The sequence below is a fragment of the Nocardia sp. NPDC101769 genome (genome assembly GCF_044766925.1).
Lineage (GTDB): Bacteria > Actinomycetota > Actinomycetes > Mycobacteriales > Mycobacteriaceae > Nocardia.
Genome location: NZ_JBIWMX010000004.1, coordinates 225,171 through 280,124 on the forward strand (window position 1 = coordinate 225,171; position 54,954 = coordinate 280,124).

Here is a 54,954-nt window from a genome sequence, read left to right on the forward strand (position 1 = left end):
CGCACCCTGGTGCAGGACATCAAGGGCCGTTTCGGTTCAGAGCCCGCCATCGTGGTGCTGCTCGGCCATGCCGACGGCAAGGTGCCGTTCGTCGCCGCGGTCACCAAGGCCGCCCAGGATCTCGGCGTCAAGGCCGGGGATCTGGTGTCCGCCTTCGGTCCGGCCATTTCCGGCCGGGGTGGCGGCAAGCCCGAGATGGCCCAGGGCGCGGGTTCGGATCCGTCGGGCATCGAGGCGGGTCTGGCCGCCCTGCGTGCGCGGGTCGCCGAGCTCGCCGGATAAATGGACGACGCAGACACATCTGACACGCCGGGTCCCGCAGCCGGGACCCGGCCCGTACCCGAAGCAGACCCTTCGGGACGTTCTTCCGGATTTGCTCGCACGCCGACCGAGGCCTCCGGGGTCTCGGCCGGCGGGCGGGACTTCGCGTCGGAGCGGCCCACCCCGGAACGGGACCCGGGCCGCGGCCGGCGCATCGGCATCGACGTGGGGTCCGTGCGCATCGGTGTCGCCTCCAGCGATCCGGACGGGTTGCTGGCCACCCCGGTCGAGACGGTGCCGCGCGCGAAGAAGGTCGCGCCCGGCACCCTCGCCTCCGATCTATCCAGAATTGCCGACATTGTGCGGGAGTACGAGGCCGTCGAGGTGATCGTCGGCCTGCCGCGCACATTGCGCGGGGAGAGCGGCGCGTCGGCTAAGCTGGCGGCCACCTTCGCGGGGCGTTTGCGGACCCTGATCGCGCCGGTGCCGGTGCGACTTTCCGACGAACGTTTGACTACGGTGTCTGCTGCACGTGCGTTGCGAGACAGTGGAGTTCGCGCACGCGGGCAGCGGCAGGTCATCGATCAGGCCGCCGCCGTGTCGATCCTGCAAGGATGGTTGGACGAACGGAGTGCCCTTTTGAAGCCGCGCGGTGATGACGCATGACCGACCGCTGGACGCGGGCCGAGGAACGCTACCGCCAGAACGCCGAAAGGCGTTACCGCCGTGACGATCTGGATTGGTCCGAGGCGGACGATTACGAAGACGACACCACAGTCATTCCCCGCTACGAGGATGAGCGTTACGACGACGAGCACTACGAGGGCGAGGAATACGACGAGGAGCTCCCGCTCGAGCCGGAACCTCCGCGCCGCAGCGCACCCCAGCGCATCGAGCGCGGCCGCAGCGGCGACCGGGGCCAGCGCGCCGAGCCGGGCCGCCGGGCCACCCGATCGCAGTCGCGCGCGGGGTCGCGGGGCAGCCAGCGCCCCAAGCGATCCCGGATGGCGTCGCGGAAAGCGGCCGAGCGCAAGCGGCGCCGCCGCAATCTGTTCGTCATCGCGGGCGTGTTCGCCGTATTGTTCGTCGGCGCAGTCGGATTCGCGGGCTGGAAGTTCGTCGGCAAGCTGAGCCCGCCCCCCGATTTCTCCGGCCCGCAGGGCCCGCTGGTCGTCATCCAGATCAAGCCGGGTGACACCTCCACACAGATCGCGCAGACCATGGCCGACAAGGGCGTGGTGGCCAGCAGCGGCGCGTTCTACGAAGCGGCCGTGCGCAATACGAACATGAACTCCATCCAGCCCGGCTACTACGCCATCCCGGGCCACAGCAAGGGCTCCGAAGCGGTGAGCGCGCTGTTCAGCAAGGATGCCCGGGTCGGCAATGTAGTCATCTCCGAGGGCCGTCAGCTGCACGACTCCAGCGACGTCACCACCGGCGCGCGCAAGGACGGCATCTACCGCAAGATCGCCGAGGCCAGCTGTGTCGGCACCGGCACCGCCGCCAAGTGCGTGACCTACGAGCAGCTCGACCAGGCCGGGGCCACCGCCGATCCGGCCGCGCTGGGCGTGCCGGTGTGGGCGCTGGACCGGGTGAAGTCGGTGCCGGACCGTTCTCGTCAGCTCGAGGGCCTGATCGCCGGTGGTACCTGGGATTTCGACCCCAGCGCCAACGCGCTGGACATCCTCAAGCAGCTGGTGACCGCGAGCGCGGCGAGCTACGACGCCACCGGGCTGGCGCAGTCCGGCGCGGCGAACGGCCTGAGCCCCTACGACACGCTGATCGCGGCGTCGCTGGTGGAGCGGGAGGCGCTGCCGCAGGACATGTCGAAGGTGGCGCGGGTCATCGTGAACCGGCTCGCCGCCCAGCAGCCGCTGCAGTTCGACTCCACCGTCAACTACACCCTCGACAAGACCGAGGTCGCCACCACCGACTCCGACCGTGCGCACAAGACCCCGTGGAACACCTACGCCATGGCCGGTCTGCCCGCCACGCCGATCTCCGCGCCGTCGCTGGATGCCATGCGCGCCATGGAGAATCCGGCGCCCGGCCCGTGGCTGTACTTCGTGACCGTCGACAAGCAGGGCACCACGTTGTTCACCGACAGCTATCAGGAGCACCTGCGCAATATCGAAAAGGCCAGGCAGAGTGGAATCCTCGACAGTGGGCGGTAGTCGGAAGGCCGCCGTACTCGGCAGCCCGATCTCGCATTCCCGGTCGCCGCAACTGCATCTGGCGGCCTACCGGGCACTGGGGCTGGACTGGAGCTACGAGCGCATCGAGTGCACCGCCGAGCAGCTGCCCGGCCTGGTGGACGGGCTCGGACCGGAATGGGTCGGGCTGTCGGTGACCATGCCGGGCAAGGTCGCCGCGCTCGGCTATGCCGATGAGCGCACCGAGCGCGCGGTCCTGGTCGGCTCGGCGAACACCCTGGTGCGCACCGATTCCGGCTGGCGCGCGGACTGCACCGACGTGGACGGCGTGCGCGGTGCGCTGGAAGGCGCGGGCGTGCAGGAGATCTCCCGCGCGGTCGTGCTGGGCGCGGGCGGCACCGCCCGCCCGGCGCTGCTGGCGCTGTCCGACCTGGGCGCGCACACCGTCACCATCGTGGCCCGCGATCGCCGCCGCGCTGCCGGGACCCTGGAATTGGCCGAGCAGCTGGGCATGTCGGCCGAGGTGCTCGGTTTCGACCCCGAGGGTCTGCTGTTCGTCTGTTCCGACGTGGACGCCGTCGTCAGCACCGTGCCCGCCGAGGCGGCCGCGGCCGTGGCGGACTCGGTGGCGGCGGCCCCGGTGGTGCTCGACGCCATCTACAACCCGTGGCCCACACCGCTCGCGGAAGCGGTTGCCCGCGCGGGCAATTCCGTGGTCAGCGGCCTGGAGATGCTGCTGAACCAGGCCTACGGGCAGGTCGAGCAGTTCACCGGCGAGCCCGCTCCGCGCGCCGAAATGGCTGCGGCCCTGCGGGACTGATCGCTTTCGCGCGGGTGTGACCCGCTAATCGAGGACGGCCGCGGATGTCTCCGCGGCCGTTTCCGGTTCGAAGGACTGCCGGAAGGTGAAAGCGTAAGGCGTCGGCCCGTTCTCACGCAGGTGGTCCAGTCGCGCCATGGCGTCGGCGAGGGTGGGCAGCGTTCCCTCCGGCACCCACCACAGCACCGTGAAGACCTCGCGCAGCGGGGTGAACCATTCCCGGCGGCGACGCACGTAGTCCATGTGGCCGCTGCGATAGACGTAGTCGAACAACGCTTCCCGCGATTCCCACAGGCTCATGTTCACCAGCATGTCCGGCTCGCTGTGGTACGGGCGCAGGGAGGTGGCGTTGTTGGATTCGCCGTCCACCATGCGCCAGACGAAGCCGGGGGAGGATTCGGCGACGGCATTGATCTCGTCGAGGGCCGAGAAGAATTCGGCGACCCGGGGATCGCCTTCGGGGGCGACCATGCGCCCGATATTGAGCTGTGCGAGGTGCATTCCCAAACTATAACTAGCCATGATTGGTTTTAGAAAAACCTATGCAACATCTGCCCGGTGCCGGATCCATCCGCGCGGTCCAGCCGGCCTCGGCCGCCGGACCCGCCAGCAGGGCCAGATTCATGCCGCACACCAGCGGCGGGAAGTCCACGGCGAGGCGGTGAAAGGGGCAGTTGCGCAGGCGGATCGAGTCGCCGTCGAGGTAGGGCTCGTAGCCGCGCTCACGCAGGACCTCGAACAGATCGCGGCCCGCGAGGGCCGGCCCGTGCGCGGCGGCGGCCTTCGCGATGGCGTCCTCGAATCCTTCGTGCTCGACCACCTCGGCGAGAACCGTTGCGACCGTGCGATAGTCGCGGGCCGGCAGCGTGATCGCGAACTCCGCGTCGGCGCGGCGATAGAACTTGGCGGGCCGTCCCGAACCGGGCCCGGTGCGGCCGTCCGGACGCCGGAACACCGCGTCCAGCAGTCCGGCCTCGGTGAGCTTGTCGAGATGGAAGGCGGCCAGCGGCCGTTTGATCTCGACGGCCGCGGCCGCCTCGTCCCGGCTCACGTCGTGGTCGGCGGCCGCGACATAGTCGTAGAGCCGTTTGCGGATCGGATCCTGAAGCAGGGCGACGGCTTCGATGCTCACGCTGTCTTTGTAGCAGCGTGTCGGGCCCGGGTATGTCCCGCGGCCCCGCTCCGGCTATGGTTCTGGAACAAGTTTCAATTCATTCGGTTCGGCCGGGCGGCCGCGCAGGTTAAGGTGATCGTCATGAATGCGTGGGTGTTGCGCGCCGTGGGCTTGGGGGCGCTGACCGTTGTGCTGGAGGCCCTGCTCGGTTTCGGCATGAGGTACTGGCCGACCACGGGCGCCTGGATGCGGATCCTGTGCCTGATCGTGCTGATCGGTTCGGTGATCGCGTGGGGCGTACTGGACGGCCGCTCCGATCGGCGCGCCAATGCCGATCCCGAGCGCGGCGCCGATCTGACCATGCGCTGGCTCAAGGCCGCGCTCGCCGGTGGCGTGGGCTCCGGCCTGGCCGCCTGGATCCTCGACTTCATTCCGGGCTTCGACCTGGGTGATCAGGGTCTGGTCTTCGACATCACCTCGGCCGCGTCCTTCATCGTGCTGCTGATCTTCATCCCGGGCGTGCTCGGCGTCGCCCTCGGCCGCTGGCTGGCCGGCCGCGACGGCAAGAAGCAGCCCGGTACCCCCGCCGACACCGCACCCAACCCGGAGCCCGCCAACGCCTGAGGCTCCCGTCCGCGCTCGACCCCGCACCACCGATCGGGTGGCGCGGGGTTTTCGTATCCGGGGGCGCGGACGGCAGCGCCCGCCGCCGGGGTCCGGCGACGGGCGCTGAGCCGGGGTCCGGCGACGGGCGCTGAGCCGGGGTCCGGCGACGGGCGCTGAGCCGGGGTCCGGCGACGGGCGCTGAGATGAAAGCGGTTGTGCCCTACAGCAGAATCGCGCCGCCGGTCGGGCCGTCCTCGCGGGCGATGGCGGAGTAGGCCGCGGCCAGCAGGCTCGGATCCGGGCCCTCCAGCCGGCCCGGCTTGGCCAGGCCGTCGAGCACCACGAAACGCAGCACGCCCGAACGGGTCTTCTTGTCGGTCTGCATGGCATCCATCAGCTGCGGCAGCGCATCGGCGTCGTAGCTGGTGGGCAGGCCGATGCTCTCCAGGATGGTGCGGTGCCGCTCGGCGGTGGCATCGTCGAGACGGCCAGCCAGGCGGCCCAATTCGGCCGCGAAGACCAGGCCCACCGAGACGGCCGCGCCGTGCCGCCAGCGGTACCGCTCCCGGCGCTCGATGGCGTGGCCGAGGGTGTGGCCGTAGTTGAGGATCTCGCGCAGATCCGATTCCTTGAGATCGGCGGCCACCACATCGGCCTTGACCTGGATGGCGCGGCGGATGAGCTCGGGCAGCACGTCGCCGGTCGGATCCAGGGCGGCCTGCGGGTCGCGTTCCACCAGCTCCAGGATCACCGGATCGGCGATGAAACCGGCCTTGATGATCTCGGCCATGCCCGCCACGATCTCGTTGCGCGGCACCGTCTCCAGCGTGGCCAGGTCCACCATGACCGCGGCCGGCTCGTGGAAACTGCCGACCAGGTTCTTACCCGCCTCGGTATTGATGCCGGTCTTGCCGCCCACGGCGGCGTCCACCATGGCCAGCAACGTGGTCGGCACGTGCACGATGTCCACGCCGCGCATCCAGGTGGCGGCCACGAAACCGGCCAGGTCGGTGGCTGCGCCGCCGCCCAGGCTCACGATCACGTCCTTGCGGGTCAGCCCGATGCGGCCGAGCACCTCCCAGCAGAAGCCCGCGACCTGCAGGTCCTTGCCGGCCTCGGCGTCGGGGATTTCCACCCGGTGCGCGTCGATGCCCTTGTCGGCGAGGGCCTTCCGCACCACCTCGGCGGTCTCGGCCAACGGCGGCTGGTAGAAGATCGCCACGGTCCGGACACCGGACCGGCCGGTCACCTGGTCGACCAGGTCGCCCAGCAGACCCCGGCCGATGATCACCGGGTACGGGTCGGCCGTGCGGACCTCGATGCGAGTCGGCTCGCTCATAGGACTCCTCCGTGAATGGTCCCGCCCATCGGCGGGGAATGGCGTGACCCCGTGGTGCGGGGAAGTGGTCGATCGGATCGGCGGCGCGTGCCCGCGGCGCGCGATGATGCGCTCGGGATCACGAACCTCCTTCCACCGCAGGGGAAGTGGCACCGGCAACAGGGCCGTCGGCCCGCGTGTGCTCCTGCTCGCGGGCGCGCGCCCGGGCCCGTCGGGCCCGGGCACGACGCGAGCGTCCGCTGCCGGGCGCGGCGACGGTGCCGGGTGCACGGGCCGCATCCGGTGGTGCGGCGGGTGTGCTCGGGGCGGCCGCGTCCGCTCCGACCGGAGCGGCGGTGCGCAGCGAATCCTGGCCACCGGCAGTGGAACTCGAGGGCGCACCGGCCATACGGGAGGCGCGGCGACGGCGTCCGCCGGGAGACACGTTCCCTGGCGCAGCGGAGGGCGGCGTGCCGGCCTCGCCGACGGTGGTCTCGGCGGTCGTCACGGGTGGAGCGGTCGCGGTGGTGCGGCCACTGCGGCGGCGCGACCGCCGGTTGCGCCGAGAGCGTTTCGCGCCCACGGTGGCCTCGGCTGCGTCGCCGGGCGAGGCCGGGGAGCCCTGGCCGTTGCGCGGTTCGGCGGCCACGGGTGAATCGGCTTCGGCGGCAGTCGTATTCGTGGCGTCACCCGGCTTGTTCTCGCCCCGGCCGCGGCCGCCGCGGCGGCGTTTGCGGCGGGCGCGCGAGCGGGAGCTGACGCCGGGTTCGACGGTGGCCGTCTCGGTGACCGAATCCTCCGGGCGCGCAATCGGTTCCAGGCCGAGCTTGGCCAGGATCATGCGGACGACGCGGCCGGGGCTGCGGCCGTCGGTGCGCACCCGCACGGTCGCCACCTCGCGGTAGAGGGGGCGGCGGATCTTCATCAGCTCGCGGTACTTCTTGGCGGGGTCGTCGCCGTTCAGCAGCGGGCGGTTGGTACTGGCGCCGGTGCGGCGCAGCCCCTCGCCCACACTGATTTCCAGGTAGACGACGGTTCGGCCGTGCAGCAGGGCGCGGGTCGCGGCCGAGAGCACCGAGCCGCCGCCGAGGGAGACCACGCCGTGCCCGGCGAGGACGGCGTCGCGGACGACCTCCTCCTCCATGCGGCGGAACTCCGGCTCGCCGTCCTCGGCGAAGATCTCCGGAATCGTGCGCCCGGCGCGCTCCTCGATCCCGGCGTCGGTGTCGTAGAGGTCCACGCCGAGTTCCCGGGCCAGCTTGCGTCCGATGGTGGACTTGCCCGCGCCCGGCGGGCCGACCAGCACCAGACTGATTGCGGGCCGGTCGGTTTCACCGGCCGCCGCGGTGGGTTCGTGCTCGCCGGACACCGCGCTGTCGTCAGCGGTCACTGCCCGGCGTGGCCCGGGATGTGCGGGCGAGCGTTGATCCGCTTCAGGTAGGCGTGGATGTTGTCGACGGTCTCGGGCAGCGAGTCGCCGCCGAACTTGTCCAGCACGGCCTGTGCCACGACCAGCGCCACCATCGCCTCGGCGACCACACCGGCCGCGGGCACCGCGCACACATCCGAGCGCTGGTGGATGGCGACGGCCTCCTCGCCGGAGGACATGTCGACCGTCGACAGCGCCCGCGGCACGGTCGAGATCGGCTTCATGGCCGCGCGCACGCGCAGCGCCTCGCCATTGGTCATGCCGCCCTCCAGGCCGCCCGCGCGGTTGGTGGAGCGCAGCACGCCGTCGGGGCCCGGCCGCATCTCGTCGTGGGCCTGGCTGCCGCGGCGGCGAGCGGTCTCGAAACCGTCGCCCACCTCGACGCCCTTGATGGCCTGAATGCCCATGAGCGCGGCCGCCAGCCGCGAATCCAGGCGCGCCTCACCGGAGGTGAACGAGCCCAGGCCCACCGGCAGGCCCTCGATCACGACCTCGACCACACCGCCGAGGGTGTCGCCGTCCTTCTTGGCCGCCTCGATCTCGGCGATCATGGCCGCCTCGGCGTCCTTGTCGAACGCGCGCACCGGCGACTCGTCGATGGCGTCCAGATCCGCGGCGGTCGGGACCATGCCGGTGGTGTTCGCGGCGGCGCCGATGGACACCACGTGCGAGATCACCTCGACGCCCAGCGCCTGGCGCAGGAAGTTCTTGGCCACCGTGCCCGCCGCGACCCGCGCCGCGGTCTCGCGGGCGCTGGCCCGCTCCAGGACGTTGCGGGCATCGTCGAAGCCGTACTTGAGCATGCCCGAGTAGTCGGCGTGGCCCGGACGGGGACGGGTGAGGGGGGCATTGCGGGCGAGGTCCGCGAGTTCGGCCTCGTCCACCGGATCGGCGGACATCACCTGGGTCCACTTGGGCCACTCCGAGTTCGCCACCTCGATGGCGACCGGGCCGCCCATGGTGCGGCCGTGGCGCACGCCGCCGACCATGGTGACCACGTCGGCCTCGAACTTCATCCGCGCGCCGCGCCCGTACCCGAGCCGTCGCCGGGCCAGCTGCGCGCCGATCTCGGCGGAGGTCACCTCGACACCGGCCACCATCCCCTCGAGGATGGTGACGAGAGCAGGACCATGGGATTCTCCGGCAGTTATCCAGCGCAACACGAGTGACATCTTTCCATGACAACAGGGGTGCTCGAACACACGGCCCGCGCATAGCCCGATGTCAGCGCCCGGCCACCACCGCCACCACGCTCGCCGCACACATCGCGGGCCCGTGCGCGAGCGTCCCGGCGACGACCGCCCGCCCGTCGGCTCCCGAGATTCGCAGTCGATGCCCGAGCATCCCGCCCAGGCCCGCGGCGGCGGTGAGCATCGGTGCGGCTAGTGCTGCCCAGGACCAGGTCTGGGTCCCGCACAGGGCTGTCGCGGCCCCTAGACCGAATGCGAGTTTGACGTCGCCCGCGCCGAGGGCGCGCGGCCAGCAGAGGTGGACGAGCAGGTAGGGGACGGCCAGCAGCAGGGCGCCGGAGACGGCGAGTGTCGGCTTGCCCGTGGCGAATCCGTAGGCGAGCACGAGGGCGGCACCGGGCAGGGTGAGGACGTTCGGTAGCCGCCGGCTGCGCAGATCGCAGACGCTCAGGGCGACGCACCACAGGGTCAGCAGCAGGGTCGGTAACGGGGACATGGATCGAGGGTCGCGTGGCGGCGGCCGGTGCGGGGGGCGTGATCGCGAAATGTGGAGAACCGCTTGCGATGTGAACAGACTGGGTTCCACTACCGGGCCATTCACGTGTTGCGTGTCGGTGTTGCGGCGTGTCGGCGGTAGCTTTGACGCATGTCTGCTGATCACGATCCGGCCCGGCGCCCCGACTACGCGCTGCGCAGGGCCAGCCTGCGCAATCTGCTGGTGGAGAATCGCGTCGATGCCCTGCTGGTCACGGACCTGATCAACATCCGGTACCTGACCGGTTTCACCGGGTCCAACGCCGCGCTGCTGGTGTACGCCTGGGATTCCAGCGAGGACCGCACCATCATCTGCACCGACGGCCGCTACCTCACCCAGGTCGGCGTGCAGGTGCCGGATCTGCGCGCCGAGATCAACCGGGCCAGTGCCCGCCGCGTCATGGAGATCGCGGGGGAGTGGCAGACCGGCCGGGTCGGTTTCGAGAGCCACGTGGTCACCGTCGAACAGCATCGCGGCCTGTCCGCGCTGGGCACCGGCCTGGACCTGGTCGCGGTCTCGGGGCTGGTCGAGCAGTTGCGCATGGTGAAGGACGACTACGAGGTCGAGCAGCTGCGCGCGGCCTGCGACGCCGCCGACGCGGCCCTGGCCACCCTGCTCGAGCGCGGCGGCCTGCGTCCCGGCCGCAGCGAGCGGCAGGTGGCCCGGGAACTGGAGTGGCTCATGTTCGAGCACGGCGCGGAGGCGGTCGCCTTCGAGACCATCGTGGCCGCGGGCGCGAATTCGGCTGTCCCGCATCATCGCCCGACCGGGTCGGTGCTGGCCACCGGTGATTTCGTGAAGCTCGACTTCGGCGCGGTGGTCGGCGGCTACCACTCGGACATGACCCGCACCTTCGTGCTGGGTGCGCCCACGGAATGGCAGCGCGAGGTCTACGAGCTGGTCCAGCGGGCGCAGCAGGCCGGCCGCGAGGCCCTGACCCCGGGCGTCTCGACCAAGGCGGTGGACGCGGCGTCGCGCGCGGTGATCGAGGCCGCCGGGCACGGTGAGCTGTTCGTGCACGGCCTCGGGCACGGTGTGGGCCTGCAGATTCACGAAGCACCCGGAATTGCCAAAACCGGCACGGGTACACTGCTGGATGGCGTGGCGGTGACCGTCGAGCCAGGTGTGTACTTCCCCGGCCGCGGTGGCGTCCGGATCGAGGACACGCTCGTGGTTCGCCAAGGGGGCCCGGAGCTGCTCACCCGCACCAGCAAAGACCTGACCGTCGTCGACTGACGCGCGGTTTGACCGACTAGTAGGAGATCCGAGGACAGTGGCGGACACCAGCGACTTCAAGAACGGCCTCGTGCTGAAGATCGACAATCAGCTGCAGCAGATCGTCGAGTTCCAGCATGTGAAGCCGGGTAAGGGTCCCGCCTTCGTGCGCACCAAGCTGAAGAACGTGGTCTCGGGCAAGGTCGTCGACAAGACCTTCAACGCCGGCGTCAAGGTGGAGACCGCGACCGTCGACCGTCGCGACATGACGTACCTGTACCACGATGGTCAGGACTACATCTTCATGGACGGCGACACCTACGACCAGATTCACCTGAGCGAGCAGCTGCTGGGCCGCAACGCGGGCTTCCTGCTGGAGAACATGGCCGTGCAGATCGCCATGCACGAGGGTGAGGCGCTGTTCGTCGAGCTCCCGGTCGCCATCGACGTGATCGTCACCCACACCGAGCCGGGCCTGCAGGGCGACCGCTCCTCGGCCGGCACCAAGCCCGCCACCGTGGAGACCGGCGCCGAGGTGCAGGTGCCGCTGTTCATCAACCAGGGTGACAAGCTGCGCATCGACACCCGCGACGGCAGCTACATCAGCCGCGTCAACAACTGACGCGACGGATAATGTCTTCCGTGGCCGATCAATCGGACAAGAAGTCGTTCAAGAAGCTCGGCGCACGGCACAAGGCGCGCCGGCGCGCGGTGGATCTGCTCTTCGAGGCGGAGGCCCGCGATATCGATCCCGCGGATCTGCTGTCCGAGCGTGTCTCGCTGGCGGTGCGTGAGGAGTCGGTGGCGCCGGTGAACCCATACACCCGGGTCCTGGTCGAAGGCGTCGCCGACGATCTGGATCGGGTGGACGGCACCATCGAGTCGTACCTGCAGGATTGGACGCTGGGACGGCTGCCCGCCGTCGACCGCGCCATCCTGCGGGTGGCGGTGTGGGAGTTGTTCCACGCCAACGACGTTCCGCCGGTGGTGGCGGTCGACGAGGCGGTGGAGCTGGCCAAGGAGCTGTCCACCGACGATTCGCCGTCGTTCATCAATGGTGTGCTCGGGCAGGTGGTCCAGGTGGCCCCGCAGGTGCGGGCCGCCGCGGCCGCGACCCGCGCCACCGTCGTCGCCGACGACGAGAAGTAGTTCGAAGGAGAAGCGCAGGGTGCGCAAGTATCTCGTGATGGCCATGCGCACCCCGCGCTTCGACGACTCCGTCATCGTTCCGCACAAGGACTGGCTGACGGCCGTCCGCGAGCGCGGACAGCTGGTGGAGACCGGCAAATTCACCGACGGCAGCGGCGGCGCGTACGTGATCACCGCCGAAAATCTGGCTGCCGCACGGGAACTGATCTATACCGACCCGATTCACACCACGGGCGCTTCGGAACTCACCGTCTACGAGTGGGAAATCACCGGCTGATCGGGACTTTCGTCACGCCCCGGCGGGGCGCAGCACGATCGTGCCCTTGGCCGCCCGGTCGGCCAGCAGCCGATGGGCGTGGGCGGCCTGTTCGAGCGGTAGCACGCGGTCGACGAGCGGGGTCAGCGAACCCGTCGCGGCGCGATTCAGCGCCGCGCCGCGCGCCGCGGCGACCCCCGCCAGCCAGTCGGGTCCGGAGCAACCGATCAGGGTGAGGCCGCGCATGATCAGGTCCATGGCGCCGACCTGCGCGGGCGCCCCGGACAGGAAGCCGTAGCTGAGCATGCGGCCGCGCAGCGGCGTCATGAGATCCAGCAGGGCCAGGGCGGATTCGCCGCCGATCGAGTCGAACACGACGTCCAGCGTTGTGCCGCCGAGCGTCTCGCGCAGCTGTTCCGTCCAGCCGGGCGTGTGGTGGTCGACGACGATGTCCGCGCCGAATTCGCGTGCCTGCGCGGCCTTTTCGGCCCCGCCCGCGGTGGCGATCACCCGCGCGGCGCCGTACTCCTTGGCCAGCTGGGTGAGATGGGCGCCGACACCGGTCCCGGCCGCCTCGATCAGGACGGTCTCGGTGCCGGTGAGCCGCGCGGTCTCCAGCAGCGGGATCGCGACCGACCCGCTCATGGTGACGGCCGCCGCCTCGACGGTGCCCAGGCCGTCCGGAATCGGGGTCGCCGTCTCCACTGGAACGCAGACCTGCTCGGCATAGGTGCCGAAACTGTTGCTACTCACCACCACTCGCCGCCCGATCAGTGCCGGGTCCACGCCCGCGCCGACTTCGGCGATGACGCCCGCGGCCTGGGTGCCGAAGACGATCGGGAACTCCACCGGCATCGGGAACGCGCCCGAACGCAGCATGGTCTCCGGGAACAGCACCGGAATCGCCTCGGTGTGCACCAGGACCTCCCCGGCCTGCGGGCGCGGCGCGGGCACCTCGCCGGCCACCAGGACGTCGGGTGCGCCGGTACCGGTCAATAGGATTGCGTGCATTGAAAACCTCCTAATTTGACTGACGGTCAAGATATGCCTGCGAAGATATTGACCGGCGGTCAAGTTGTCAACGAAAGTGGTGATATGGACCGGCCCAAGGAACGCGCCGACGCAGCGCGCAACCGGCAGGCAATCCTGGCGGCGGCGCGGAAGCTGTTCGCCGAGGAGGGGGCCGAAGCCGCCACGATGGAACGGATCGCGGCAGCGGCCGGGGTGGCCAAGGGCACGCTCTTCCACCGCTTCGGCAGCCGCGCCGGTCTACTGCACGAACTGATGGCCGAGGGTGCGTTCGACCTGATGGAGGCCGTGCGCTCGGGTCCGCCGCCGCTCGGTCCGGGCGCTCCGGCCGGGGAGCGCCTACTGGCCTACTTCGACGCCATGACCCGTCTGGTCGCCGACGACATCGAGATCTCGGTCGCCTATCGGGCCATCCCTCCGCATCCGCGTGCCGAGGAGCTCCACGCCTTCTGGGCCGCCCACATCAGCGCCCTGCTCCGCGAGGTCCGCCCCGACCTCGACGCCGACGTGGTCGGCGGACTGCTGCTCGCGCCCCTGGGGGGTGAACTGGTGCCCTACCTGGTCCGCAACGGCCAGAAGGACCGGCTTCTCGAAGCCGTCCGGCAGCTGGTCCAATCGGTCCTCAGCGGGGCTGCCTGAGTCGCCGTGAAGCCACCCGAGCCACAGCGGACTCACCTGGGTGGCAGCGGATCCACCTCAGTGGTAACGGATCTGCCCGGGTGGCAACGGGTCTGGCTCAGTTCGGTCTGTCGTCGTAGCGTTCGCGGGCGGCGAGGACGTCCTCGATGTGGGTCTCGGCCCAGCTCTTGATCGCCTGCATGACCGGGAGCAGGCTGCGTCCGAGCTCGGTGAGCTCGTAGTCGACCCGGACCGGCACCGAGACGGTGACCGCGCGGCTCACCAGCCCGTCGCGTTCCATGGTGCGCAGGGTCTGGGTGAGCATCTTCTGGCTGACGCCCGCGACGATGCGGGACAGGTCGCCGTAGCGGCGGGGTCCGCCGGCGAGCGCGGTGAGCAGCAGGCTCACCCATTTGTCGCTGATGCGGTCGAGCAGATGCCGGGTCGGGCATTCCTGGACGTAGGCGTCGTAAGCGCGGCGGGCCTCGGTGCGTCGCTCGGCCGCGGTCTTGGTCGCCATGGCTCTCCCTCGCGTACGGTACGCACTCCGAGGTGCGTACTTCCCGACGGAGAGTAACACTCCGTAGGTTCACTGCTGAGTGGGAAACCGTACAGCAGAGGAGATTTCGCATGCGTGCAGTGGTGATTCGTTCATTCGGCGGCCCCGAGGTGCTGGAGCAGGCCGAAGTGCCGGTGCCGTCGCCGGGGCCCGGGCAGGTACGGATTCGGGTGACCGCCGCCGGGGTGAATCCGGTGGACCTGCACACCCGCTCGGGCGGTCTGGCGCAGGCGGGCCTGATGGTGCCGCGCGACGTGATCGGCCTCGGCTGGGACGTCGCCGGCACGATTGACGAGATCGGTTCCGGCGTCCCGGATTTCGCGCGCGGCGACCAGGCGTACGGGCTGTCGGACCGCCTGGACGTGCCGCTGGGCGCGCAGGCGGATTTCGTCGTCCTGGACGCGGCGGCCGTCGCGCTCGCCCCGCGCCGTGCTTCCGCGGTCGAGGCGGCGACGATACCGCTGAATGCCCTGACCGCCGTGCAGTCCCTGGACGCGCTCGCGCTGACCGCCGGGCAGACCGTGCTGATCACCGGCGCCGCCGGCGCGCTCGGCGGCTTCGCAGTGGAACTGGCTGTGTCCCAGGGACTTCGGGTGGTGGCGACCGCCGCGGCGCCGGACGAGGACCTGGTCCGCGAACTCGGCGCGGAGTTCTTCGTCCCGCGCGGTGGACGTTTGGGCGAGGCGGTGCGTGCCCTGATCCCGGGCGGTGCCGACGGTGCGGTGGACGCCGCGTCGCTGGGCGCCGAGGCCCTCGACGCGGTCCGCTCCGGGGGTGCGTTCGCAGCCGTGGTGGGTGGCGCGGAACCGGCGGGTCTCCGCGGAATCCGCGTCTCCAACACCTGGATTCGCGCTGACGGTCCCCGTCTCGCCGAGCTGGCCGCCCTGGTGGACGCGGGCCGCCTGACCCCGCGCGTCGCCGGCACCCTGCCCCTCGACCGGGTCGCTGACGCCCACCATCAACTCGCCGCGGGCGGCCTGCGTGGCCGCCTGGTGTTGATTCCCTGACCGGTAACAATGCGCCGGGTCGGTTGTGCCCGCCGCGAATTTCGGTGGGGCGTGGCCCGGTTCGCGATCCGATCGGTGCTGCCGCAGACCGAGGCGTTCGGGCCTGGTCCGGTCGGCTAGGTGAACGACCAGACGGCAGCGGGGCGGCCGGTGGCCTTCACTCGAACCCGTTCGCCGGTGCGGGAGAGTCCGGGGAGGGCGGCCAGGGTCCGGTTGAGGTTGCCGGGGTCGGGCTTCGCGCCGTGCAGGGCGGTGGTGAGTTCGACGGCTCTGGTGGCGGTGAACTGGTCGCCGGTCAGGGCTCGGGTGAATGTCAGGTCTTTCCAGAGCATCTCGGCCAGCCGGACGCGGGCGGCGGTGACGATCTGGTTGTGGTCGAAGGCCAGCGGCGGGACGGCGTCGAACGGGACCCAGGTCGCGCTGTCGGTCCCGTGCGGGCCGACCACGGCCCACATGGCGATGGACAGTGTCGGCCCGCGTGGATCGCGATGCGGCTCATCGAAGGTGGCGACCTGCCCGACGGCGAGGATGGCGTCGGCCGGTACCCCGAGTTTGGTGTGGACCGCGCGGTGGGCGGCCTCGGCCAGGCGTTCGCCGAGGCCGAGCAGGACACCCGGCAGCGCGAGTTCACCGGCGAAGGGTTCCCACCGCCGGGGCGCGATGCCGAGGGCGGCGGTGGGGTCGTCGGGTCCGTAGCGCAGGGTGATCACGTCGATGGACACTGCGGATTGTTGCTCCACAAATGGACAACTATGCCTGAGCCGGGATCCGGAGCGTGCGATCGGCTCGGTCCGGCCCGCATGCGGTGAGCACCACGGGCGCGCCGAGTTCGGCCTGCAGGTAGCCGGGCACGTCGGCGGGCAGGTCGGCCAGGGCCGGGGTGGCGGCGCCGAGTAGATCGGTGAGCCGCCGCTGGTGGCCGAGGTCCTGCCAGACTCCGCACGCCAGCCGGTCGACGCAGCCGTCGGGGGTGAGATAGCCGGTGGCGGTACGGATGTCGCCGATGGCGTCGAGGTGGTTGACGACCACGCCGTCGATTCCGCCGCAGGCTTCGACGGCATAGCGGAGCAGCAGCGGATCGAGGTGCCCGCGCCGGAACGCACCCTGGAATTCGCCGGTTCCATTGTGCGGCTCCGCAATCGCGAGTGCCGGGTCCTCGGTCGGGAAGGGCCCGGCCCCGTGCCTGGTCATGTACGCGCGGGTCACGCCGAGCACGTAGCCGGGTGCTCCGAGGCGCGCCAGCATGGCGCGCGCATGCCGGGGTTCGACGGTCGACCAGGTGGTGTACGGGTGGGTGCCGCGCCACTCGTCGAGCAGCACCCCCTGCGCGCCTTCGAACACGAGCCGGCCCTGACGCGCGAACGCGGCGAGCTGCTCGCCCGGCAGGATGGCCACGACCCGCGCGAACGCGGTGTACGCCTCGACCAGATCGTCGATCGGGTCGTAGCGGTGCCGTCCGCCCGCGAGCAGCGGCCCGTAGTGTTCTTCGAGCGCGATCAGTTTGCGCCGCAACACTTCCGGTCGCCGGCAGTCGGCGACCCGCGGCGCGTCGTGGCCGAGCGCGTAGCTCGCCGTCTCGCCGATGCCGATGCCGCACGAACCGTGCCGGGCGGTACCCCTCGTATCCTCCCGGCAACGGTTGGCGGCTCCGTGGATCGGCGTGGTGAGCAGGGCCCGCTCGTCCACGTAGAGCAGGGACAGCGGATCGGCGACCCCCAGCGCGGCGAGTTCGCGCGCCTCGGTGGCCAGGGCCAGCGGTTCCACCAGCATGTGCCGCGACAGCAGCGTCGGCACCCGTGACAGGGTGCCGGACCCGAACTGGTGGAAGGTGTGGTGGCGGCCGTCGGCGACCACATTGTGGGCGGCCTGCGCCCCGCCGTTGAACCGCACCACCGCGGCCACACCGAGCCCGGCCTGCGGCGAGCACAGCCAGTCCACGGTGGCGCCCTTGCCGGCATCGCCGAAGCCCAGGTCCACCACGATCAGGTGACTGTCGCCGAACATGTTGTGTCCCTTCGTCTGCCGGATCCGGTCAGAGATCCACGTCGTCGGTGCCGGTGGCGGCCGGCAGCGCTCCGACGCTGCGTCCGCGCCGGGCGCCGCCCAGCGGTGCGAGGGCCTTGCCCACCGCGTCGGCCTCGCTGTTCGAGCCGATGTCGCGCAGATCGGCCAGCCCCGCCCCGAGATCGATGCGGTCCTCGGCGATGCCGATGGTCAGCGCGATCAGCTCGCACACCGCGGCCGGATCGTCGAGCCGCAGGAACCGTTCACCCAGCAGCCCCCGCCAGTGCTCGGCGATCTCCGGATCCCGGTAGTAGCTGGACTGATTGGGCAGGATGTAGTGCACGTGCCAGCGGTCTGCCAGTTCGCGGTAGATCGACTCGACCGAGATGTCGCGGTCGACGTCGTCGCCGATGACGGCGCGAATGTGGCGAGCGGCCAGCCGCTTCTTGTTGAGCTCGTCGCCGACGATGAACAGGTAGCCCTTGCGGCCCCGCTTGTCCCACGCGTCGGTGGCGGTGTGCCGGGCGATGAAATACGCGGCCAGCTCGTAGCTTTCGGACTTCTGCCCGCCACCGCCGCCCTCCAGCAGGATGAGCCGCAGCTGCTCGTCCATCCGGTTGTCGGATTCGAACTGCCCGACCTGCAGCGGCACCCGGTCGCTGTCGGCGTCGCCGATGGCCCCGAACAGGATCTGCGGATCCTCCGCATATCCCTTGCGCTGCAACAGCCCGTGCAGTTTGGCCAGCTTCTCCTGCATGATGCGGGGCACCCTGCCCATGGATCCGGTGACGTCGAACAGCACCGCGATGGGCAGTGAGTTGCCGTGGTCGTCGGAGTCCCGCGACTCCCGGTTGTCGACCCCGAACGGATCCAGGGTGGGGTGCGCCTTCCACTGATCCCACGGCACCGAGCGCATATCCGCGGTGTAGCCGAAGTCGTCGAGCCCCTCGGCCGCGCGGAAGGTCCGCGCCGCGTCGTAGGCACTGTCGTCCCAGCGTCCGTAACCCATTGCTATCACTTACCTTTCGTGAGCTCGAAGGGCCGGAAGCGGCGCTTCCCGTAGAGCCGGTCGAGCAGATCGTCGAATTCCCCGAGCAGGTCCGCGGCGTCGGGCCGCAGCCGTGGATCGGATTGCAGGCACCCCGTGGCGTAGGACCGCAGGGCCGCGGGTGCGCGGTCGCCGAGCATGGTGAGCATCAGGCGATGCGCGAGGTGGACATCGGTGGCGGGGGAGACCGCGTCCCGGATCTCCGGCGGATAGTCCAGCGACTTCAGCGTGGCCGCCGCCGGATTGCCGGGCCGGGTCGCGAATGACCAGCCCGCCAGCACGATTCCGTGCAGGCGTGGATGCACCAGCACATTGGCCGGGCTGATGGCGGTGTGCACCCACCCCGCCAGCTGTGCGCCGGCCAGACAGCGCAGCAGCCGGCGATGCATCCAGGCGTAGTCGCGGGGATCCAGGCCGCCGGGGTAGGCGGCCCGGACCTCCTCGAGCGTCACGAACTCCCCGGTGAGCGCGCCGAGCACGTTCACCGTGCGCTGCTCGCCGGTCGCGGAGTCCAGGTGGTCGACCGTATCGACCAGCTCCGGGAAGTAAGGCCCCGGCCATTCGTACTCGGCGGCCACGATCGCGATGTCGCGCAGGGCATTTCGCTCCCCGGACAGCAACCGGTTGGCGGCCGCCCGGCGCGGGATCTTCACGACCCGGTCCGAGCCGCTGCGGTACACGTCCGCGACCGAGCCCGACGCGTATAGCGCACCCACCGGGTACGTCCCGTGCGCGCCGGTCACCTCGAAGGCGGGCTCGTCCAGTTCCAGCCATTGCCGGTACAGCTCGGCCAGCCGCGCGAACGCGGCCCCCGCGATCCCGGCGTCGACGGCCTCCACCCGATCGGGATGCACGATCCCCGCCAGCCGGTGGTACCGCCGCCGGGCGTCCTGCCGGGCCGCGGGATCTGTTGCGGCAGTACCGAACAGATCCTCGGGCCGCCGGGCCGCCCGAATACCCTCGGCGGTCTCTCGTGCTGTCGTCATGCGTTTTAGGCTAGATGACTAAAACATGGCGCGCCAGGGGTTTAGGGCAACTTTTTGTAGATTAGACAAAAAGCCTGGCGGTTGAGCCGTATCGTCAGCGACCGCGGGTGCGCGACCCATCCGGCGACTACGGCCGGTCCGGTGGGCCGGTGCACGGCCAGGAATCCGAACGGGCGGTCGAACATCACCGTGGTGTGCGGCACGGTGTGCTCGGGCCTCGGGAATCGGGCGCTGCCCGCGTTCATCGACGGCGCGATGACCGCGGCGGCGTCGAACCCGGTCTCGGTGAAGCGCGCGAACACATCTGCGCGGCCCGGTCGACGTAGAGCGGGAGCTCCGACATCGCCGGGTCGTGGCCGTCGCCCGCGGAACTGCCGGTGGCCGTGGCGAGTTCGCGGCGTCCCGGCTCGGCGGCGGCGGCCGCCGGCAGGGCGAGCGGTGACCGGACGCCGCAGCCGGACAGCGCGAAGTCGCCGGTCCCGGTGGCGGCGCACCAGCGGGCGGTGAGGCGGATGGCGGCGGCGACGTGGGCGGGCAGCGTGGTCGGCATGACGTCAGACCGGTGGTGTGGGCAGGGCTCGCCGGATACAGTGAGATGAATAGTGTCGTTTACTCTCATCGAGGGGATCATGATGGTTGCTGCCGAGTCGGCCACGGATGGCGCGTTGCGGTTGCGGGCGCTGATGGCGGGAGACGGCACGGCCGCACGGGCCTGGGAGTTGTTCGACAGCCTGCCGGCGGTGCGGGTCGAGGAGATCACCACCGGGCGGTGGCGCGGGGCCGAGGTGGGGACCGGGCATCCCTGGGGCGGGATGCTGGTGGAAAGCGGCTGGTACGGCAAGCAATTCGACAGCGCCGACAGCGTGCAGCCGCTGCTGTTCTCGGATCCGGCCGGGGACACCTTCCCGGTGGATCCGCGGCGGGTGCCCTTGTTCCTGGCGGGGAAGGTGCCGGTCGACACGCTGAAGCCGGTGCGCCGGTCACTCTGGGTGCTGCGGCCGGTGCTGCGGACCCGCGCTCCGCGCGCACGCCTGCGGAATCTGGAATTCCGCGGAAAGACCAGTGCCGCAATGATCTACGACGATCTGCCGATCATCGACATCTTCCGCAAGATCGACGAGGACACCCTGCTGGGTGTGATGGACAAGCGCGGATTGACCGAACCCTACTTCTTCGTGCTCCACCGCGACCGCTAGCCCGGGGCGGCGAAGCGACTGTGCCCGAGCCGCACCCGGCCTACCATCGAGGGTGACGGTGGTCAACGGCTCGGGAGGTCCCGATGGAACGTACGACCTGTCTGATCGTCGGCGGGGGACCGGCGGGAATGTTCCTGGGGCTGCTGCTGGCCCGCGGTGGTATCGAGGTCACGGTGCTGGAGAAGCACGGCGACTTCCTGCGCGACTTCCGTGGGGACACCGTGCACCCGACCACCCTTGACCTCATCGACGCCCTGGGCCTGCGCGAGGACTTCGCGAAACTGCCGCAGCGGCGGCTGAACACCGTGCAGATCCCGATCGGCGGCCGCATGGTGTCGCTGGCGAGCTTCTCCCACCTTCCGGGCCGGCACAAATACGTGGCCATGGTGCCGCAGTGGGACCTGCTGGATCTGCTGGCCCGCGCCGGCGATGCCGAACCGGCCTTCCGGCTGCGGATGAACACCGAGGCGGTCGATCTGGTGCGTGAGGACGGTGTGGTGGCCGGTGTCCGCTATCACACGAAAGACGGTGTGACCGGCGAGATTCGGGCCGATCTGACGGTGGCCTGTGACGGCCGGTCGTCGGTGTTGCGTGCGGCCGCGGGCCTGAGCGTGCGGGACTGGCCGACGCCGTTCGATGCCTGGTGGCTCCGGATCCCGCGCAACAGTACCGATCCGTCCGGGCTGATCCCGGTGGTCAGCGCTCATCGCGTGGTGGCCATGTTCGATCGCGGCGACTTCTGGCAGATCGCCACCCTCATCGCCAAGGGCAGCGACGCGGAACTGCGTGCGCGGCAACCGGTCACGGAGATCATGCGCAGCCTGGCCGCGGTGGTGCCGTGGTTGGCCGACCGGACCGACGCGCTCCGGAGCTGGGACGAAGTGAAACTGCTGAACGTCAAGCTGGATCGGCTCGACCGGTGGTACACCGACGGACTGCTGTGCATCGGCGACGCTGCCCACGCCATGTCGCCGATCGGCGGGGTCGGCATCAACCTGGCGGTCCAGGACGCGGTCGCGACGGCTCGCATGCTCGGCCCGAAACTGCTGTCGCACACCGTGACACCCGCGGATCTGGCCCGCGTGCAGCGCCGCCGGACGCTGCCGACCGCCGTCATCCAGGGCATGCAGCGCCTCGCCCACACACAGATCGTGCGCCCGGCCGTCGCAGGTCGGCTGAACGTCTCGAATTCGCGCGAAACGCCGTTGGCATTGAAGGTCTTCCGCCGTATCCCGGTGATCCGCAGCCTCCCGGCCTTCCTGGTGGCGCGGGGTGTGATTCCCGAACCGGTCCCGGACTTCGCTCGCCGCGCCTGACTGGAGGATCCAGCCGGAATGCTGTAAACGCCCCTCGAGTGCAGGGAAGTGCGCGCGGCGTCCGGACCCCTCGTTACCGGACGCCGCGCGGGCGGAATTGAATGCTGATCCGCGGCCCCACCGGCCGTCTGGTCTTGGGTATCGCGTGCTCCCAGGTGCGCTGGCAGGAGCCGCCCATGACGATGAGATCCCCGTGCCCGAGGGGATAGCGCACGCTCGCCCCGCCGCCGCGCGGGCGCAGCAGCAGGGCGCGCGCCGCGCCCACCGAGACGATGGCCACCATGGTGTCGTCGGTCGCCCCGCGCCCGAAGGTGTCCCCGTGCCAGGCGACGCTGTCGTTTCCGTCGCGGTAGTAGCAGAGGCCCGCGGTGGTGAACGGTTCGCCCAGTTCAGCGGAGTAGTGCGTGCTCAACGCCTCCCGCGCCTCGGCGAGCACCGGATCCGGTAGCTCCCGCTCCGCCTCGTAGAAGCACAGCAGCCGCGGCACATCCACCATCCGGTCGTACATCGCCCGCCGATCCGCACGCCACGGCACCTCGGTGACGAGTCGTTCGAACAGCACGTCCGCGCCGCTCAACCAGCCCGGCAGTACATCCACCCAGGCGCCGTCGCCGAGTTCGGTGCGCCGTATCCCCTGCAGCGCACCGAGTTCCACCTCTCCGAAGCCGTCCAGAAGCGATCCCTGCCAAGGCGTCGACATGCCGAAGAACCTACCATAGTTCCGAACGTATGTTCGATGAAACCGTTCAGATGTCGAATTCTTCGTCGATCTTGCGGAGCTGGTGACGGGCCAGGGCGAGGTTGCCGCGGATGCGGTCGAGGGCGAGATAGAGGAACAGGCGACTCGACGGATGCGCGCTCAGCGGGCGCAACAGGTGGTACTGGCCGGTCAGGGTGATCAGGATGTCCTCGATACCTTCGTCGAGGCCGAGCTGTTCGATGGTGCGCATCTTGGCACGGACCACCTCGGTATTGCCTGCCGCGCCGAGTTGGAGGTCCAGGGATCGGGATCCGCCGGCGGTGCCGAGGGTCATTCCGCTGCTGTAGTCGACGACCGCAGCGCCGAGCGCCCCGTCGATGGTCATCATGTCCTTCAGTGCCACATCCAGATTCGACATGTGTCTCCCTTTCCATGTGATGTCATCGATCGGTGGAATTCGGGTGCCGTCAGTCGCGATCGGCCGGCGCCAGGGTCGCGGCGATCGCGCGGACCACCGGGCGAGCCTCCAGATGAACGCGGGCCAGCGTGGCGTCGGTATCCGTGAGCAGGGCCAGGCAGGCGATGGGGCCGGCCCGGTAGACCACCACGTGGCCGACGCCGCTGTCGAGGACGACCTCGTGCAGGTCGGCGCCATGGGTGGCGGCCGCGAAGGTCAGCGACACCGACAGCAGTGCCGCGGTCAGCGCCGCAATACCGGTGGCTTCTATGGCATCCGGGAGATCGGCGGCCAGCAGGAGGCCGTCACTCGAGGCCACCGCGGATCCGATCAGATGCGGAACGCGTCGCCGTAGCGCACGTAAGTGGACGTCCAGGTCGTTGTCCGCCGACTCTGTTCGCGGTGAATTGATACGAGCCCCGCTTCCCGGACCGGTAAGGGCGATGGCTTCCGGTGTGATCGTCATGGCTCGTCTCCTGTCTCGGCTGGAACCTCTTCGCTCATACTCGTGTCGATCGATCTCGAGCCGAACGCGGTGTGTCACTGCGCGATTCTGTCGAGAGCTCTGCATCTACCGCTTGACAGCGCTTCGATTCCGGACCCGCCGCAACTTGGACGAACGAACACAATGGCCACGACGTGCGCACGTCAACGCCTCCGATCTCATTGGGGCGCTGACGGTTTCACAAGCTCACCTTCGGCTCCATCCAGAATAGCGATCCATCGGCGAATGCGCAGCAACAATGCGCACTCCTGTGCTGTGCGGCCTTTCGGTGTCGGCGTTACGTCATGACCTGCACGCCTGAGCATTTCAAAACAGACCGACCAGTCGCACCGAGATCGAGCGGACACTACGGCAGACGTACGATCGGGCGAAGCGCCGAACCCCGACAGATGAAGAGGTTCGGTACGGCTCAGGCCCGGACCCGGTCGTGCTCGTTCACGAAGTCGAGGAACCGCGGAATCGCCTGCTCGGGAATCTCCCACAGCATCTCGTGGCCGACGCCCGGGTAGATGTCGACCTCGGTCCCCGGAATGTGCTCACCGATACGCGCGCACCGGAACTCGACGCGGAGCTGATCGTGCTCGCGGTCACCGGGATCGGCCGGGCGGTGCTGGCCGGCGGGACCACCCGGGAGGCGGCGGTCGAACTGCTCGACCACCTGCTCGACCGGGTGTTCACCGATGAATAGCGGTCAGCGGCCCTCGTCGCCGACCTGGGCGCGCACGAAATCGACCACCGCGTCGGTGAATTCGTCATTGGCGTCGCTGGCGGCGGTGTGCGCCGCGGTGCCGATCTCGGTGTAGTCGGCGTGCGGGACCAGGGCCCGGAACGCGGCGACGCCCTCCTCGCTGACAACGTCGGACAGCGCGCCACGGACCAGCAGTACCGGGATGGTCAGCTGCCGCGCCGCGTTCTCGAGCTGCTCGGTGTGCACGTCGATCTCCTCGCCGCGCCCGTCGCGCGGGCCGCCCATCATGGCCGGATCCCAGTGCCAGTACCAGCGGCCGTCGGCGCGCTGGCGCAGATTGCGTTGCAGCCCTTCGGGATTGCGCGGGCGGCGGCGGTGGGGGAGGTAGGCGGCGACGGCGTCGGCGGCCTCCTCGAGGCTGGCGAAGCCCTCCGGGTTGCTGCTCAGGAAGTTGATGACGCGCTCGACGCCCTTGCGTTCGGGGCGCGGCACCACATCGACGAGGACGAGACCGGTGATGCGTGCGCGCTCCGGGTGGGTGGTGGCCATGAGCCCGGTCAGGCCGCCCATGCTGGCGCCGACGATGAAGGCGGGCTTGTCCAGTTCGCGCAGTACCGCCATGAGGTCCTCGACCATGGCCTCGCGCTTGTAGTTGCCGTCCGGGTCCCAGTCGCTGTCGCCGTGCCCGCGCGCGTCGAGCAGGACGGCGTGCATCCCGGCCTTGGCGAGGGCGAGTCCGGAGTCCTTCCACGAGCCGCGGGTCTGCCCGCCGCCGTGTAGGAACACCACCAGCGGGCCGTCCTGGGGTCCCCAGCTGTCTCCGGCGATGGTGATGCCGCCGTGCCCGCGGAAGCTCACCCGGGCGGGTTCGGTGAATTCAGCGTCGTTGCTCACCCATCGAGCATCGCACACCTCGGTTTACGGTGTATGAAGACTGGCCGGTAGCTAGGATCGCGGACCGGTCGGACCGGCCGCTGCGCCGCTGGCCGTCGCTCACAGCGAGCGGTCGATCACGGCGAGGACCAGGCACAATGCCGCCGCCGCCAGCATGAACGCGGCCAGACTGTGCAGTCCCGCGACGCCGGAACCCGGGGCCAGGAATGCGCCGCTGACCGCCGCCGACCCGATCGCGCCGAAATAGGAGAAGGTGCGCATCAGGCCCGCCGAGGAACCGATGCGCTCGGGCTCGGCCTGGTGGTAGAGGGCGTTCTGGTTGGCCAGATTATTGAGCCCCTGCGGGATGCCGTTGATGACGGCCGCGCCGACCAGCAACCACAGGGCGGCGCCGGAGTGCAGGGTCAGCAGCAGCACCGTCGTGACCACCTGGCAGGTGCAGCCGACCAGCAGCTTGCCGCGAATCTCGGGACGCCGGCCGGTGAGCGCGGAAACGCCGATCGCGGTGGCCGACATGGGCAGCAGGATCAGGCCCGCCCCGGCGGCGGAGAGGCCCCGCCCAACCTCCAGCCACTGGGTGAAGCCGTACAGGAAGCAGTAGCCGACCAGGGCGGTCAGCAGAGTGCGGGTGTAGGTGGCCAGCAGCGGGACATTGCCCGCGAGCAGCCGCACATCGAGGAAGGGCCGCTCGGCCCGCCGCTCCCGCCACGCCAGCCCGGCCCCGGCGGCGATCGCCAGTACCGGCAGATACCAGTGCGCGGCTTGCGGTTTCATCAGGAAGACAAGGAAGCTGATCAGCATCGCCGCGAACAGTCCGATTCCGGGCGGATCGATATCCGACCACCGTCCGCCGTGCGGCGCATCGGTTCTCGCTATCCGCCGCCATCCGATGACCAGGCACACCAGTGCCAGCGGCAGATTGACCGCGAACGTCGCCCGCCACCCGCCGAGATGGATCAGGAGACCGCCCAGCGTCGGGCCGATGACGGCAATGGTCTGAGTGGCCACGGCCAGGGCGGTGAGCACCCCGTGGGGACTGTCCTTCCCGGTGCGTTCGGACTCGCCGCGAATCAGGTACATGGCCGCGGGATAGCCCGCACACGTACCGAATCCGAGAATCACCCGGGCCAGCACCAGCAACCAGAGACTCGGCGCGACCATGCCCAGCAGACCTGCGAATCCGGTGAGGGCGGCCCCGCCGAGATACAGCCGCCGCGGGCCGTAGAGGTCGATGAGCCGCCCCACCACCGGCTGCCCGATGGCGGTGGCCAGGTACAGCGCCGACACCAGCCACGCCGTCTCCGACGCCGGCGCGCCGAACGCCACACCGATCGGTACCAGCGAGACCGCGATGATGGACGAATTGATCGGGTTCAGGATCGAGCTGGTGATCATGGGCGCCAGCAGCCGCCGGTCGAACCCGTCGGGCGGTCGCTCCCGGGTCCGCCGGTGCAGCGTCGAAATCATTGCGGCCCGAGTCTTTCCAGCAGCTCCAGCGCTGCCAGCAGCGTCTGCCGCTCGGCCTCGGTGTACTTCTCCTCCAGGGCGGTGGTGAGCCATTCCTGCCCCGCCCGGCGGCGGCCCGCGATCAGCTCCCGCCCGGCCGGGCTCAGCGAAACCAGTTGCCGCCGACCGTCCTTGGGATCGGTCCGCCGCAGTACGAAGCCGCGGTCGCTGAGAATGGCGAGGTGGGTGGCGATGGCCTGCGGCCGCACCCGCTCGGCCGCGGCGATCTCACTGGCAGTGGCATCACCGTTCTTCAACCGGCTCAGCACCGACAGCTGCGAGGGCGTCAGCTCCGCATTGTCCGACGCCTCGAGGAACCGCCGCCGCAGCCGGCTGACCAGAACACGCAGTTCCCTGGCCGTCTGGGCCGAGGACGCGGACAGGATCGCGGGGGCATCGGTCATCCCTCGACTCTAGATAGACAACCTGGATTGCGCAATTGAAATTGAACAACCTGAGTTGTCTATCTCGTCACGGTCCGCCGGTCAGGCGGCTGCGGGTTCGGCGCCGAGGTACTCCTCACGGATCTGCTTCGGCCCGAACGGCCAGGTCTTCTCCACCCGCGACCAGAGCAGGAAGGCCGCGATACCCAGGGCCGTCCAGGCCAGTGACCACTCGATCGGGTGCACGCCCGGATTCGCCTTGTCGGCGTACCCGTAGATGATCGCCCAGCCGATGGCCGCCACGACCGCCGGCAGCGGATACAGCAGCATCCTGTAGGGCCTCGCGAGCCCGGGCTGCCGTCGCCGCAAGACGGCTACGGCCGCGATCTGCGCGAAGGCCTGCACGATCACCATGACCGTGGTCAGCAGGGAGATCAGCACCGCCAGCGGGGGATGGGCGGCCGAGGTGCCCACGTGTCGGGCGAGGACGAACCCGGCCGCGGTGATCGCACCCATCACGATCAGCCCGAGCACCGGGAACTCGTGCTCGGGGTGCAGCCGTCCGAAGGATCGGAAGAACACCCCGTCGCGGGCGGCGTCGAACGGCACGCGCGAGCCGCCGAGCAGTCCGGCGAAGACCGAGGCGAAGGCGGTGACGAGAATCAGCACGGTCACCACATCGGCTGCACCCTTCCCGAAGGTCCGCTCCAGCACCGCCGACGCAACCGATTGTGAAGCAACGTTGTTCGGGTCGAGCATGTCGTGCCAGTCGATGACACCGAGCACGCCGATCTGCATGCCGAGATAGATGACCATGACCGCGAGCACCGCGTAGATGATCGAGCGGGGGAGGACCCGCCCCGGATCCTTCAGCTCCGCACCGATATACGCGGTGGTGTTGTAGCCCAGGTAGTCGTAGATGCCGATGGTGAGCCCGGAGGCGAAGCCCAGCCAGAAGCCGCCGCGTCCGAAATCGACGGCATGGTCGGGCCAGGTGAACGCCATGCTCGGATGAAAGTGGGTGAACGCGGCCAGGATCACCGCGGCCACCGACACGATCATGACCGCCCACATCACCACGGTGATGCGGCCGATGGAATCCACCCGCCGCCACAGCAGCACCACAACCAGTGCGACCACCGCGAGCCCGACGATGTCGCCCTGCCCGGTGGTCATGGAAGGCCACAGATAGGTCAGGTACTGCACCAGTCCCTGCACGCCGGTCGACATGATCAGCGGAATGAAAAGGATTGCGGTCCAGACGAACAGGAACGGCATGAGCCGTCCCGTGCGGTACTGGAACGCCTCGCGCAGATACACATAGGTGCCGCCCGCGCCCGGCATGGCCGCGCCGAGTTCGGCCCAGATCAGGCCGTCAGCCAGCGCCAGCACCGCACCGGCGACGAATCCGATGACGGCGTGCGGCCCGCCGAAGGCCGCGACCATGAGGGGGATGGTGACGAAGGGTCCGATGCCGACCATCTGGCTCATATTGATGGTCGTGGCCTGGAACAGGCCGATTCTTCGGGGGAGGGTGCGGGGGCCGGTCATGGCTGCCTCCGGGTCGCGCGGGGGAGGGCGTATGGGTTTTGTAAAGTTAAATTCCTTTACTATCGGAGTCAAGGGCTGCGGCCGATTGTTTACAGTCGGCTCGATGACGCATCAGGATCGGACGGTCATGGACGAACTCCCTTGGAACAGGCAGCGTTTGCGCAGCAACAACGAGTGGTTGCTGCTCGAGCAGCTGCGCACCGCCGGACCCAGCTCGCGCGCCCAGCTCGCCCGTGACACCGGCCTGTCCAAGCCCACTGTGTCCAGCGCCCTTGCCGCGCTGCAGGAGCACGGGCTCGTGCGCGAGGTCGGGACCGTCGTCCCCGAGCGCGGGCGGACGGCGGTGCTGTACGAACCGGACCCGACCGCGGGCTACGTGCTCGGCATCGACGTCGGCCGCGCGTTCCTGCGGACCGCCGTGGCCGATCTGTCGGGACAAGTACTGTCCCGCACCGACATTCCGAACCGGGCCCGCACCGCCACCGCCCTCGCCCGGACGGCCGCCGGAACGGTGCGCGAAACCCTGTGTGACGCAGCGATTCCCGTGGACCGCATCGTCCATACCGTCCTCGGCAGCCCCGGCGTCTTCGATCCCCAGGACGGCCGCATGCACTACGCCGTCAACCTGCCCGGCTGGGGCCGCGCGGGCCTGCTCGACGAATTGCGCGACGCTCTCGGCGTTTCCGAGCTTTCCGTCCACAATGACGCCAACCTCGCCGCTCTCGGCGAGTACGCTCACGGCGGCGGCCGCGGCAGCCGCCTGTTCGTCTACGTCCTCATCGGCACCGGCCTCGGTGTCGGGATCGTCTCCCAGGGCGAGCTTTTCACCGGTGCCCACGGCGCAGCCGGCGAAGTCGGCTTCCTCCCGGCCGCTTTCGGCGATCCCGCCGCCGGCGTTTCCCGGCGTGGCGCTCTCGAGGAGGCAGTCACCGCCGACGCCGTGGTTCGCGCCGCCCGCGCCCGCGGCATGACCGGCCGCCTCACCGCCAAACGTGTCTTCGATGCCGCCCGCGCCGGCGACGCCATCGCCACCGGGGTGGTCCGCCAGGAAGGCGAACGCATCGCCCTGGTGGTCGCCGCCGTCACCGCGGTCCTCGACCCCGATGTCATCGTCGTCGGCGGCGGCCTCGGCCGCAGCGCCGACCTGCTGCTCGACCAGGTCCGCGCGGCGCTGCAACGGACGACCCCGCTACGCCCGTCCGTCCGCCCGAGCGAACTGGGCGACGACGCCGTGCTGCTCGGCGCCATCGCCACCGCCCTGCGCACCGCCCGCCCCTTGGTCTTCGACCGCAGAACCCCGAGCCGTCACTGACGCCGGTCGTGTCCGGGAACCTGCTCGAACCGGCCGCGACGATCGATGCGGACCCGTGCGCAACAACCCGGCTGCTCCGGCGGCTGGATCGTGAACCTGGCCACAGGGTGACTGGGCTCGCATAGCTGCGGGCTTGCCGGTTGGTCTGGATGTTTCGCGTTCGGGCTGGTCGCGGCCTGTCGGCGAAGGGCGCGCTGACGCGGGTTGCGGAGGGGGTGCGCGGTCAACGGGGTGTAAGCGCGCTGGTAGGGTGACCGCTCGAAAGACATCCTTTAACGGACCGTCCCGTGAGGCGGGGAAGGAGGTCGGCATGGCTGTGCCCGAAGACCGGGCGGCCAAGTCGAGCGCTGCCGAGTTCTCGCAGCGGCACGACCCGGACCGGGTCCAGGCCGGACGCGAGCTGCTCTCGGATTCGGATGTGGGCCGGACCATCGCGCGCATGGCGCACCAGATCATCGAGAAGACGGCTCTGGATTCCGGCGACCCCCAGGTTGCTCGCGTGGTGCTGATCGGCATCCCCACCCGCGGAACCACTCTCGCCCATCGTCTGGCCGGCCGGATCGAGGAATTCTCCGGCGTCCGCCCCGCGATCGGCTCCCTGGACATCACCCTCTACCGCGACGACCTGCGCTCCAAGCCGCACCGTCCGCTCGAGCGCACCTCGGTGCCCGAGGGCGGTATCGAGGACGCGCTGGTGGTGCTGGTCGACGATGTGCTGTTCTCCGGCCGCACCGTGCGCTCCGCGCTGGACGGCCTGCGCGATCTGGGCCGCCCGCGCGCGGTGCAGCTGGCGGTGCTCATCGATCGCGGCCATCGCGAACTCCCCATCCGGGCCGACTATGTCGGCAAGAACGTTCCCACAGCCCGCACCGAGGACATCTCGGTGCTGCTGCGCGAGCACGACGGACGCGACGGTGTGTACCTGCGTCAGGAAGGTGACAACCGGTGAAGCACCTGCTGTCGGTCACCGACCTGGACCGGGACGCCGCCACCGGCCTGCTCGACGAGGCCGAGCGGTTCGAGCAGGCGCTGCTGGGCCGGGAGGTCAAGAAGCTGCCGACGCTGCGCGGGCGCACGGTCATGACCGTGTTCTTCGAGAACTCCACCCGCACCCGCGTGTCCTTCGAGGTCGCGGGCAAGTGGATGAGCGCCGACGTCATCAATGTCAGCGCGTCGAGTTCCTCGGTCTCCAAAGGTGAGTCGCTGCGCGACACCGCGCTGACCCTGCACGCGGCGGGCGCGGACGCGCTCATCGTGCGGCATCCGGCGTCGGGCGCGGCCCATCAGATCGCGCGCTGGTTCGGCGAGATGAACGAGGCCGCAAGCGGTTACGCCGGTCCGGGCCCCGCGATCATCAATGCCGGTGACGGCACACACGAGCACCCGACCCAGGCGCTGCTCGACGCGCTGACCCTGCGTCAGCGCCTCGGCGACCTGGCGGGCAAGCGGATCGTGCTGGTCGGCGACATCCTGCACAGCCGGGTCGCGCGCTCGAATGCGTTCCTGCTCGACACGCTCGGTGCGGAGGTCGTGCTGGTCGCGCCGCGCACGCTGCTGCCGGTCGGCGTGGAAGCCTGGCCGGTGCGGGTCTCGGATTCCCTCGACGCCGAGCTGCCGGGCGCGGACGCGGTCATGATGCTGCGCGTGCAGGCCGAGCGCATGAACGGCGGCTTCTTCCCGTCGGCACGCGAGTACTCGATCCGGTACGGCCTCAACGAGCGCCGCATGAAGATGCTCGACGAGCACGCGGTGGTGCTGCACCCCGGACCCATGCTGCGCGGCATGGAGATCGGCTTCTCCGTGGCCGATTCCCCGAAAGCGGCTGTGCTGCAACAGGTCAACAACGGAGTCCATATGCGCATGGCGGTGCTGTTCCGCCTGCTGGTCGGAACCGACGAGGTGGTCGCGTGATCGGGTCGGGCCCGGAGGCGTCGCTCCTCCTCTCAGCGCTTGCCTGCGTAACCGCGGAGGGCTCCCGATCGCGCGGAAAGGAGACAGCGTGAGCGTCCTGATCAAGAATGTTCGTCTCTACGGCGAAGGCGACCCGGTCGACGTGTTGCTGGCCGACGGCGAGATCCGCGAGATCGGCGCGGGCCTGACCGCGCCGGACGCCGAGATCGTCGAGGGCGCGGGCCAGTTCCTGCTGCCGGGCTTCATCGACCTGCACACGCACCTGCGCGAGCCGGGCCGCGAGGACACCGAGACCATCGAATCCGGTTCCGCCGCAGCGGCTCTGGGCGGCTACACCGCCGTGTTCGCCATGGCCAACACCAGCCCGGTCGCCGACACCGCGGTCATCACCGACCACGTGTGGAAGCGCGGCCAGGAGGTCGGCCTGGTCGACGTGCATCCGGTGGGCGCGGTCACCGTCGGGCTCGAGGGCAAGCAGCTCGCCGAAATGGGCACCATGGCCGCCGGAGTCGGCGGGGTGCGCATGTTCTCCGACGACGGCCACTGCGTCTACGACCCGCTGATCATGCGCCGTGCGCTGGAGTACGCGAACTCCCTGGGCGTGCTCATCGCCCAGCACGCGGAGGAGCCGCGTCTGACCAAGGGCGCGGTCGCGCACGAGGGTCCGACCGCGTCGCGCCTCGGCCTGGCCGGCTGGCCGCGCGCCGCCGAGGAGTCCATCGTGGCCCGCGACGCGCTACTGGCCCGCGACGCCGGCGCCCGCGTGCACATCTGCCACGCCTCCACCGCCGGTACCGTCGAACTGCTGAAATGGGCCAAGGCCCAGGGCATTTCGATCACCGCCGAGGTCACCCCGCACCACCTGCTGCTCGACGACTCGCGCCTGGAGACCTACGACGCGGTGAACCGGGTGAACCCGCCGTTGCGTGAGGCCTCCGATGTGGCCGCGCTGCGCCAGGCCCTCGCCGAGGGCGTCATCGACTGCGTCGCCACCGACCACGCCCCGCACGCCGACCAGGACAAGTGCTGCGAGTTCGCGGCAGCCCGTCCCGGCATGCTGGGACTGGAGACGGCGCTGTCGATCATCGTGGAGACCATGGTCAAGCCCGGACTGCTCGACTGGCGCGGTATCGCGCAGGTGATGAGCGAGAACCCGGCGCGGATCGTGGGCCTGGACGATCAGGGCCGGCCGCTCGCGGTCGGCGAACCCGCCAACCTGGTGCTGATCGATCCGGCCGCCGAATGGACGGTGGAGGCGGACGAACTCGCCTCGATCGCCCGCAACACGCCCTTCCAGGCGATGACCCTGCCCGCGAAGGTGACCGCCACCTTCCTGCGCGGCCGGCTCACCGCCCGGGACGGCAAGATCGTCGCCGGTTAGCGGCGGGTGGGGAACCGAGGAATGAGCGGTCAGGGGCCGGAGGCGGAAGCTTGCGTAACCACGCAGGCCCCCCGCCCATTCCTGGAAGGACACGGAGGACCGTAATGGAGCGCACACTGCAGGTACTGGTTTTGCTGGTGCTGTTCGCGCTGTGCCTGTGGCTCATGTACCGGGCGTGGACCCGGCGGGCCGAGAAGCAGGCTTCGGCGATCGGCGACCTGCCGCCGGTGCCCGCCGACTGCGGCGCGCAGCTGCTGGAGCCGACCACGGGGCTCTACCTCGGCAGCACCCTCGCTCCCAGCTGGATTCGGCGAATCACGGTGGGCGACCTGGGTTTCCGCGCCACGGCGGAACTGACCCGATTCGAGCGCGGCATCCTGCTGGAGCGGGACGGCGCGGCGACGATCTGGATTCCCCAGGAATCCATTACCGCGGTGCGCGCCGAGCGTGGGCACGCGGGCAAGGTAATGACGGAAGACGGTGTGCTGGTGATTCGCTGGACATTGCCGACCGGGACCGAGGTGGATACCGGTTTCCGCGGCGACGACAAAGCGGTGTACCCGGCATGGACCGCAGCAGCTACGAAGACGGGAGACGAGGCATGAGCAGCGGAAATCGGGGCGGGTTAGGGGGAGGCGTCGCGGCGATGGTGCTCGAGGACGGCCGCGTGTTCCGCGGGACGACCTTCGGCGCCGTGGGGCAGACATTGGGTGAGGCGGTGTTCTGTACCGCCATGACGGGCTATCAGGAGACCCTCACCGACCCCAGCTACGACCGCCAGATCGTGGTGGCCACCGCGCCGCAGATCGGCAATACCGGTTGGAACGACGAGGACGACGAGTCCTCGAAGATCTGGGTCGCCGGCTACGCCGTGCGCGACCCCGCGCGCCGCGCCTCCAACTGGCGCGCCACCCGCACCCTGCAGGACGAGCTGGAGAACCAGAACGTCGTCGGCATCGCCGGCATCGACACCCGGGCCCTGGTGCGGCACCTGCGCACCCGCGGTTCCATGAAGGCGGGCATCTTCTCCGGCGAGTCGCTCACCGAATACGAGGACATGCTCGACAAGGTCAACAGCCAGCAGTCCATGCTGGGTGCGGACCTGGCCGGTGAGGTCTCCACCGACGAGATGTACACCGTCGACCCGGTCGGCGAGCACCGCTTCACGGTGGTCGCGGTGGACCTGGGCATCAAGTCGAACACCCCGCGCATGTTCGCCCAGCGCGGCATGCGGGTGCACGTGGTGCCGTCCCACGTCACCTTCGACCAGATCAAGGAACTGAACCCGAACGGTGTGTTCCTGTCCAACGGCCCGGGCGACCCGGCGACCCAGGACACCATGGTGGCGCTCACCCAGCAGGTGCTGGGCGAGGACATCCCGCTGTTCGGCATCTGCTTCGGCAACCAGATCCTGGGCCGCGCCTTCGGGCGCAAGACCTACAAGATGAAGTTCGGCCACCGCGGCATCAATGTGCCGGTCGTCGAACATCATTCGGGCCGCATCTCGATCACCGCGCAGAACCACGGCTTCGCCCTGGAGGGTGAGCGCGGCGAGGTGTTCGACACTCCGTTCGGCAAGGCCGAGGTCAGCCACGTCTGTGCCAACGACGGTGTCGTCGAGGGCGTGCAGCTGGTGAGCGGCCGCGCCTTCTCCGTGCAGTACCACCCCGAGGCCGCGGCCGGACCCCACGACGCCGCCTACCTGTTCGACCGTTTCGCCATGCTGATGGAAGGAGCCTGATGCCACGCCGCACCGATCTCAACCACATCCTGGTGATCGGCTCGGGCCCGATCGTCATCGGCCAGGCTTGCGAGTTCGACTACTCGGGAACCCAGGCGTGCCGCGTCCTCAAGTCCGAGGGCCTGCGCGTCTCGCTGGTGAACTCCAACCCGGCGACCATCATGACCGACCCGGAGTTCGCCGACTCGACCTATGTCGAGCCGATCACCTGGGAATTCGTCGAGAAGGTCATCGCCAAGGAACGCCCGGACGCGATCCTCGCGACCCTGGGCGGCCAGACCGCGCTCAATTGCGCTGTCGCCCTGCACGAGAACGGCATCCTCGACAAGTACGACGTCGAGCTGATCGGCGCGGACTTCGAGGCCATTCAGCGTGGTGAGGACCGCCAGAAGTTCAAGGACATCGTCGCCAAGGTCGGCGGCGAGTCGGCGCGCTCCAAGGTCTGCTACACCATGGCCGAGGTCCGCGAAACCGTTGCGGAACTGGGCTTCCCGGTGGTCGTGCGCCCGTCGTTCACCATGGGCGGCCTGGGCTCGGGCATGGCCTACAACCACGACGACCTCGATCGCATCGCCGGCGGCGGCCTGGCCGCCTCGCCCACCGCGAACGTGCTCATCGAGGAATCCATCCTGGGCTGGAAGGAATTCGAGCTCGAGCTCATGCGTGACGGCAAGGACAATGTCGTCATCGTCTGCTCGATCGAGAACGTGGACCCGATGGGCGTGCACACCGGTGACTCGGTCACCGTCGCCCCGGCCATGACCCTCACCGACCGCGAATACCAGAAGATGCGCGATCTCGGCATCGCCATCCTGCGCGAGGTCGGCGTCGATACCGGCGGCTGCAATATCCAGTTCGCGGTGGACCCGCGCGACGGCCGCCTGATCGTCATCGAGATGAACCCGCGCGTCTCGCGCTCGTCCGCCCTGGCGTCCAAGGCAACGGGTTTCCCGATCGCCAAGATCGCCGCCAAGCTGGCCATCGGCTACACCCTCGACGAGATCATCAACGACATCACCGGCGAGACCCCGGCCTGCTTCGAGCCGACCCTCGACTATGTCGTGGTGAAGGCCCCGCGCTTCGCCTTCGAGAAGTTCCCGGGCGCCGACCCGACGCTGACCACCACCATGAAATCGGTCGGCGAGGCGATGTCCATGGGCCGCAACTTCTCCGAGGCCCTGGGCAAGGTGCTGCGCTCGCTCGAGACCAAGGCCGCGGGCTTCTGGACCCAGCCCGACGGCGAGTGGACCGACGTGCAGGCCATCCTCGACGACCTGAAGGTTCCGACCGAGGGCCGCATCTACCAGGTGGAGCGCGCGCTGCGCCTGGGCGCGAGCATCGAGGACGTGGCCGCCGCCTCCGGCATCGACCCGTGGTTCGTGGCCGAGGTCGCGGGCCTGGTGGAGCTGCGCCAGGAGATCCTCGACGCCCCCGTGCTGGACGAGCCGCTGCTGCGCACGGCCAAGCACTACGGCCTTTCGGATCGCCAGATCGCTTCGCTGCGACCGGAACTCGCCGGTGAGGGCGGCGTGCGCGAGCTGCGCCACCGCCTCGGCATCCGCCCGGTGTTCAAGACCGTCGACACCTGCGCGGCCGAGTTCGAGGCCAAGACCCCGTACCACTACTCGGCCTACGAGCTGGATCCCGCCGCGGAATCCGAAGTGGCGCCGCAGAAGGAGCGCGAGAAGGTCATCATTCTCGGCTCGGGTCCGAACCGCATCGGTCAGGGTATCGAGTTCGACTACTCGTGTGTGCACGCCGCACAGACGCTGTCGGCCGCCGGGTTCGAGACCATCATGGTCAACTGCAACCCGGAGACCGTGTCGACCGACTACGACACCGCCGACCGCCTCTACTTCGAGCCGCTCACCTTCGAGGACGTGCTCGAGGTGTACCACGCCGAGACCGAGTCCGGCACCGTCGCGGGCGTCATCTGCCAGCTCGGCGGCCAGACCCCGCTGAGCCTGGCCCAGCGCCTCACCGACGCGGGCGTGCCCGTGGTCGGCACCTCGGCGGCGGCCATCGACCTGGCCGAGGACCGCGGCGAGTTCGGCGATGTCCTTGTGGCAGCCGGTCTTCCGGCTCCCAAGTACGGCACCGCCACCACCTTCCCGCAGGCCAAGAAGATCGCCAACGAGATCGGCTACCCGGTGCTGGTGCGCCCGTCCTACGTGCTGGGCGGCCGCGGCATGGAGATCGTCTACGACGAGAAGTCCCTCGAGGACTACATCTCCCGCGCCACCGAGATCACCCCGGACCACCCGGTGCTGGTCGACCGGTTCCTGGAGGACGCCATCGAGATCGACGTCGACGCCCTGTGCGACGGCGAGGAGGTCTACCTGGGCGGCGTCATGGAGCACATCGAGGAGGCCGGTATCCACTCCGGTGACTCGGCGTGCGCCCTGCCCCCGATCACCCTGGGCCGCAGCGATATCGAGGCCGTGCGCCGCTCCACCGCCGCGCTCGCCAGGGGCATCGGCGTCAAGGGCCTGCTGAACGTGCAGTACGCGCTCAAGGACGACGTGCTCTACGTCCTGGAGGCCAACCCGCGCGCCAGCCGGACCGTGCCGTTCGTCTCCAAGGCCACCGCGGTGCCCCTCGCGAAGGCCGCGGCGCGCATCGCGTTGGGCGCCACCATCGCCGAACTCCGCAAGGAGGGCCTGCTCCCGGCCGAGGGCGACGGCGGCTACGCGCCGATCGACGCCCCGGTCGCGGTCAAGGAGGCCGTGCTTCCGTTCCACCGCTTCCGTCGCCCGGACGGCACCGGCGTGGATTCGCTGCTCTCCCCGGAGATGAAGTCCACCGGCGAGGTCATGGGCATCGACGCCGACTTCGGCACCGCGTTCGCCAAGTCGCAGTCGGCCGCCTACGGTTCGCTGCCGACCGAGGGCACCGCGTTCGTGTCGATCGCCAACCGCGACAAGCGGGCCATGGTGTTCCCGGTCAAGCGCCTGCACGACCTGGGCTTCCGCATCCTCGCCACCGAGGGCACCGCGGAAATGCTGCGCCGCAACGGCATTCCGTGCGATCGGGTGCGCAAGCACTCCGACGACGCGCCGGATCAGCCCAGCATCGTGGACATGATCAAGGACGGCGACGTCGACATCGTGTTCAACACCCCGTACGGCAACAACGGCCCGCGCGTGGACGGCTACGAGATCCGCACCGCCGCGGTGGGCGCAAACATCCCGTGCATCACCACCGTGCAGGGTGCGGCCGCGGCCGTGCAGGGCATCGAGGCCACCATTCGCGGCGGCATCGGGGTGCGGTCCCTGCAGGAACTCCACGCGGCGCTGCGCGGATGACGACCTTCGGTGTGCGGCTGCGGGAGTCGATGCGCGAGCACGGCCCGCTGTGCGTCGGCATCGACCCGCATCCGCCGCTGCTGCGGGCCTGGGGCCTGAGCGAGGACGCCGCGGGCGTGGCGAAGTTCGCCGACGCCTGCGTGCGTGCCTTCGCGGGCCGGGTGGCGCTGGTCAAACCGCAGGTGGCGTTCTTCGAGACCTACGGTTCGGCCGGAATCCTGGTGCTGGAGGAGACGATCGCCGCACTGCGGGCGGCGGGCACCCTGGTGCTCGCCGATGCCAAGCGCGGCGATATCGGCTCCACCATGGACGCCTACGCCCACGCCTGGCTGGGTGACGGCCCCCTCGGCACGGACGCGGTCACCGTCTCCCCGTACCTCGGATTCGGTTCGCTCGCACCGGCTCTGGAGCTCGCGCAGGCCAATGACCGCGGCGTGTTCGTGCTGGCCGCCACCTCCAACCCGGAGGCGGTGGAACTGCAGACCATCACGGGCCCGGACGGTCGTAGCATCGCCCAGCGCATGGTCGACGACGCGGCCGCCGCCAATGCCGGAGTCGAATTCGGTTCCGTCGGTGTGGTGGTCGGCGCGACCCTCGACGCGGCCCCGGATCTGAGCCGGCTCAACGGCCCGATCCTCATGCCCGGCGTCGGCGCGCAGGGCGGGGGAGCGGACTCCATCCGCAAGCTGATCCCCGCGAGCGATCTCGGCGCGGTGCTGCCGAACGTCTCGCGCGAGGTCCTCGGTGCGGGCCCGACGGCCTCCGCGCTGAAGGAGAAGGTGGCCGAGCTGGCCGCGGAATTCGCCTTCCTCCAGGACTGATTCACCACGGTCGACGCCTCGGGGCACCGGATCGAATCCGGTGCCCCGAGGCATCGCGGGACGCTTCCCCGGGTCCGCCGCGAGTTGCGGCTACAGTAGCGGCATGTCTACCCCTGTGTCGCCCAACGGATTTCGCAACGCACTTGTGCTCGGCGGTGGCGGAGCCGTCGGCATCCTCTGGATGACCGGTCTCGCGGTCGGCCTCCGGGAACTGGGGATCGACCTGTCGCGGGCCGATCGTTTCGTCGGCACCTCCGCCGGTGCGGTCGTCGCCGCCAACCTGGCGAACGAGGTCGACCTGGTGGCCCTGGTCGCGGCCATGCCCGCGGCCGATCCAGACGCGCCGCAGGTCGACGGCTCGGGCCTGCAGCAGATCATCGCCACGGTGATGGCGCTCGGGTTGAGCGTGACCGAGAGTCGTCGCCGCATCGGTGAGCTCGCGCTGGAGCGGAACGTCGGCGATCCCGCCGACCATGTCACCCGCATGTCGCGGCTGCTCGGCTCGACCGGCTGGCCCGACCGGGATCTCGTCGTCACCGCCACCGATGTCGCGACCGGCAGACTGCAGACCTGGTTCCCCGACGGCAAGGCCACCCTCGGCGAGGCGGTCGCCGCCAGCACCTCGGTCCCGGGCATCTTCCCGCCCATCCCGGTGGACGGGAGGTACTACATCGACGGCGGCATGATTTCGCCGATCAATGCCGGGCTCGCCGCGGGCGCGGAGCTGATCGTCGTGGTCGAACCGATGGCGGGCATGTTCCCACACGCGCCGTCGGACAGTGAACTGGGTGATGCCACAGTGATGTTCGTGGTGCCCGACGACGAGGCGAAGGCGGCCATCGGTCCCGATGTCTTCGACCGCGCCGCGCTGGGGCCCGCCTACGACGCCGGGTGGCGGCAGGCCGCCGAGGTCGCCACGCGCCTGCGCGAGGTCTGGCCGACCGCCTGAGCCTGACATCCGCGGTATCGGAGGATACTTCTCCGCTTCGCCGGTTTTGCGGTTACAGTGGCGGCATGTCTGCCGCGGTGCCGCCCAACGGAATTCATCACGCCCTCGTGCTCGGAGGGGGTGGCGCGGTCGGCCTGAGCTGGATGGCGGGCGTCGTCATCGGACTGCGCGGGGGCGGAATCGACGCCGCCCTGGCCGAACGTATCGTCGGCACCTCCGCCGGTGCGGTCGTCGGGGCGGCCCTGGCCGCCGAGGTCGACCTCACCCTGCTGCTGCGGCGGCCCGGACCCGACTCCGACCTGGAACCGATCGAGTTCGACCCGAACGGCTTCGGCGAGATCCTGGGCCTACTGGCCACGCCCGGGCTGGATCCCAAGGAGGCCCGCCGCCGCGTCGGCGTGCGCGCGCTGGAGATGAATGTCGGCGACCCGGCCGACCACATCACCCGTATCGGCGGGTTCGTCGGCAATGTCGGCTGGCCGCGGCGCGATCTGCGGATCACCGCCATCAGCGTCACGACCGGTGACCTGCAGGTGTGGACGCCCGACGGCAAGGCCACCCTGCCCGAGGCGCTGGCCTCGAGTACCTCGGTTCCCGGTGTCTTCCCGCCGATTTCGATCGACGGCACCGATTACATCGACGGCGGCATGCGCTCACCCATCAATGCCGACCTGGCCGCGGGCGCGGAACGCATCCTGATCATCGAACCGCTCGCGCACCTGTTCCCGCACAGTCCGTCGGATCGCGAGCTGGGCGGCGCGGTAACGCGTTTCATCGTCCCGGACGCCGAGGCCATTGCCGCCTACGGTCCCGACCTGTTCAACGCCGCCGCCCTCGAACCCGCCTACGAGGCCGGTCTGCGACAGGGCACCGAGGCGGCTCCGGGCCTGGAGGACTTCTGGCCCGCCGCCTGAATCCGGCGTCGGAACCGCTCTCCGGCCGCCGCGTAGGCTGGCCCGGTGCTGTCGCTCACCGAAGTTCTCACGCTGGCCGGGGTGATCGTGCTCGGCTCCATGTCGCCCGGACCGGATTTCCTGATCGTGCTGCGGAATTCGGTGGTCTCCGGCCGACGCGCCGGAGTCGCCAGCGCGGGCGGCATCGCGGTCGGCGTGTTCGTGTGGGCGCTGGTCACCGCGGTCGGCGTCGCCGGTCTGCTGGCCGCATCGGCCCAGGCGTACACGGTGGTGAAGCTGGTCGGCGCGATCTACCTGGCCTACATCGGCATTCGCGCGCTACTGGCCGCACGGCGCGGTGACTACCGGCCCGATCCCGACGCGGCCGCGAACCGTCGCGGCGCGCTGGTCGCCTTCCGGCAGGGCCTACTCACCAACCTGCTGAATCCCAAATGCGCCGTGTTCTTCATCGCACTGGTGCCGCAGTTCCTGCCCGCCGATCCCTCGGCGCTGGGCACCCTCGAACTGGCCGTGGTGTGCACGATCGCCAACCTGTTCTGGTTCGTGATCCTGGCCTTCGGCGTGGGCGCGTTGCGGCACGTGTTCACCCGCCGCCGGGTGCGCCGCGCCCTCGACGCCGCCATGGGCACCTTCATGGTCGGCCTGGGTCTGCGAATCGCCATGGAGAGCAACTGATTCCGTCCCGGAGCGCCTGTTTCGCCGCCTTCCCCGAGCACTAGGATGAAACCCGACCGCTCGGTAGAAAGGTGGGATTTCTCATGTCCGACGCCGGCCTCGGCCTCGTCTCCTACGGCCAAACCCGCGTCCTGGTGGACGATTTCGCGTCCAGCTATCGCTTCTATCGCGACGTCCTGGGCCTGCCCCTGAAACAGGAGGTACCCGGCGACGTCCCCGAATCCGACGCCGGCCCCTACGCCTGCTTCACCCTCGGCGGCCAGGATCTCGCGCTGTTCACCCGCGCCTACATGGACGCCGCGATCGGCGCCGCGCACCGCCCGCGCGGCGAGATCGACACGGTCGTCGTGGTTTTGCGCGTCGCCGATGTCGACCGGGCCGTCGAGACCCTGCGCGAGCGCGGCGCCCGGATCGCCGCCGAGCCCGCCGAGCAGCCCGCGTGGGGCATGCGCGTGGCGCACGTGCGGGCCCCGGAGGGCACGCTCGTGGAGCTGTGCCAGTACGACGACTGACTCGATCTTGTTCGCCGTTGGCGAACCATCCGGCGACCCGATCGAACGCTTGTCCGTATCGCGTCTCTCACGCCCGCCGCACTGCGGCGGGCGTAGTTCGTCGGGGCCGGGAGGTTTAACCCGTCAGTGGCCGCGTGAGGGGCGGAAAAGGGCCGTTCCGGCGGTGGCGGAGCCACCCCGCACCGGCCCGACCTGCAAAGGAAGGTGTCGGAATTGCGCGTTTCGGCACTGCTCGCGATGCCTCGGGTGAGACGCGACACGCGGTGCTGAATCGAACGACACGCCGAGAATTCCAAGAAAAATCCAGGTCGCGTGATTACAGGTCGGTCACGGTTTCGCGCGGGGCCCGTCCGACCTCTCCCGGGCCCTGTCAAGTCCGCGAAAAAGCCCTGGCTGCAAGGCTATTCGTGACCGTGCCGGGCGGATCGCCGGGGCCGGTCCGGCACCGACCGCGGTGCTGCGCATCCGGCCCGGTCGCGGCCCGAATCACCCGCTGACCTGGGGGGTGGGTTCGCAATCGGCAAGCGTCGTGGGTACGGTCGCTGAGACCACCGGGTTACCGGAGGTAGATCAAGCAATGAACGATGAGACGGAGGAACCGTGGCCCTTCCCCAGCTGACTGACGAGCAGCGCGCCGCTGCTTTGGAGAAGGCGGCTGCCGCTCGCCGCGCTCGGGCGGAGCTCAAGGAGCGCTTGAAGCGTGGTGGCACCGATCTGAAGACGGTCCTTGCGGACGCCGAGAAGGACGAAGTCCTCGGCAAGATGAAGGTTTCGGCGCTGCTCGAGGCCCTGCCGAAGGTTGGCAAGGTCAAGGCGGCCGAGATCATGAGCGAGCTCGAGATCGCTCCTACCCGCCGCCTGCGCGGACTGGGCGACCGGCAGCGTAAGGCGCTGCTGGCCCGGTTCGACTTCAGCGCCGAATAATCCGAGGGTGGTCGAACACACTCGGAAGGGTCGACTGGTAGTTCTGGTCGGCCCCTCGGCCGTCGGTAAGTCCACCGTCGTGCGCTGCGTGCGCGAACGACTGCCCGAATTGGTATTCAGTGTGTCGGCCACCACCCGGGCTCCGCGGCCCGGGGAGGTCGACGGCCAGGACTACCGATTCGTCACCCGTGAGAAGTTCGACGCCATGATCGAGGCGGGCGAACTGCTCGAATGGGCCGACATCCATGGTGGACTGCAGCGGTCGGGCACCCCGGCCGTACCCGTGCGGGAAGCGCTCACGTCCGGACACCATGTCCTGATCGAGGTGGACCTCGAGGGCGCGCGCTCGATCCGCAAGACCATGCCGGAAGCCAAACTGGTCTTCCTGGCCCCACCCAGCTGGGACGAGCTGGTGTCCCGCCTGACCTCGCGCGGGACGGAATCGCCCGAGGTGATCGAGCGTCGTCTGCAGACCGCTCGCACCGAATTGGCTGCATGTGACGAGTTCGACATCGTCATCGTGAACGACCACGTGACCAGCGCCTGTGAGCAGTTGGTATCGTTGTTCGTTAGCACAAATTCGGGGTCTTAGCCCCGGAAACCCCGGCTCGTCTCTGTTCTGATCGCTCGAGCAGGGCGGTGAGCCGGGAAAGCCACCCTTCCGAACAACCCCGCAGGAGCCTTCCTAGTGAGTACGGACATCAAGACCGCGCCCGCCTACGACACTCCGGTCGGCCTCACCAACCCGCCGATCGACGAACTGCTGGAGCGGACTTCGTCCAAGTACGCGCTGGTCATCTACGCGGCCAAGCGGGCTCGGCAGATCAACGATTACTACAACCAGCTCGGCGACGGCATTCTCGAATACGTCGGTCCGCTGGTCGAGCCGGGTCTGCAGGAGAAGCCGCTGTCGGTGGCGATGCGCGAGATCCACGCCGACCTGCTCGAGCACTCCGAAGGGGAGTAGTCCCGCGGTGACCCGGATCGTCGTCGGAGTCGGCGGCGGTATCGCCGCCTACAAGAGCTGCAACCTCGTGCGCCGGTTCACCGAAACCGGGCACGAGGTTCGTGTCATTCCCACCGAGTCGGCGCTGCAATTCGTCGGCAAGGCCACCTTCGAGGCGCTGTCCGGCCACCCCGTGCACACCGGTGTCTTCGCCGATGTGCCGGAGGTGCCGCACGTGCGTCTCGGCCAGGAGGCCGACCTGGTCGTCATCGCCCCCGCCACCGCGGACCTCATGGCCCGCGCCGCGCAGGGCCGCGCCGACGATCTGTTGACCGCGACGCTGCTGACCGCGCGCTGTCCCATCCTGTTCGCCCCGGCCATGCACACCGAGATGTGGGAGCACCCGGCCACCCGGGCGAACGTGGCGACGCTGCGCGCGCACGGCGCCGTGGTCATGGAACCGGCCTCGGGCCGGCTGACCGGCACCGACACCGGCCCGGGCCGGCTGCCCGAGCCGGAGGAGATCTTCGGTCTGGCCCGGCTGCTGCTCGAACGCGCCGACGCCCTGCCGCGCGACCTCGAGGGCCGCCGCGTCGTGGTGTCGGCGGGCGGCACCCGCGAACCGCTGGATCCCGTTCGCTTCCTGGGCAATCGGAGTTCCGGCAAGCAGGGCTACGCGATCGCCCGCCTGGCCGCCCAGCGTGGCGCGCAGGTGACGCTGATCGCGGGTAATACGATCGGGCTCGAACCGCCGGCCGCGGTCGAGGTCGTGCACGTGACCACCGCCGAACAGCTGAAGGTGGCCGTCGACAAGCACTCGCTGGGTGCGGACGCGGTCGTCATGGCCGCGGCTGTGGCCGACTTCCGCCCGGTGAACGTGGCGGCGGCTAAGATCAAAAAGGGTGCGGGAGAACCGGATTCGATCGCGCTCGCCAAGACACCGGATATCCTGGCCGGGTTGGTGCAGTCCCGTCGCGACGGGCACCTACCGGGCACCGCGATCGTCGGCTTCGCCGCCGAGACCGGGGACGAGCACGCGGATGTGCTCACCCACGCCCGGGCTAAACTGGCCCGTAAAGGCTGCGACCTGCTGGTCGTGAATGCCGTCGGGGAGGGGAAGGCCTTCGAGGTCGACACCAACGACGGCTGGTTGCTCGGTGCCGACGGCACCGAGATCGCCCTGGACCACGGGTCCAAGGCACTGCTGGCCAGCCGGGTGCTGGATGCACTCGGCCCCTTGCTCCGCTGAAGCCTCGGCACCGCAGGGTCGGGCACTCGCCGCTGTCTCCCACTGGGACGACAGATAACGGGGACTGTCTGAGTCACAATGTGTTCGTCACAAGGGCGGCCCGCCCCTGTGACGAACATATTGGAATAACCTGAGACAAAGGGTTGTGCGATGCGGCGGAGACGCTACTGTCGCCACCCGATACGAGAAACCCGTTGAGGGAGAGGGAACAACTGTGCGCACGTCTGGCAGCCGCCTGTTCACCAGTGAGTCGGTGACCGAGGGTCACCCCGACAAGATCTGTGATGCCATCAGCGATTCCATCCTCGACGCGTTGCTCGCGGCCGATCCGCGCAGCCGGGTCGCGGTGGAGACCCTGGTGACCACCGGTCAGGTACACGTGGCCGGTGAGGTCACCACCACGGCCTACGCCGACATCCCGACCATCGTCCGCGAGAAGGTCCTGGAGATCGGATACGACTCCTCCGCAAAGGGTTTCGACGGCGCCTCCTGCGGCGTGAACGTCGCCATCGGCGCCCAGTCGCCGGACATCGCCATGGGCGTGGACACCTCGCACGAGGCCCGCGTGGGCGGCGAGGACGACGAGATCGCCCGTCAGGGCGCCGGCGACCAGGGCCTGATGTTCGGCTACGCCACCATCGAGACCCCCGAGCTCATGCCGCTGCCGATCTCGCTGGCGCACAAGCTGTCTCGCCGCCTGACCGAGGTCCGCAAGTCCGGCGTGCTGCCGTACCTGCGTCCCGACGGCAAGACCCAGGTCACCATCGAGTACGACGGCGCCGTCCCCAAGCGCCTCGACACCGTGGTCATCTCGACCCAGCACGCGGCCGACATCGACCTGGACAACCTGCTCACCCCGGACATCCGCGAGAAGGTCGTCGACGCGGTGCTGGGCGAGCTCCAGCTGCCCAACCCGCTGGACACCTCCGATGTCCGCCTGCTGGTCAACCCGACCGGCAAGTTCGTGCTCGGTGGACCCATGGGTGACGCGGGCCTGACCGGCCGCAAGATCATCGTCGACACCTACGGCGGCATGGCCCGCCACGGCGGCGGCGCCTTCTCCGGCAAGGACCCGTCGAAGGTCGACCGCTCCGCCGCCTACGCCATGCGCTGGGTCGCTAAGAATGTCGTCGCCGCCGGCCTGGCCGAGCGGGTCGAGGTCCAGGTCGCCTACGCCATCGGCAAGGCCGCCCCGGTCGGCCTGTTCGTCGAGACCTTCGGCACCGAGCTGATCGACCCGATCAAGATCTCCGATGCCATCGGTCAGGTCTTCGATCTGCGTCCCGGCGCGATCATCCGCGACCTGGACCTGCTGCGCCCGATCTACGCGCCGACCGCCGCCTACGGCCACTTCGGCCGCACCGATGTCGATCTGCCGTGGGAGCGCACCGACCGCGCGGAGAAGCTGCGTGCGGCCGCCGGGCTGTAATTGACCGGCACCCCACCACTCTCGACGGGAGCGTCGGGCACGGAGACCCCCTCCGAGCCCGACGCTCTCGCCAAGTGCGGGGAGGTGGAGCGCGTTGGCGTGTCCCACCCCATCGCGCGGGTCCTGCCCCTGCTCGAACCCGCCCACCTGGACCGGGATTTCGACTACCTCGTGCCGCCCGAGATGGACGAACTCGCCCAGCCCGGCGTCCGCGTCCGCGTCCGCTTCTCCGGCCGCCTCGTCGACGGCTACCTCCTCGAACGCCTCGAAAAGTCCGACCACACCGGCAAACTCGTCCGCCTCGAACGCGTCGTCTCCGGTGAACGCGTCCTCACCCCGGAGATCCTCGCGCTCGTCACCGCCGTGGCCGCCCGCTACGCGGGCACCCGTGCCGATGTCCTCCGCCTCGCGATCCCGCCCCGCCACGCCAAGGTCGAGTCCGAGGGCGTCGAAGAAGCCGAAAAGCCCGAGCGCACTTCGAAGAAGAGCCCCCCGGCCGCTGATCCTGTTGTGGCAGACGGTGACTCGGCCCATCCCGATGTCCCGCAGGTCCGCACCGCCGCAGCGCATCCGAGTGACGCGGGGATCTCCATCGTGCCCGGAATCGCTGACGATGCTGCCGCGCAGCCCGTCCCGCGAGGTGTCGAGTCGACTGGGGAGTCGGCGCTCGCGATCGCGGAAGGGGGAAGCGACATCGGGGACGCAGCGCACGGCGGGGGTGCGGACACCGCCCCGGTTCAGGTCGGCGATGTATCCGCCACGGACGAGGTGACTCCTGCCGCCGACAGGCATTCGGTGTCGATGCCCGCGGCCGCCGATTCTGGCGCGGTCGCCGCCGAAAGTTCGACGGGAGCCGCTGTCGCGCAGCCTGATCTGGTTGTGGGAGCCGGCGACCACTCGACGGCTTCGGTGGCGGCGGTGCCGGTGGGCGAGTCGGGGCGGCAGCCGGTGACTGCTGCTTCGTCGACGTTGGCCGCTGAGTTCCCGGCGTGGGGGCGGTATGTCCACGGGCATTCGTTCCTGGGTGCGCTGGCGGAAGGGCGGGGGCCGCGGGCAGGGTGGCAGGCCTTGCCGGGGGAGGACTGGGCGGGGCGGCTGGCGGAGCTGGCGGCGGTGACCGTACGTGGCGGGCGCAGCGCGGTGATCATGGTGCCGGATCAGCGGGATCTGGATCGGGTGCTGGGGGAATGTGTTGCGCTGGTGGGGGAGTCGGCGGTGGGGCTGGCGGCGGGGTTGGGGCCCTCGGCGCGGTATCGGCGGTGGCTGTCGGTGCTGCGTGGGCAGGCGCGGGTCGTCGTGGGAACGCGGAGTGCCGTGTTCTCGCCGGTGAAAGACCTTGGGCTGATCGCCATTTGGGACGACGGGGACGATACTTTCGCCGAACCGCGTGCGCCGTATCCGCATGCGCGGGAAGTGGCCATGTTGCGGGCGCACGAGACGGGGGCGGCGTTCGTGGCGGGCGGGTTCTCGCGGACGGCCGAGGTGCAGGCGATCGTCGAATCCGGCTGGGCGCACGATCTACTCGCGGATCGGGCCGTGGTGCGGCAGGCCATGCCGCGCATCACCGCGCCCGGCGATACCGACGCGGCATTGGAGCGGGACCCGATCGCGCAGGCCATCCGCATTCCGGCCGTGGCGTTCACGGAGGCGCGCAAGGCGATCAAAGCCGGTGGGCCGGTGCTGGTTCAGGTGCCGCGGCGCGGATACATCCCAGCGCTCGCCTGCGTCAAGTGCCGGGCCCCGGCGCGCTGCCGCCACTGCAACGGTCCACTGGCGCTGCCGGACAGCGCGCCCGCGTCACGTGGCGCTCTGCGCAGCGGGCGGGAAGGGGTGGCCGAGGCGCAGAGTCCGGCCTGCCGGTGGTGCGGGATCACCGAGGCGGCCTTCCGCTGCGGAGCGTGCGGATCGCGGGCGCTGCGGGCCGTCGTCATCGGGGCGTCGCGCACGGCCGAAGAACTGGGACGCGCGTTTCCCGGTGTGCCCGTACGAGGTTCGGGCGGGTCCGCCATCCTGAACACCGTGCCGGAGGGTCCGCAGGTCGTGGTGTCCACCATCGGCGCGGAACCCCGGGTGCCCGGCGGTTACGCGGTCGCCATGCTGCTCGACGGATGGGCCCTGCTCGGCCGCGCCGATCTCCGCGCCGCCGAGGACGCCCTGCGCCGCTGGATGTCGGCCGCGGCGCTGGTGCGTCCCGGCGGCCGGGTCATCGTCATGGCCGACGCCGGGATCCCGACCGTGCAGGCGCTGGTGCGCTGGGATCCGGTGTGGCACGCCGGTTTCGAGCTCGAGCAGCGCACCGAGGTGCGCTTCCCACCCGCGGTCCGCTTCGCCGCCATCGACGGCACCTCGGACTCCATCGCCGAATTGCTCGGCGAGGCAAAGCTTCCCGACGGCGTCGAGGTCCTGGGCCCGGTGCCGCTGCCGCCGGGTGCGCGAAAGCCGTTCTCCTCCGGCGACTCTCCCGCCGAGGTCGAACGCATGATCCTGCGCGCCGACCGCGCCACCGGCTCGGCCCTCTCCCGCGCCCTCGCCGCTGCCCAGGCCGTCCGCAGCACCCATCGCTCCGACGCGCCCCTGCGCGTCCAGATCGACCCCATCGACATCGGCTGATCTCGATCAGGGGCCGGTGATTTCGTCGCGGGGGAGGGCGGCGAGGGTGATGAGGGCATTGAGGAAGCCGCGGCGATCGGCGGCGGGGAGCTTGCCCAGCAGGTGATCCTCCTGGGCCTGGATCCCGGCCTGCGCCGCATCGCGCAGGCGACGGCCCTCGGGGGTGAGGGCGAGCAGCCGGGCGCGGCGGTCGGCCGGGTCGGGGTGGCGTTCGATGAGACCGCGCTCCTGCAGGTCGTCGAGCACCGCGATGATGCGCGTCTTGTCCGCCCCGATCTCCTGGGCCAGCACCCCCTGACCCCGCGCGGGCCCCTCGTCCAGATGCAGCAGTACGACGTACGCCCACATGGTGAGTCCGTGTGCGGCGAGCACCGGTTGCTCGGCCGCCATCAGGGCGCGGCCCAGGGGGACGATCATCGCTGCCAGGTCCGGACGGTCTGTCATGCGGACAAGATTAGGCGGCGCGCCGGTGCGGCCTTTCGATCGTGTCGCCGGCGCGGGTCAGAATCGCGTCGGCGTCGAACTTTTCGGCCTGCCAGGAGTCGACGCCGATGCCGACCCGGCCGCGCCAGGCCCGCACGATCGCGGTGTGCACCGGCCACCGCACGAACCGGCGCATATCCCGCTCCGACTGCCACACCGAGATCGAGCCGCCGCGGAACTCGGCCGGCCTGCCCCACAGCCATAGGCCGACCGCGCCCTGCATGACCGGCCACGTCTTACCCAATTCCAGCCCGGTCGTGTAGATCTCGCGCGACTCCGCCTCCGAGCTCGCGAGGAAATCGGTGACGCTGACGAAGACCGGGCCCGAGAGCTGGTCATTCGGGCCGGGATTCCACGGCATCAGCACGGTGCCGTCCGAGAACGATTTAGTATGCACAAGTTTATGATAAGCGACTGCCTACTAAATCTTCAATGGTGAGATTCACCGGAAGGCCGGAGCCATGCGGACCGCCCAGTCGGCGTATCCGGTTGCCCGCCGGCCCAGGACCCGCTCGACATCGCCGCTGACCAGTTGCTCCTCGGATGTCGGCTCGCCGAGGATGGTGAGCGTGTGGTCCGCGACGGATTCCGGCATGAACCGCAGCATGCTCACCCGGGCCTGCTCGCGGGTGAGCTCCGCGAATCGCAGCGGCTCACCCAGCGCGGCCGCCAGCGCCTGCGCCTGCTGCCGCGGGGTGACGAGTTCCGGGCCGGTCACCGTATAGGTCTGCCGGTCATGGCCGTCCTCCCTCAGCACCGCCGCGGCCATGGCTGCGATATCGGCCGGATCCACCTGTGGCAGACCGACATCCCCGAACGGCGCGGGAATCATCCGCTCGGCCCGCACCGGCTCGATCCAAGCGAAGGTATTGCTGAAGAAACCGCCCGGCCGCAGCACCGTCCACTCCAGATCCGAAGCGGCCAGCGCCTTCTCGAATTCCTGCGTGCGCGCGTAGCCGTCACTGCCCGGCCGCGTCACCGCGCCCTGCGAGGACAGGAACACCACCCGCCGGACACCCGCCGCCGCAACGGTTTCCAGCACCTCGGCAGCCGCCGGTCCCGCCACCAGCTGCGGGCCGGTGATGAGCAGGAACAGCGCCCGCGCGCCCGCCGCCGCCGCGGCCAGGCTGTCCAGCTCCCCGATATCGGCGCGGCGGTGCTCGGCGCCCTCGGGCAGATCCACCGGCTTCTCGCCCCGCGACACCGCGACCACCTTCTCGCCGGCCTCCGCGAGTTCCCGCACGAGGGCGCTGCCGACATTTCCGGTCGCACCGGTTACAACGATCATCTGTCCACTCCTGAGTTAGTTGGCTGACTAACTCGAACCATAAGGCACGAGACCGGGCATTGTCTATAGTTAGTCGTATGACTGACTTAGTGCCGCGGGCAGCGACCCCGAAGACGGGGAAGCGGGAGCGGCTCGCGGACGCGGCGGCCAAGGTCTTCCACGAACAGGGCGTCGAGAAGACGACCATCGCCGATATCGCGCGCGCCGCCGAGGTGCCGGTGGGCAATGTGTACTACTACTTCAAGACCAAGGATCAGCTGGTCCGGGCCGCCATCAGCGCCCATGCCAGGACCGCGCAGGAGATCACCGCGGCCCTCGAGCTCTTCGACGCCCCGGCCGAACGATTGAAGGCCCTGATTCGCGGCTGGGTCGACCAGCGCGACCTCGCCGCCCAATTCGGTTGCCCCTCCGGCTCTCTCGCCACCGAACTCGACAAACGCGCCGACGGCCTCGATCGCGAACTGGCCATCGTCATGCGCGGCCTGCTGGACTGGATCGACACCCAGTTCGCCGCCATGGGCCGCACCGACTCCCACGAACTGGCCGTCGCCCTCCTGGCCGCCTACCAGGGAATCTCCCTGCTCACCAACACCTTCCGCGACCCGGCGATGATGGAGGCCGAGGGCGCGCGCCTGGAGCGCTGGATCGACTCCCTCGTTCCCGCAACCTGAGCGCTCCCATGCGGCGCCGACCGGCCCATATCAGCGGGTTGTGCGGTGAGTTCGGGTCAGTTCAGTTGGGGCTGAGCGGGTCTCACGGACCAGCGGCCCTCGTCGCGGAGGATGCGGACGGGGTGGTCGAAGCAAGCGCTGATGTGAGCGGTGGTGATCACCTCGTCGACCGGCCCCGCGGCGACCGTGTGGCCGTTGCGCAACAGCATGGCGTGGGTGGTGCCCGGTGGGAGCTCTTCCAGATGGTGGGTGACCAGCACCGAGGCGAGGTCGGGGTGGGCGCGCTGGAGCAGATCGAGGCGTTCCAGGAGTTGTTCGCGCCCGGCCAGATCCAGGCCGGTGGCGGGTTCGTCGAGCAGGAGCAGGCGCGGATTGGGCATGAGGGCGCGGGCGATGAGGGTGCGGCCGCGCTGGCCCTGGGACAGGATCTGCCAGTCGGCGTCGCGGCGGTGGGACAGGCCGAGCAGGTCGATCAGGCGGTCGGCCTCGGTGAGCTGGGCGGGCGTCGCGTGCCAGCGGGGGATGAGGCCGGCGGTGTTGGTCGCGCCGGTGATCACCACGTCGCGGACCGTCAGCGGGCCGCTCGGAGCATGGCGTGGATCGACATGGCCGATCCCGGCCCGCAGCGCACGCATGTCGACGCGGCCCAGCCGCTCCCCGAGCACCTCCACACTGCCACGCGTCGGATGCTCGAACGCGCCCAGCATGCGCAGCAGCGTGGTCTTGCCCGCGCCGTTGGGCCCCAGCAGCGCCCAGTGCTCTCCGGCGCGCACGGTGAGTGAAACCCCTTGCAGGATGGGGTTTCCGCTGCGCACCACCGTCACGTCGTTCACGTTCAGCACCGGGTCCGTCATGGGCCCACCGTAGCAAATTCCTCAGACAAGTTGAGGAGTAGTGGTCTTGCTCACCGGGTGGGCGGTGGGTCGCCTGTGTAGGGTGGCGGGATGGCGATCGACGCGGTGCTGTTCGACTTCTCCGGCACGGTTTTCCGATTCGAGGAGTCCGCGTTCCACGACGCACAGCTCACCGACGCCGCCGGCCGCCAGCTCGACACCCACGAGATCGCCGAGATCATGCGCCGGCTCACCGCGCCCGTCGGGCAGATCGTGCGGTTCGATACCGAGGGTCAATATGCCTGGGAGAACCGGGATCTCGACCCGGCGCTGCACCGAAGGGCCTACCTGGAGGTGCTCGAGCAGACCGGTGTCCCGCACACGCAGGCCGTGCGGGTCTACGAGCTGCTGCTCGATCCGGACGGCTGGACCCCATATCCGGACACCGGCGAGGTGCTGCGCGCGCTGCACGAGAGCGGCGTGCGGGTGGGCATGGTCAGCAATATCGCCTTCGACATCCGCCCGGCCTTCGCCGATCGCGGCTGGGATCGATATATCGGCGATTACGCGCTGTCCTTCGAAGTCGGTGCGATCAAACCCGACGCTCATATCTTCGAATCGGCGCTCGACAACCTCGGTGCGACCCCCGCGAACACCCTCATGGTCGGCGACAGTGCCGAGGCAGACGGTGGCGCGGCCGCCCTCGGCTGCGCATTCGCCCTGGTCGATCCGCTGCCGACGGCCGAGCGCCGGTCCGGGCTGTGGGAGGCCGTCCGCGCTCACGGTCTCCTGACCGCCTAAGTCCAAACCAGATGGTTTGTGTCTCGGCTCACCCTTGTTATGGATAGATTGTCGATATATCGTCGATATCAACAAACACAACGACGAGCCTTGAAGGAGGCACGACCATGGAACACATGGACAACATCGAACGGGGCCGCGGCCCCTGGCGGCGACTGCGCGCCGAAGAGCAGCAGGGCCCCGAACACCCGCGGATGCGTCGCGGCGGTCCGCGTGGCCCGCGTGGCGATTTCGGTCCGCACCGCCACGGCCACGGCCGTGGCTTCGGCCCGGACTTCGGTCCCGGCTTCGGACCCGGTCCGCACTTCGGCCGTGGCCGCGGCCGGGGCGGGCGCGGCCGGCGCGGCGACGTCCGCGCGGCCATCCTCCTGCTGCTGCAGGAGCGGCCCATGCACGGCTACGAGCTGATCCAGCAGATTCGCGAACGCAGCGAGGATGTCTGGCGTCCCAGCCCGGGCTCCATCTACCCCGCGCTCGCGCAGCTCGAGGACGAGGGGCTGGTCCTGATCGAGAAGGTGTCGGGTCGAAAGACGGCCAAGCTCACCGAATCGGGTGTCGAATATGTCGAGGCCAACCGCACCGAACTGGGCGACCCCTGGCAGGACGTCAAGGACGGCGTCGGCGATCAGGCCCTGGACCTGCGCGGACTGGTCGGTCAGCTGATGGGTGCGGTCGCGCAGGTGGCCGCGGTCGGCACCAAGGACCAGGCGGCCAAGGCTGCCGAGGTCCTCACCGAGGCGCGCCGCTCGCTCTACCGGATCCTCGCCGAGGACGATACACCCGAAAAGTAATGGCCTCGAAACTCCGTTTCTCGCTGGAACATTCGGCCTGATTCCGGCGAAGATCGTGACATGGGACAGAAGCGCCCCATGCGATCTTGTGACATGGGACAACGGAGGAGCCGGACCCGCGCACTGCGCCGCGTGGCACCGGTGGGGGTGATGGCGCTGGCGGCCGCCGTGATCGGTACGGCCGCCACACCGACGGGGACGTACGCACAGGCCGAACCGGCCGTGACTCCGGTACTGCAGGTACCGGCGCAACAGGGGCCGCCGCAGACCGAACATCTGGCGGCGGCCCGCTATCTCAGACAGCATCCGGACGCGGCGCCCCAGGGCGCCAACGACTTCGGCTGCAAACCGACCGCGGAGCATCCGCGCCCGGTGGTGCTGGCACACGGCACCGACTCCTCGGCCTACTCCGACTGGTCGGGCATCAGCCCACTGCTGGCCCAGGCCGGGATCTGCGTATTCGCCCTCAACTACGGCGGCAAGCCCGGCAAGGACACCTACGGCACCGAGGACGTGTGGGAGAGTTCCGCGCAGATCGGCACCTTCGTCGATCAGGTGCTCGCGGCGACCGGGGCCACCCAGGTCGATCTGGTCGGTTTCTCGCAGGGCGCCAGCGTGACCCGGTACTGGATCAACAAGCTCGGCGGCGCGCCGAAGGTCGGCCAGTGGATCGGCCTGGCCTCGCCCAGCTACGGCGGGATCATGTACGGGCTGGTGCCGATCGCCGACGCGGTGCCGGGCATCTACAAGCTCGTGGAGATGGGGTCCTCCACCGCCGCCATTCAACAGGCGGCCGGATCGCCGTTCATCAAGGACCTGAACGCGGGCGGCGACACGGTGCCCGGTGTGAAATACACGACGATCGGCAGCCGCGTCGATGAAATGATCCAGCCCAACACCAACATCGCGCTGCGC

General features: G+C 69.7%; 59 protein-coding genes and 1 pseudogene (2 of these 60 running past the window's edge). 36 read left to right on the top strand and 24 right to left on the bottom strand.

From position 1 onward, the window contains the following. The 4 genes from alaS to ACIRRA_RS09600 all read left to right on the top strand — a co-directional run. Positions 1 to 282: the end of an alanine--tRNA ligase gene (gene alaS, locus ACIRRA_RS09585; RefSeq protein WP_402765933.1), read on the top strand. 2,385 nt of this gene lie to the left of the window's left edge; 282 of the gene's 2,667 nt are visible here — the last part of the coding sequence; the start codon falls outside the window, past its left edge; it ends in the stop codon at positions 280 to 282. A 192-nt stretch (positions 283 to 474) separates the two neighbouring features. Further along, on the top strand, positions 475 to 927 hold the full coding sequence (ruvX, locus tag ACIRRA_RS09590; protein WP_357008253.1) for a Holliday junction resolvase RuvX: 453 nt from the start codon (positions 475 to 477) through the stop codon (positions 925 to 927). Next, a complete protein-coding gene (gene mltG, locus ACIRRA_RS09595; protein WP_402765387.1) occupies positions 924 to 2,435 on the top strand; it encodes an endolytic transglycosylase MltG in 1,512 nt (503 codons plus the stop codon). The genes ruvX and mltG overlap by 4 nt, the downstream gene beginning before the upstream one ends. Beyond that, positions 2,425 to 3,234 carry a shikimate dehydrogenase gene (locus tag ACIRRA_RS09600; RefSeq protein WP_402765389.1) on the top strand — a complete coding sequence of 270 codons (810 nt, stop codon included), beginning with the start codon at positions 2,425 to 2,427 and terminating at the stop codon, positions 3,232 to 3,234. Before mltG ends, ACIRRA_RS09600 begins: the two co-directional genes overlap by 11 nt. A gap of 24 nt (positions 3,235 to 3,258) precedes the next feature. On the opposite strand, the gene ACIRRA_RS09605 is transcribed toward ACIRRA_RS09600, so the two are convergent. Together ACIRRA_RS09605 and ACIRRA_RS09610 are read right to left on the bottom strand one after the other, a co-directional pair. Continuing rightward, positions 3,259 to 3,735 carry a DUF3291 domain-containing protein gene (locus ACIRRA_RS09605; RefSeq protein ID WP_402765392.1) on the bottom strand — a complete coding sequence of 159 codons (477 nt, stop codon included), beginning with the start codon at positions 3,733 to 3,735 and terminating at the stop codon, positions 3,259 to 3,261. 13 nt (positions 3,736 to 3,748) lie between these two features. After that, entirely contained in the window at positions 3,749 to 4,366 is a 618-nt protein-coding gene (locus ACIRRA_RS09610) for a helix-turn-helix transcriptional regulator (protein ID WP_402765394.1), read from the bottom strand. A gap of 123 nt (positions 4,367 to 4,489) precedes the next feature. On the opposite strand from ACIRRA_RS09610, the gene ACIRRA_RS09615 reads away from it, so the two are divergent. Beyond that, positions 4,490 to 4,972: a B-4DMT family transporter gene (locus ACIRRA_RS09615; protein WP_402765397.1), complete on the top strand. Its 483-nt coding sequence runs from the start codon at positions 4,490 to 4,492 to the stop codon at positions 4,970 to 4,972. A 202-nt stretch (positions 4,973 to 5,174) separates the two neighbouring features. Here ACIRRA_RS09615 and aroB read toward each other — a convergent pair whose 3' ends face one another. From aroB to ACIRRA_RS09635, 4 genes and pseudogenes are all read right to left on the bottom strand, one after another. Continuing rightward, positions 5,175 to 6,293 (bottom strand): 3-dehydroquinate synthase, encoded by a 1,119-nt coding sequence (gene aroB / locus ACIRRA_RS09620; RefSeq protein ID WP_402765400.1) that lies wholly within the window; start codon positions 6,291 to 6,293, stop codon positions 5,175 to 5,177. Positions 6,294 to 7,095: 802 nt separating this feature from the next. Next, positions 7,096 to 7,587 (bottom strand): annotated as a pseudogene (locus ACIRRA_RS09625) (shikimate kinase); the annotation flags it as partial. Positions 7,588 to 7,658: 71 nt separating this feature from the next. Continuing rightward, positions 7,659 to 8,864, bottom strand: coding sequence for a chorismate synthase (aroC, locus tag ACIRRA_RS09630; protein ID WP_402765936.1), 1,206 nt, complete (start codon positions 8,862 to 8,864; stop codon positions 7,659 to 7,661). A 61-nt stretch (positions 8,865 to 8,925) separates the two neighbouring features. Then, positions 8,926 to 9,387 (bottom strand): prepilin peptidase, encoded by a 462-nt coding sequence (locus ACIRRA_RS09635; protein ID WP_402765403.1) that lies wholly within the window; start codon positions 9,385 to 9,387, stop codon positions 8,926 to 8,928. Between the two features lie 150 nt (positions 9,388 to 9,537). Between ACIRRA_RS09635 and ACIRRA_RS09640 the strand changes: the two genes are divergently transcribed. From ACIRRA_RS09640 to ACIRRA_RS09655, 4 genes are read left to right on the top strand one after another with little or no spacing between them, the layout of a single operon-like run. Next, a complete protein-coding gene (locus ACIRRA_RS09640) occupies positions 9,538 to 10,662 on the top strand; it encodes a M24 family metallopeptidase (RefSeq protein WP_402765406.1) in 1,125 nt (374 codons plus the stop codon). A gap of 37 nt (positions 10,663 to 10,699) precedes the next feature. Continuing rightward, positions 10,700 to 11,263, top strand: coding sequence for an elongation factor P (gene efp, locus ACIRRA_RS09645; protein WP_354837343.1), 564 nt, complete (start codon positions 10,700 to 10,702; stop codon positions 11,261 to 11,263). Positions 11,264 to 11,283: 20 nt separating this feature from the next. Next, positions 11,284 to 11,790, top strand: a complete 507-nt coding sequence (nusB, locus tag ACIRRA_RS09650) for a transcription antitermination factor NusB (protein WP_402765409.1) — start codon at positions 11,284 to 11,286, stop codon at positions 11,788 to 11,790. Between the two features lie 19 nt (positions 11,791 to 11,809). Beyond that, a complete protein-coding gene (locus ACIRRA_RS09655) occupies positions 11,810 to 12,067 on the top strand; it encodes a YciI family protein (RefSeq protein ID WP_402765412.1) in 258 nt (85 codons plus the stop codon). Between the two features lie 12 nt (positions 12,068 to 12,079). Here ACIRRA_RS09655 and ACIRRA_RS09660 read toward each other — a convergent pair whose 3' ends face one another. Further along, positions 12,080 to 13,057, bottom strand: coding sequence for a zinc-binding alcohol dehydrogenase family protein (locus tag ACIRRA_RS09660; protein ID WP_402765415.1), 978 nt, complete (start codon positions 13,055 to 13,057; stop codon positions 12,080 to 12,082). Between the two features lie 84 nt (positions 13,058 to 13,141). Between ACIRRA_RS09660 and ACIRRA_RS09665 the strand changes: the two genes are divergently transcribed. Further along, a complete protein-coding gene (locus ACIRRA_RS09665; protein ID WP_402765418.1) occupies positions 13,142 to 13,714 on the top strand; it encodes a helix-turn-helix domain-containing protein in 573 nt (190 codons plus the stop codon). A 97-nt stretch (positions 13,715 to 13,811) separates the two neighbouring features. Here ACIRRA_RS09665 and ACIRRA_RS09670 read toward each other — a convergent pair whose 3' ends face one another. After that, positions 13,812 to 14,213 carry a winged helix-turn-helix transcriptional regulator gene (locus ACIRRA_RS09670; RefSeq protein ID WP_402765421.1) on the bottom strand — a complete coding sequence of 134 codons (402 nt, stop codon included), beginning with the start codon at positions 14,211 to 14,213 and terminating at the stop codon, positions 13,812 to 13,814. 110 nt (positions 14,214 to 14,323) lie between these two features. On the opposite strand from ACIRRA_RS09670, the gene ACIRRA_RS09675 reads away from it, so the two are divergent. Continuing rightward, positions 14,324 to 15,259, top strand: a complete 936-nt coding sequence (locus ACIRRA_RS09675; RefSeq protein WP_402765423.1) for an NADP-dependent oxidoreductase — start codon at positions 14,324 to 14,326, stop codon at positions 15,257 to 15,259. Between the two features lie 116 nt (positions 15,260 to 15,375). Here the strand turns inward: ACIRRA_RS09675 and ACIRRA_RS09680 are convergent, their stop codons facing one another. From ACIRRA_RS09680 to ACIRRA_RS09700, 5 genes are all read right to left on the bottom strand, one after another. After that, positions 15,376 to 15,981 carry an NUDIX domain-containing protein gene (locus tag ACIRRA_RS09680; protein ID WP_402765426.1) on the bottom strand — a complete coding sequence of 202 codons (606 nt, stop codon included), beginning with the start codon at positions 15,979 to 15,981 and terminating at the stop codon, positions 15,376 to 15,378. A gap of 28 nt (positions 15,982 to 16,009) precedes the next feature. After that, positions 16,010 to 17,263: an adenylosuccinate synthetase gene (locus ACIRRA_RS09685; RefSeq protein ID WP_402765428.1), complete on the bottom strand. Its 1,254-nt coding sequence runs from the start codon at positions 17,261 to 17,263 to the stop codon at positions 16,010 to 16,012. Positions 17,264 to 17,291: 28 nt separating this feature from the next. After that, positions 17,292 to 18,272 carry a hypothetical protein gene (locus ACIRRA_RS09690; RefSeq protein WP_402765430.1) on the bottom strand — a complete coding sequence of 327 codons (981 nt, stop codon included), beginning with the start codon at positions 18,270 to 18,272 and terminating at the stop codon, positions 17,292 to 17,294. Between the two features lie 5 nt (positions 18,273 to 18,277). Next, a complete protein-coding gene (locus ACIRRA_RS09695) occupies positions 18,278 to 19,297 on the bottom strand; it encodes a hypothetical protein (protein ID WP_402765433.1) in 1,020 nt (339 codons plus the stop codon). Between the two features lie 241 nt (positions 19,298 to 19,538). Next, positions 19,539 to 19,847, bottom strand: a complete 309-nt coding sequence (locus tag ACIRRA_RS09700; RefSeq protein WP_402765435.1) for a hypothetical protein — start codon at positions 19,845 to 19,847, stop codon at positions 19,539 to 19,541. 133 nt (positions 19,848 to 19,980) lie between these two features. On the opposite strand from ACIRRA_RS09700, the gene ACIRRA_RS09705 reads away from it, so the two are divergent. Together ACIRRA_RS09705 and ACIRRA_RS09710 are read left to right on the top strand one after the other, a co-directional pair. After that, the gene (locus ACIRRA_RS09705) at positions 19,981 to 20,493 is read left to right on the top strand and encodes a DUF4334 domain-containing protein (RefSeq protein ID WP_402765939.1); all 513 of its coding nucleotides are present in this window, start codon (positions 19,981 to 19,983) and stop codon (positions 20,491 to 20,493) included. An 83-nt stretch (positions 20,494 to 20,576) separates the two neighbouring features. Next, positions 20,577 to 21,809 (top strand): FAD-dependent oxidoreductase, encoded by a 1,233-nt coding sequence (locus tag ACIRRA_RS09710; RefSeq protein ID WP_402765438.1) that lies wholly within the window; start codon positions 20,577 to 20,579, stop codon positions 21,807 to 21,809. Positions 21,810 to 21,882: 73 nt separating this feature from the next. Here the strand turns inward: ACIRRA_RS09710 and ACIRRA_RS09715 are convergent, their stop codons facing one another. The 3 genes from ACIRRA_RS09715 to ACIRRA_RS09725 are packed head-to-tail and all read right to left on the bottom strand — an operon-like array spanning position 21,883 to position 23,432. Continuing rightward, the gene (locus ACIRRA_RS09715) at positions 21,883 to 22,509 is read right to left on the bottom strand and encodes an alpha-ketoglutarate-dependent dioxygenase AlkB (protein WP_402765441.1); all 627 of its coding nucleotides are present in this window, start codon (positions 22,507 to 22,509) and stop codon (positions 21,883 to 21,885) included. Between the two features lie 46 nt (positions 22,510 to 22,555). Continuing rightward, positions 22,556 to 22,927: a hypothetical protein gene (locus ACIRRA_RS09720; protein ID WP_402765443.1), complete on the bottom strand. Its 372-nt coding sequence runs from the start codon at positions 22,925 to 22,927 to the stop codon at positions 22,556 to 22,558. Between the two features lie 49 nt (positions 22,928 to 22,976). After that, entirely contained in the window at positions 22,977 to 23,432 is a 456-nt protein-coding gene (locus ACIRRA_RS09725) for a roadblock/LC7 domain-containing protein (protein WP_402765446.1), read from the bottom strand. A 466-nt stretch (positions 23,433 to 23,898) separates the two neighbouring features. Between ACIRRA_RS09725 and ACIRRA_RS09730 the strand changes: the two genes are divergently transcribed. Further along, positions 23,899 to 24,159 (top strand): hypothetical protein, encoded by a 261-nt coding sequence (locus ACIRRA_RS09730; protein ID WP_402765449.1) that lies wholly within the window; start codon positions 23,899 to 23,901, stop codon positions 24,157 to 24,159. Positions 24,160 to 24,162: 3 nt separating this feature from the next. Here ACIRRA_RS09730 and ACIRRA_RS09735 read toward each other — a convergent pair whose 3' ends face one another. The 4 genes from ACIRRA_RS09735 to ACIRRA_RS09750 form a co-directional block, all read right to left on the bottom strand. Next, the gene (locus tag ACIRRA_RS09735; protein ID WP_402765451.1) at positions 24,163 to 25,053 is read right to left on the bottom strand and encodes an alpha/beta fold hydrolase; all 891 of its coding nucleotides are present in this window, start codon (positions 25,051 to 25,053) and stop codon (positions 24,163 to 24,165) included. Positions 25,054 to 25,152: 99 nt separating this feature from the next. Continuing rightward, a complete protein-coding gene (locus tag ACIRRA_RS09740; RefSeq protein WP_402765453.1) occupies positions 25,153 to 26,520 on the bottom strand; it encodes an MFS transporter in 1,368 nt (455 codons plus the stop codon). Continuing rightward, positions 26,517 to 26,963 carry a MarR family winged helix-turn-helix transcriptional regulator gene (locus ACIRRA_RS09745; protein WP_402765456.1) on the bottom strand — a complete coding sequence of 149 codons (447 nt, stop codon included), beginning with the start codon at positions 26,961 to 26,963 and terminating at the stop codon, positions 26,517 to 26,519. Before ACIRRA_RS09745 ends, ACIRRA_RS09740 begins: the two co-directional genes overlap by 4 nt. Before the next feature lie 81 nt (positions 26,964 to 27,044). After that, complete coding sequence (locus tag ACIRRA_RS09750; protein ID WP_402765459.1) at positions 27,045 to 28,493, bottom strand: APC family permease; 1,449 nt, start codon at positions 28,491 to 28,493, stop codon at positions 27,045 to 27,047. Positions 28,494 to 28,596: 103 nt separating this feature from the next. On the opposite strand from ACIRRA_RS09750, the gene ACIRRA_RS09755 reads away from it, so the two are divergent. The 18 genes from ACIRRA_RS09755 (at position 28,597) to ACIRRA_RS09840 (ending at position 49,172) form a co-directional block, all read left to right on the top strand. Then, a complete protein-coding gene (locus tag ACIRRA_RS09755; protein ID WP_402765462.1) occupies positions 28,597 to 29,805 on the top strand; it encodes an ROK family protein in 1,209 nt (402 codons plus the stop codon). Positions 29,806 to 30,115: 310 nt separating this feature from the next. Continuing rightward, on the top strand, positions 30,116 to 30,754 hold the full coding sequence (gene pyrR, locus ACIRRA_RS09760; protein ID WP_402765465.1) for a bifunctional pyr operon transcriptional regulator/uracil phosphoribosyltransferase PyrR: 639 nt from the start codon (positions 30,116 to 30,118) through the stop codon (positions 30,752 to 30,754). After that, positions 30,751 to 31,716 (top strand): aspartate carbamoyltransferase catalytic subunit, encoded by a 966-nt coding sequence (locus ACIRRA_RS09765; RefSeq protein ID WP_402765468.1) that lies wholly within the window; start codon positions 30,751 to 30,753, stop codon positions 31,714 to 31,716. The genes pyrR and ACIRRA_RS09765 overlap by 4 nt, the downstream gene beginning before the upstream one ends. Before the next feature lie 88 nt (positions 31,717 to 31,804). After that, complete coding sequence (locus tag ACIRRA_RS09770; RefSeq protein ID WP_402765471.1) at positions 31,805 to 33,097, top strand: dihydroorotase; 1,293 nt, start codon at positions 31,805 to 31,807, stop codon at positions 33,095 to 33,097. A 104-nt stretch (positions 33,098 to 33,201) separates the two neighbouring features. After that, complete coding sequence (locus ACIRRA_RS09775; protein WP_402765474.1) at positions 33,202 to 33,702, top strand: transporter; 501 nt, start codon at positions 33,202 to 33,204, stop codon at positions 33,700 to 33,702. A gap of 41 nt (positions 33,703 to 33,743) precedes the next feature. Then, complete coding sequence (gene carA / locus ACIRRA_RS09780) at positions 33,744 to 34,838, top strand: glutamine-hydrolyzing carbamoyl-phosphate synthase small subunit (RefSeq protein WP_402765477.1); 1,095 nt, start codon at positions 33,744 to 33,746, stop codon at positions 34,836 to 34,838. After that, positions 34,838 to 38,143, top strand: coding sequence for a carbamoyl-phosphate synthase large subunit (gene carB / locus ACIRRA_RS09785; RefSeq protein WP_402765480.1), 3,306 nt, complete (start codon positions 34,838 to 34,840; stop codon positions 38,141 to 38,143). Before carA ends, carB begins: the two co-directional genes overlap by 1 nt. Then, the gene (gene pyrF, locus ACIRRA_RS09790; protein WP_402765483.1) at positions 38,140 to 38,964 is read left to right on the top strand and encodes an orotidine-5'-phosphate decarboxylase; all 825 of its coding nucleotides are present in this window, start codon (positions 38,140 to 38,142) and stop codon (positions 38,962 to 38,964) included. Before carB ends, pyrF begins: the two co-directional genes overlap by 4 nt. 103 nt (positions 38,965 to 39,067) lie before the next feature. Further along, entirely contained in the window at positions 39,068 to 39,913 is an 846-nt protein-coding gene (locus tag ACIRRA_RS09795; RefSeq protein ID WP_402765486.1) for a patatin-like phospholipase family protein, read from the top strand. 65 nt (positions 39,914 to 39,978) lie between these two features. Next, positions 39,979 to 40,827 (top strand): patatin-like phospholipase family protein, encoded by an 849-nt coding sequence (locus ACIRRA_RS09800; protein WP_402765489.1) that lies wholly within the window; start codon positions 39,979 to 39,981, stop codon positions 40,825 to 40,827. Positions 40,828 to 40,872: 45 nt separating this feature from the next. Then, positions 40,873 to 41,502, top strand: a complete 630-nt coding sequence (locus tag ACIRRA_RS09805; RefSeq protein WP_402765491.1) for a LysE family translocator — start codon at positions 40,873 to 40,875, stop codon at positions 41,500 to 41,502. 83 nt (positions 41,503 to 41,585) lie between these two features. Then, positions 41,586 to 42,014, top strand: a complete 429-nt coding sequence (locus ACIRRA_RS09810) for a VOC family protein (RefSeq protein ID WP_402765493.1) — start codon at positions 41,586 to 41,588, stop codon at positions 42,012 to 42,014. 600 nt (positions 42,015 to 42,614) lie between these two features. Beyond that, positions 42,615 to 42,938: an integration host factor, actinobacterial type gene (mihF, locus tag ACIRRA_RS09815; RefSeq protein WP_033086940.1), complete on the top strand. Its 324-nt coding sequence runs from the start codon at positions 42,615 to 42,617 to the stop codon at positions 42,936 to 42,938. 7 nt (positions 42,939 to 42,945) lie between these two features. Beyond that, positions 42,946 to 43,530: a guanylate kinase gene (gene gmk / locus ACIRRA_RS09820; RefSeq protein ID WP_357003179.1), complete on the top strand. Its 585-nt coding sequence runs from the start codon at positions 42,946 to 42,948 to the stop codon at positions 43,528 to 43,530. A 96-nt stretch (positions 43,531 to 43,626) separates the two neighbouring features. After that, positions 43,627 to 43,905, top strand: a complete 279-nt coding sequence (rpoZ, locus tag ACIRRA_RS09825) for a DNA-directed RNA polymerase subunit omega (RefSeq protein ID WP_067713345.1) — start codon at positions 43,627 to 43,629, stop codon at positions 43,903 to 43,905. Positions 43,906 to 43,912: 7 nt separating this feature from the next. Beyond that, on the top strand, positions 43,913 to 45,133 hold the full coding sequence (coaBC, locus tag ACIRRA_RS09830) for a bifunctional phosphopantothenoylcysteine decarboxylase/phosphopantothenate--cysteine ligase CoaBC (protein ID WP_354837421.1): 1,221 nt from the start codon (positions 43,913 to 43,915) through the stop codon (positions 45,131 to 45,133). 214 nt (positions 45,134 to 45,347) lie between these two features. Next, positions 45,348 to 46,562, top strand: a complete 1,215-nt coding sequence (gene metK / locus ACIRRA_RS09835; protein ID WP_357003184.1) for a methionine adenosyltransferase — start codon at positions 45,348 to 45,350, stop codon at positions 46,560 to 46,562. Between the two features lie 99 nt (positions 46,563 to 46,661). Beyond that, positions 46,662 to 49,172, top strand: a complete 2,511-nt coding sequence (locus ACIRRA_RS09840) for a primosomal protein N' (protein WP_402765497.1) — start codon at positions 46,662 to 46,664, stop codon at positions 49,170 to 49,172. Positions 49,173 to 49,178: 6 nt separating this feature from the next. On the opposite strand, the gene ACIRRA_RS09845 is transcribed toward ACIRRA_RS09840, so the two are convergent. The 3 genes from ACIRRA_RS09845 to ACIRRA_RS09855 are packed head-to-tail and all read right to left on the bottom strand — an operon-like array spanning position 49,179 to position 50,943. Beyond that, positions 49,179 to 49,616 (bottom strand): MarR family winged helix-turn-helix transcriptional regulator, encoded by a 438-nt coding sequence (locus ACIRRA_RS09845; protein WP_357003188.1) that lies wholly within the window; start codon positions 49,614 to 49,616, stop codon positions 49,179 to 49,181. Between the two features lie 10 nt (positions 49,617 to 49,626). Further along, the gene (locus ACIRRA_RS09850) at positions 49,627 to 50,052 is read right to left on the bottom strand and encodes a hypothetical protein (RefSeq protein ID WP_402765500.1); all 426 of its coding nucleotides are present in this window, start codon (positions 50,050 to 50,052) and stop codon (positions 49,627 to 49,629) included. A gap of 45 nt (positions 50,053 to 50,097) precedes the next feature. After that, on the bottom strand, positions 50,098 to 50,943 hold the full coding sequence (locus ACIRRA_RS09855; protein ID WP_402765503.1) for an SDR family oxidoreductase: 846 nt from the start codon (positions 50,941 to 50,943) through the stop codon (positions 50,098 to 50,100). 77 nt (positions 50,944 to 51,020) lie between these two features. Between ACIRRA_RS09855 and ACIRRA_RS09860 the strand changes: the two genes are divergently transcribed. Next, entirely contained in the window at positions 51,021 to 51,614 is a 594-nt protein-coding gene (locus ACIRRA_RS09860) for a TetR/AcrR family transcriptional regulator (protein ID WP_402765505.1), read from the top strand. 56 nt (positions 51,615 to 51,670) lie between these two features. Here the strand turns inward: ACIRRA_RS09860 and ACIRRA_RS09865 are convergent, their stop codons facing one another. After that, positions 51,671 to 52,468, bottom strand: a complete 798-nt coding sequence (locus tag ACIRRA_RS09865) for an ABC transporter ATP-binding protein (RefSeq protein ID WP_402765508.1) — start codon at positions 52,466 to 52,468, stop codon at positions 51,671 to 51,673. 90 nt (positions 52,469 to 52,558) lie between these two features. On the opposite strand from ACIRRA_RS09865, the gene ACIRRA_RS09870 reads away from it, so the two are divergent. The 3 genes from ACIRRA_RS09870 to ACIRRA_RS09880 form a co-directional block, all read left to right on the top strand. Beyond that, the gene (locus ACIRRA_RS09870) at positions 52,559 to 53,248 is read left to right on the top strand and encodes an HAD family hydrolase (protein ID WP_402765510.1); all 690 of its coding nucleotides are present in this window, start codon (positions 52,559 to 52,561) and stop codon (positions 53,246 to 53,248) included. Positions 53,249 to 53,442: 194 nt separating this feature from the next. Continuing rightward, positions 53,443 to 54,039, top strand: a complete 597-nt coding sequence (locus ACIRRA_RS09875) for a PadR family transcriptional regulator (protein WP_402765941.1) — start codon at positions 53,443 to 53,445, stop codon at positions 54,037 to 54,039. Between the two features lie 93 nt (positions 54,040 to 54,132). Continuing rightward, positions 54,133 to 54,954, top strand: the 5' portion of a protein-coding gene (locus tag ACIRRA_RS09880) for an esterase/lipase family protein (RefSeq protein ID WP_402765513.1). The gene runs 198 nt beyond the window's last position; only the first 822 of its 1,020 coding nucleotides appear in the window; its start codon is at positions 54,133 to 54,135; its stop codon lies off the right edge, out of view.

Excerpts from the sequence above, each read along its gene's own strand:
- aroB (WP_402765400.1), bottom strand. The coding sequence starts at position 6,293 with ATGAGCGAGCCGACTCGCATCGAGGTCCGCACGGCCGACCCGTACCCG.
- ACIRRA_RS09740 (WP_402765453.1), bottom strand. The coding sequence starts at position 26,520 with ATGATTTCGACGCTGCACCGGCGGACCCGGGAGCGACCGCCCGACGGG.
- ACIRRA_RS09755 (WP_402765462.1), top strand. The coding sequence starts at position 28,597 with ATGACGCATCAGGATCGGACGGTCATGGACGAACTCCCTTGGAACAGG.
- ACIRRA_RS09745 (WP_402765456.1), bottom strand. The coding sequence starts at position 26,963 with ATGACCGATGCCCCCGCGATCCTGTCCGCGTCCTCGGCCCAGACGGCC.
- carA (WP_402765477.1), top strand. The coding sequence starts at position 33,744 with ATGGTGCTCGAGGACGGCCGCGTGTTCCGCGGGACGACCTTCGGCGCC.
- mltG (WP_402765387.1), top strand. The coding sequence starts at position 924 with ATGACCGACCGCTGGACGCGGGCCGAGGAACGCTACCGCCAGAACGCC.
- ACIRRA_RS09800 (WP_402765489.1), top strand. The coding sequence starts at position 39,979 with ATGTCTGCCGCGGTGCCGCCCAACGGAATTCATCACGCCCTCGTGCTC.
- ACIRRA_RS09795 (WP_402765486.1), top strand. The coding sequence starts at position 39,068 with ATGTCTACCCCTGTGTCGCCCAACGGATTTCGCAACGCACTTGTGCTC.
- ACIRRA_RS09860 (WP_402765505.1), top strand. The coding sequence starts at position 51,021 with ATGACTGACTTAGTGCCGCGGGCAGCGACCCCGAAGACGGGGAAGCGG.
- ACIRRA_RS09670 (WP_402765421.1), bottom strand. The coding sequence starts at position 14,213 with ATGGCGACCAAGACCGCGGCCGAGCGACGCACCGAGGCCCGCCGCGCT.
- ACIRRA_RS09615 (WP_402765397.1), top strand. The coding sequence starts at position 4,490 with ATGAATGCGTGGGTGTTGCGCGCCGTGGGCTTGGGGGCGCTGACCGTT.
- pyrF (WP_402765483.1), top strand. The coding sequence starts at position 38,140 with ATGACGACCTTCGGTGTGCGGCTGCGGGAGTCGATGCGCGAGCACGGC.
- ACIRRA_RS09845 (WP_357003188.1), bottom strand. The coding sequence starts at position 49,616 with ATGACAGACCGTCCGGACCTGGCAGCGATGATCGTCCCCCTGGGCCGC.
- ACIRRA_RS09715 (WP_402765441.1), bottom strand. The coding sequence starts at position 22,509 with ATGTCGACGCCTTGGCAGGGATCGCTTCTGGACGGCTTCGGAGAGGTG.
- ACIRRA_RS09665 (WP_402765418.1), top strand. The coding sequence starts at position 13,142 with ATGGACCGGCCCAAGGAACGCGCCGACGCAGCGCGCAACCGGCAGGCA.
- ACIRRA_RS09690 (WP_402765430.1), bottom strand. The coding sequence starts at position 18,272 with ATGGGTTACGGACGCTGGGACGACAGTGCCTACGACGCGGCGCGGACC.
- pyrR (WP_402765465.1), top strand. The coding sequence starts at position 30,116 with ATGGCTGTGCCCGAAGACCGGGCGGCCAAGTCGAGCGCTGCCGAGTTC.
- ACIRRA_RS09605 (WP_402765392.1), bottom strand. The coding sequence starts at position 3,735 with ATGCACCTCGCACAGCTCAATATCGGGCGCATGGTCGCCCCCGAAGGC.
- ACIRRA_RS09875 (WP_402765941.1), top strand. The coding sequence starts at position 53,443 with ATGCGTCGCGGCGGTCCGCGTGGCCCGCGTGGCGATTTCGGTCCGCAC.
- ACIRRA_RS09810 (WP_402765493.1), top strand. The coding sequence starts at position 41,586 with ATGTCCGACGCCGGCCTCGGCCTCGTCTCCTACGGCCAAACCCGCGTC.
- ACIRRA_RS09700 (WP_402765435.1), bottom strand. The coding sequence starts at position 19,847 with ATGCCGACCACGCTGCCCGCCCACGTCGCCGCCGCCATCCGCCTCACC.
- ACIRRA_RS09635 (WP_402765403.1), bottom strand. The coding sequence starts at position 9,387 with ATGTCCCCGTTACCGACCCTGCTGCTGACCCTGTGGTGCGTCGCCCTG.
- ACIRRA_RS09640 (WP_402765406.1), top strand. The coding sequence starts at position 9,538 with ATGTCTGCTGATCACGATCCGGCCCGGCGCCCCGACTACGCGCTGCGC.
- carB (WP_402765480.1), top strand. The coding sequence starts at position 34,838 with ATGCCACGCCGCACCGATCTCAACCACATCCTGGTGATCGGCTCGGGC.
- ACIRRA_RS09865 (WP_402765508.1), bottom strand. The coding sequence starts at position 52,468 with ATGACGGACCCGGTGCTGAACGTGAACGACGTGACGGTGGTGCGCAGC.
- ACIRRA_RS09695 (WP_402765433.1), bottom strand. The coding sequence starts at position 19,297 with ATGACGACAGCACGAGAGACCGCCGAGGGTATTCGGGCGGCCCGGCGG.
- ACIRRA_RS09725 (WP_402765446.1), bottom strand. The coding sequence starts at position 23,432 with ATGACGATCACACCGGAAGCCATCGCCCTTACCGGTCCGGGAAGCGGG.
- ACIRRA_RS09750 (WP_402765459.1), bottom strand. The coding sequence starts at position 28,493 with ATGACCGGCCCCCGCACCCTCCCCCGAAGAATCGGCCTGTTCCAGGCC.
- ACIRRA_RS09720 (WP_402765443.1), bottom strand. The coding sequence starts at position 22,927 with ATGTCGAATCTGGATGTGGCACTGAAGGACATGATGACCATCGACGGG.
- ACIRRA_RS09675 (WP_402765423.1), top strand. The coding sequence starts at position 14,324 with ATGCGTGCAGTGGTGATTCGTTCATTCGGCGGCCCCGAGGTGCTGGAG.
- ACIRRA_RS09855 (WP_402765503.1), bottom strand. The coding sequence starts at position 50,943 with ATGATCGTTGTAACCGGTGCGACCGGAAATGTCGGCAGCGCCCTCGTG.
- ACIRRA_RS09710 (WP_402765438.1), top strand. The coding sequence starts at position 20,577 with ATGGAACGTACGACCTGTCTGATCGTCGGCGGGGGACCGGCGGGAATG.
- ACIRRA_RS09870 (WP_402765510.1), top strand. The coding sequence starts at position 52,559 with ATGGCGATCGACGCGGTGCTGTTCGACTTCTCCGGCACGGTTTTCCGA.
- ACIRRA_RS09660 (WP_402765415.1), bottom strand. The coding sequence starts at position 13,057 with ATGCACGCAATCCTATTGACCGGTACCGGCGCACCCGACGTCCTGGTG.
- ACIRRA_RS09705 (WP_402765939.1), top strand. The coding sequence starts at position 19,981 with ATGGCGGGAGACGGCACGGCCGCACGGGCCTGGGAGTTGTTCGACAGC.
- ACIRRA_RS09685 (WP_402765428.1), bottom strand. The coding sequence starts at position 17,263 with ATGTTCGGCGACAGTCACCTGATCGTGGTGGACCTGGGCTTCGGCGAT.
- ACIRRA_RS09775 (WP_402765474.1), top strand. The coding sequence starts at position 33,202 with ATGGAGCGCACACTGCAGGTACTGGTTTTGCTGGTGCTGTTCGCGCTG.